The sequence below is a fragment of the Sphaerisporangium sp. B11E5 genome, assembly GCF_039871875.1.
GTDB lineage: Bacteria > Actinomycetota > Actinomycetes > Streptosporangiales > Streptosporangiaceae > Sphaerisporangium.
Window position 1 is genome coordinate 1 of the sequence record NZ_JBDPMD010000004.1, and the last position, 56,725, is coordinate 56,725.

The window sequence follows — 56,725 nt, forward strand, 5'->3', positions numbered from 1 at the left end:
AGGGGGAGGGGCCACTTGGGGGTGGTGGGCCACCGGTGGCGGTCCTCCGGCCGGGTGGGGCCGGCGTCGGCGGGGATGCCGTTGAGGACTCTCGCGCGCAGGGCCGAGGGTGGGGGGCGCCAGGGGAGGCGGGCCAGGGCGTCCTCGGGGCGGGCCAGGGTCAGGGCCTCGTAGACCTCGGCCACCGCGGGGGGGAGGCCGGGGGTCAGGCGGGCGGAGTTGACTGAGTGGGCCAGGGACTGGGTGAAGCGGGTGCGGGCGCTCAGGACCAGGGCTTCGGCGGTGTCGGCGGCCACGTCCAGGACCCAGGAGAGCTCGGCGGTGTCCAGGCCGCAGACCGTGGCGAGGAGCAGGACCTCGCGTTGGTGGGGGCGTAGTTCGCGGAGGACTCGTTCGATCGTCGCGGTCGGCGGGTCGGCCACGGGGTCGACCGAGGGGAAGGCGTAGGCGACGTCGCGGCGGTAGATCTCTCGGCGGGCCAGCGCGTAGAGCGCGGCGCGGGGGGGCTCGACGGCCGGCACGCGGGTGAAGACGGCCGCCACGGCGTTGGCGGCGGAGGCGGTGTCACCGAGCTGGTCGTGGCAGTACGCGAACAGCCCGGCGGCGTGACGGTCGTAGAGCTCGGCGACCACGGCGCCTCGGGGGCGCGGGTCGGTGAGCGGTGTGGTCACAGCCGGTTCCTCTTGGAATTCTGGTGCGGGGCCGAAGGTTGGGCGTGTGGAGGATGAGACGTGGGAGGTCCAATCATGCCAAGGCCCCGGCGCGGCCCGCACCAAACGATGCGAGTTTGATAAATATCGTGAAAGCCCAGGGAACCGATCAGCTGATATCGCAGTGAATTACCGACATGCACGTGTGACCAGGGATTTCCGGTGGATTGCCGGAGATCATCGTAGTCTGTGGCAGGGGACGGCCGTGTGGACCGCCGGTCCGCGCGTCACCTACGGTGGGGGCTGCCAAGCGGGTGGTAGCCGTGCAGCCGTGGGCGGCCGACTCGACGATTCCGGGCCAGCCGGTCCCGGCCGAGAAGCACGAGGTCGTGCGTGATCACATTTGAAGGCGTCACCAAGCGTTACGCGGACGGCACGGTGGCGGTCGACGACCTCAGCATCGAGGTGCCGACCGGCAGCATCACGGTGTTCGTCGGCCCGTCCGGCTGCGGCAAGACGACGTCGCTGCGAATGATCAACAGAATGATCGACCCCACCGACGGCCGCATTCTGCTCGACGATCAAGATATTCGGAAGATCGATCCCCCCACGCTGCGCCGCGGCATCGGATATGTCATCCAGCAGGCGGGCCTGTTCCCGCACCGCAGGATCGTGGACAACATCGCCACCGTCCCGTACCTGCTCGGCTGGGAGAAGAAGAAGGCACGCGGACGCGCCATGGAGCTGATGGAGCGGGTCGGTCTCGACCCCAAGCTGGCCTCCCGCTACCCCTTCCAGCTCTCCGGCGGCCAGCAGCAGCGTGTCGGCGTGGCCCGCGCGCTGGCGGCCGACCCGCCGGTGCTGCTGATGGACGAGCCGTTCAGCGCGGTGGACCCGGTGGTGCGCGCCAGCCTGCAGGAGGAGCTGCTGCGGCTCCAGGCCGAGCTGCACAAGACGATCGTCTTCGTCACCCACGACATCGACGAGGCCATCAAGCTCGGCGACACGGTGGCGGTGCTGCGCGTCGGCGGCAAGCTGGCGCAGTTCGCCGGTCCGGCGACGCTGCTCGCCGAGCCCGCCGACGGCTTCGTGGAGGGTTTCCTCGGCAAGGACCGCGGCATCCGGCGGTTGTCGTTCGTCCCGGCCGCCGATCTGGAGGTCCGCGAGGAGCTCGGGGTGCCCGGCTGGACGCTCGTCCTGGACGACGCCCGCCGCCCGCTCGGCTGGCGTGCCGAGGGGAACGGCGACGGCGAGCTCCACCCGTTCGGCGCCGTCGACCTCGGCAAGGACTCCCTCCGGGCCGCGCTCGACGCCGCGCTGCTCGCGCCGTCCGGCTGCGCCGTCGCGGTGGACGGCGACGGCGGTTTCGCGGGTGTCGTCACCCGTGAGGCGCTGGACCGGGCCCTGTCCCGGGCGTCGGGGGTGGGGGCCCGTGGGTGAGGAGCCGCTGGTCCGCTGGGACTGGATCGGCCGCAACTGGCCAGGCATCCAGGACCTGCTGGTGGACCATGTGATCATGGCGATCCTGCCGGTGGTGCTCGGCCTGCTCATCGCGCTGCCCCTCGGTCTCGCGGGCGCGCGGTGGCGGGTGCTGTACCAGCCGACGGTGAGCCTGATGAACGTCGTCTACTCACTGCCGTCCCTGGCGGTGTTCATCGTGCTGATCCCGATCACCGGCCTCGCCGAGCGCGCCACGGTGATCGTGCCGCTGACGTTCTACTCCCTCGCCGTGCTGATCCCCTCGGTGGTGGACGGCCTCGCCGCGGTGCCCGGCCACGTGCGCCAGTCGGCGGTGGCCATGGGCTTCGGCCCGACGCGGCGGCTGCTCCAGGTGGAGCTGCCCATCGCGGTCCCTGTGGTGCTCGCGGGCCTGCGGGTGGCCACGGTGTCCAGCATCAGCCTGGTGAGCGTGGGCGCGCTGATCGGCCGCGGCGGCCTCGGCTACCTGTTCATCGACGGCTGGCAGCGGCAGTTCCCCACCCCCATCGTCGTCGGCATCGTGCTGGTGGTCGTGCTCGCGGTGTTCGCCGACGGCCTGCTCGTGCTGGCCCAGCGGCTGCTCACGCCCTGGGCGAGGGCCAGGAGGACCACGTGAACTGGCTGCTGGACTTCTTCGGGAACCCGGCCAACTGGTCGGGTTCCGGCGGCATCCCGGTGCGGGTGCTCGAGCACATCCAGTTCTCCCTGGCCGCGCTGCTGCTGGCGGCGCTGATCGCGTTGCCGCTCGGCCTGCTGATCGGTCACACGCGGCGCGGCGCGCTGCTGGTCGTGGTCGCGGCCAACGCGGCGCGGGCGCTGCCCACTCTCGGCCTGGTGGTGCTGATCGTGCTGCTGGTGGGGGTCGGCACCACCTGGCCGGTGCTGATCCCGCTGGTGGCGCTCGCGGTGCCGCCGATCCTGGTGAACACCTACGAGGGTGTGCGCGGCGTGGACGAGGACCTGCGCGACGCGGCGTACGGCATGGGGTTGCGCGGCCGTCAGGTGCTGCTGCGCGCGCTGGTGCCGGTGGCGCTGCCGCTGATCCTGCTCGGGCTGCGCATCGCCGCGATCCAGGTGGTGGCGACGGCCACCGTGGCGGCGTACGTCGGCCTCGGCGGGCTCGGCCGTTTCATCATCGACGGGCTCGCGACCAAAGACTATCCGAGCACGATCGGGGGAGCGGTGCTCGTGGCCGTGCTGGCGCTCCTCGTGCAGGCCGGTTTCGCGCTGTTGCAGCGGGTGGCGGTCTCGCCGGGTGTGTCCCAGCGGGCCCGGACCCGTTAGTCTACAATACCCCCTGGTTTAGAAGGGAATATATTCATGAGACGAATCATAGGCACCGCGGTGGTCACCCTCGCCGCGGTGTTGACCCTGGGGGCGTGCGGCGGGGGCGGCGACCCGCTCACCGGCGCCAGCCCCGCCCCCGCCCCGAGCGGGCCGGCGTCGGGGTCGGCGGGCTCGGGCAAGGTGGTGATCGGCTCGGCCAACTTCCCGGAGAACGTCCTGCTCGGCTCGATCTACTCGCAGGCGCTCCAGGCCAAGGGCGTGCCGGTCGAGGAGAAGTTCAACATCGGCAGCCGTGAGGTCATCTTCGGCCAGATCGTGAGCGGCGCGCTGACCGTGCTCCCCGAGTACAACGGCGGCCTGCTCAGCTTCGTCGACCCCAACACCACCGCCTCCAGCACGGACGCGGTGAACGGGGAGCTGAAGACCAAGCTGCCCCCGGAGGTCGAGATCCTCGACTCCTCGCCGGCCGAGGACAAGGACTCCCTCACCGTCTCCAAGGCGACCGCGGACAAGCACAAGCTGACGACCATCGCGGACCTCGCCAAGGTGTCCAAGGACTTCGTCGTGGGCGGCCCGCCGGAGTTCAAGAAGCGCCGCGAGGCCCAGTTCCAGGAGGTCTACGGCCTGACGTTCAAGGAGTGGAAGCCGACCGGCGAGACCACCGCGGACGCCATCAAGAGCGACGCCATCCAGGCCGGCAACGTCTTCACCACCGACCCCAAGATCCTGATCAACGGCCTGGTGCCGCTGCAGGACCCGAAGAACGTGTTCAGCGCGCAGAACGTCACCCCGCTGGTCAACAAGGCCGCCGTGAACGACACCGTGCGCACCACGCTCAACGCCATCTCCGCCAAGCTGGACACCGCCGCCCTGACCGACATGATGAAGCGCGTCGCGGTCGACAAGGACGACCCGCCCGCCGTCGCGAAGGACTGGCTGACCAAGAACGGCCTGCTCTGACGCCTGATCCCCGGCTGAGGGCGCCCTCTCCCCGTACGGTGGAGGCGGGCGCCCTCGCGCGTCCCCTACCCCGAAGAGAGGCCATGAACGAGTTCACCGAGGCGATGCGGCAACTGGCGGCCGGGGTGGCCGTGGTGACCGTGCGGGAGGGCCGCGACGACATCGGCACCACCGTCACCACGTTCACGTCGTTGTCGATGGACCCGCCGATGGTGCTGCTGAGCCTGGACTCGGCGGGCTACCTGTGCGAGGTCATGCTGCGCCAGGACCAGTGGGCCGTGACCCTGCTGTCCGGCGGCCAGTCGGTGATCGCCAGCCGGTTCGCCACCCCCGGCCGCCCGAGCGCCCGCCTGCTGGTGGCGAGCGTCCCGCACCACCGCGGCGCCCGCACCGAGGCGATGATCATCGACGGCGGCGTGGCGGCACTCGAGGCCGAGACCTCCCGCGTCGTCCCCGGCGGCGACCACACCCTGTTCGTCGCCACCGTCCTCGGCGTCGACTACGTCGACCCGTCCCTGCCCCCGCTCGTCCGCCTGAGGGGACGCTACCGCGCGCTCGGCTGACCCCGGCCCAGGACCCCGGCCGCGCCCCCAGGACGCCGGCTGTCCCGAGAGGACGCCGGCCGCCCCTAGGACCCCGGCTGTTCCCCAGGGCCCTGGCCAACCCCGCCGAATCGGTGGATCTTTGAGAGGTTCCCATCCCGATCGGGCGGAGGGCCACATGGGCGACAGGGACGTGACCGTGCCGCGGGACCGGTGGGCCGTCGCGCGCACCGCGCTCAAGGAGACCGGCGACCGGTTCGCCGCGCTGGTGGCCGGCGCCCCCGACCCCGGCGCGATGGCGACGAAGGAGTGGACGGTCGCCGAGACCGCCGCGCACGTCGTGGTCATCTCGCGCATGTACACGTCGCTGGCCCGGGCGGACGGCACGCCGCTCCCCATCGACGGGCTGGGGCCCGCCGTCGCTCCGGTCACCATCGAGACCGTCGGCCTGTTCAACGACGTCTCGCTGGAGCGCTTCACCGAACGCGACCCGAAGGTGCTCGCCGCGCGGCTGCGCGACGACATCGCCGAGATCCTCCGGATCACCGCGGACGCCGACCCGGCCACCCCCGTGCCGTGGCTCGGCGGGTCGCTGGTGCCGATCGGCGGCCTGTTCGCCCACCTGGTGAACGAGATGCTCCTGCACGGCTGGGACATCGCCCCCGCCGCCGGCGTCCGCTGGGCGATCCCGCCCCGGCACGCCGCGTTGTTCTTCGACCTGTTCCTGCTCGGCATGCTCGCCAACGGCACCGGCGGCCTGCTGGAGCGCCCCGGCACGACCCCCTCGCCCCGGCGCATCACCGTACGGTTCCACTCCCGGTACACCACCCCCGCCCGCCTGGTGGCGCAGGCCGGCAAGGTGACCGCCGGGCCCCCGGGGCCCGGCACCGACGTCCACGTGGCCTTCGACCCCGCCGCGCTCAACCTGATGTTGTTCGGCCGCATCTCCCAGCCCCGCGCCGTGCTCACCGGCCGCCTGGCCGCGTGGGGCCGCCGCCCCTGGCTGCTGCCCGAGTTCCTGCGCACGGTCCGCGTGCCCACCATCCCGTACGCGCGGGGCTCGGCGGCTACTGATAGCCGGTGAACCACCCCGGCACGTCCAGGTGGAACAAGGTGGGCGGGGTGACCTGGCGCAGGTCGGACTCCAGGGCGCGCAGGCGGTCCTCGCCGAGGGTCTTGGCCCAGGAGGCGCGCAGGTCGTCGAAGATGCGGGCGGAGCGGGCGAGGCAGTCGACGCCGCGTTCGGTGAGGCGGACGGTCTTGCGGCGGGCGTCGTGGGGGTCGCTGCCGCGCTGGACGTAGCCGAGGCGTTCCAGGTTGTCCACGGTCTTGCCCGCGGCCTGCTTGGAGACGCCGAGGGTGCGGCCGAGGTCGGCGGCGGTGGTGCCGCGGATGCCGATGGCCTGCAGCACGAAGCCGTACATGGGGCGCATGTCGGGGTGCCCCTGCCGGGCCAGCTCGGCGTGCAGGTCGTCGATCAGCGTGCGGAAGCCGAGGAAGAGCCGGAGAGGCAGCTCGAAGCCGGGCGGGTCAGTTGACACTATGGACAACCTCGTTCACTATATAGACAATCACGTTGTCGATTATCGGAAGGAACTCCCATGCCTGTCATCCGTCGCGAGCAGTGCCGCACCACCGAGACGCCGAACGCCGTCATGACGACCTTCGCCTCGCCCGCCCAGGGCGGCACCGGGCTCGCGGTCTGGCGGGTGGACATGCCCGCCGGGCGGTCAGGACCGCCGCACGCCTTCGACACCGAGCAGGTGTGGACCGTGCTGGCGGGCGGCGCCACCGTCGAGCTGGACGGCGAGACGTCCGAGGTGGGGCCGGGCGACACCGTCGTCATGCCCGCCGGGTCCCCGCGCCGCGTGCACGGCGGCCCGGCCGGCCTGAGCGCCGTCGTCGCCGCCCCGGCCGGCGGACGCGCGTACGGCGTCACCGGCGACGTCGCCCCCGGCTGCGCCGTCCAGGACGGGGACAAGCTGATCCCCGCCTGGACGGTCTGACACGCCACCGGGCCCGCGCCCCGCCAGGGCCTGCGCATCGGCATCTCCGCGAGCCTCGAAGTGGCGGTGAGGTCAGCGGATGGTCCACCAGCCGGGCAGGACGAGCGGACCGTACATGGGCAGGCCCAGCTCGGCGGCCAGGCGGGTGAGCGGGCCCCAAGCCTCCAGGCGGACGCGGGCCATGGCGGCGGCCTTGTCCTCGCTGGAGTCCGGCGGGCGCAGGCGCTCCAGAGGGTGCATGCGGGGGTAGGTGCGCACGGGGGCGTCGGCGGGCAGGCCGGCCCTGCCGCGGGCGAGGCCGAGGGCGTCCTCCAGGCCGCCGAGCTCGTCCACGAGGCCCCGGCCGAACGCGTCCGCGCCGGTCCAGACCCGGCCGCGGGCCAGGTCGTGTGCGCGGTCGCGGTCGAGGTTCCTGCCCTGCGCCACCTTGCCCACGAAGTCGTCGTACACCCGGTCGAGCCAGGCGTTGATCCGGGCCCACTGCGGCTCGGAGAACGACCGGCTCGTGGAGTACATGCCGGAGTTGGCGCCGACGTCCACCGCCTCGGAGTTCACCCCGATGCGGTCGAGCAGCCTCTCCAGCGACGGCTTGCCGCCGAACACCCCGATGGAGCCGGTCAGCGTGCCGGGCTGGGCCACGATGACGTCCGCGCCCATGGAGACGAAGTAGCCGCCCGACGCGGCGAGGTCGCCCATCGAGACGATCACCGGCTTGCCCGCCTTGCGCGCCAGCAGCACCTCGCGCCAGATGGCGTCGGAGGCGACGTACGACCCGCCGGGGCTGTCCACCCGGAACACGATGGCCTTGACGTGCTCGTCGCGCCGGGCCGAGCGCAGCGCGGCGCAGATGGTGTCCGACCCCATGGCCCCGCCGCCGCCGAGAGGGCTGCGTCCGCTGCGGCCGAGGCGGATCATGCCGGTGCCGTGCACCAGCGCCACGACCTTCTCGCCGGGCTTCGGCAGCTTGGCGCCGATGCCCATCGGGCCCTTGGCGTACCGGCCGACGTACAGCAGCAGGTCGCCCTCGTCGCGGATCTCGTCGTACACCTCGTCGCGGTAGGCCAGCCGGTCGACCAGGCCCGCCTCGACGGCCTCGGTGCCGATGAACGGCCCCTGGTCGATCAGCTCGCGCACCCGCGCGGGTTCCAGGCGGCGCCCCTCGGCGACGCCGGCGACGATCTGCTCGATGACCGACTCGGCGATGCGGGCCGCGGACTCGCGGTGCGCCTCGGTCATGTGGTCCTGGGTGAACATGTTGGCGGCGGTCTTGTACTCGTGCCGCTGCCCGACCTGGTAGTCCACGCCGAGCTTGGTGAGCGCGTTCTTGACGAAACGCTGCTCCAGCGAGACGCCGGTCAGCCCGACGTCACCGGACGGCTGGAGGTAGATCTCGCCGAACGCGCTCGCCAGGTAGTACGGCACGGTGCCCTGGCCGAACTCGCCGAAGGTCTCGGCGAAGGCGACGGTGCGTTTGCCCGCCTCGCGCAGCGCGGTCACCGCGGACCGCAGCTCCTGCACCATGGCCAGGCCGATCGGCTGGCCGCCGATCTTCACGACCAGGCCCTTGACCCGGGGGTCGGTGCGGGCCCGCCTGAGCCCGGTGAGGATGTCGGCCAGGCGGGTCTTGCGCATGGACAGTAGCGCGCCGAGGGGATCGGCCGGCGGCCCTTCGATGAGGCCGTCGGTGAGATCGAGTTCGAGGACCAGGGGAGCGCTGCGCCGCTGCCGGAACCGGTCGACCGTGTCAGTGATCGCCTTTGTCGCGTCCATAGCGACACCCTAGGCGACGATCCGGGGGAACAGGCGCACGGCGGCGGCTCAGTTTGCGCGGTCTTCGTCCTGCTCAGCGGACTCGGCGTCCACAGCGTCCACGGCGTCCACGGTGTCGGCCACCGGCGCCGGGCGGCGCAGCCACAGCGCGCCGAGCGGCGGCACACGCAGGCTCGTGGAGTACGGCATGCCGTGCCACGGCTCGGCCACCGCCTCCACGCCGCCGAGGTTGCCGACCCCGCTGCCGTGGTACTCGTAGGCGTCGGTGTTGACCACTTCCTCCCAGCGCCCGCCGGCGGGCAGCCCGATGACGTACCCCTCGTGCGCCTGCCCGGAGAAGTTGGCGACGCAGGCCAGCATCGAGCCGTCCGACCCGTGGCGCACGAACGAGAAGACGTTGCCGGGGGCGTCGTCGGCGTCGATCCACTCGAAGCCCTTCGGCGTGTGGTCCTGCGAGTACAGCGCGGGCGTCGCGCCGTACACGTTGTTGAGGTCGCGCACCAGCCGCCGCACCCCCTGGTGGGGCTCGAAGTCCAGCATCCACCAGTCCAGCCCGCGCTCCTCGGACCATTCCAGGCCCTGGCCGAACTCCCCGCCCATGAACAGCAGTTTCTTGCCGGGGTGCGCCCACATGAACGCGAACAGCGTGCGAAGGTTGGCGAACCGCTGCCACTCGTCGCCCGGCATCTTGCCGAGCAGCGAGCCCTTGCCGTGCACCACCTCGTCGTGCGACAGGGGGAGCACGAAGTTCTCCGAGTAGGCGTACATCAGGGAGAACGTCATCTGGTGATGGTGGTACTGCCGGAACACCGGCTCGTGATGCAGGTACGCGAGCGTGTCGTGCATCCAGCCCATGTTCCACTTGAACCCGAACCCGAGGCCGCCGAGGTGCACCGGCCGGGACACCCCGGGCCACGCCGTGGACTCCTCCGCGATGGTGACGATGCCGGGCGCCTCGCGGTAGACGACCGAGTTCATCTCCTTGAGGAACTCCACAGCGTCGAGGTTCTCCCTGCCGCCGTAGACGTTGGGCGTCCACTCGCCCTCGCGGCGGGAGTAGTCCAGGTAGAGCATCGAGGCGACCGCGTCGACCCGCAGGCCGTCGATGTGGAACTCCTTGAGCCAGTACAGCGCGTTGGCGACCAGGAAGTTGCGCACCTCGCGGCGGCCGAAGTCGAAGATGTAGGTGCCCCACTCGGGGTGCTCGCCCCGCCGCGGGTCGGAGTGCTCGTACAGCGGGGTGCCGTCGAACCGCGCGAGGGCCCACTCGTCCCGGGGGAAGTGCGCGGGCACCCAGTCGAGCAGCACGCCTATGCCGGCCTGGTGCAGCCGGTCCACCAGGTGGCGGAACTCGTCGGGGGCGCCGAAGCGGGAGGTGGGGGCGTAGTAGGAGGTCACCTGGTAGCCCCAGGAGCCGCCGAACGGGTGCTCGGCCACCGGAAGCAGCTCCACGTGGGTGAAGCCCATCTCCTTGACGTACTCCACGAGCTGGTCGGCCAGCTCGCGGTAGGTCAGGCCGGGCCGCCACGAGCCGAGGTGCACCTCGTAGGCGCTCATCGGCTGCTCAAGGGTGTCGCGCTCGGCCCGCCGCCGCATCCACTCCTCGTCGTCCCAGGTGTGGTGCGAGACCTCCACCACCGACGCGGTCGCGGGCGGCCGCTCGGTGCGGCGGGCCATCGGGTCGGCCTTGGAGCGCCAGACCGAGTCGGCGCCGAGCACGGAGAACTTGTAGTGCTCGCCCGCCCCCACGCCGGGCACGAACAGCTCCCACACCCCGGAGCGGCCGAGGGAGCGCATCGGGTGGGCGGCGCCGTTCCAGTGGTTGAAGCCGCCCTCGACGCGCACGCCGCGGGCGTTCGGGGCCCAGACGGCGAACGCGGTGCCCTCCTCGTCGTCGTGCGTCATGACGCGGGCGCCGAGCACCTCCCAGAGGCGCTCGTGCCGTCCCTCACTGATCAGGTGGAGGTCGATCTCGCCGAGCGTCGGCCAGTGGCGGTAGGGGTCGCCGGTCTCGTAGGGCGGGTTGCCGGTGTAGGTCACGCGCAGGCGGTACGCCGGCACCTTGTCCACCCCGGGGAGGGTCACGGCGAACACGCCGTACGCCTCGTGGGTCATCTCGCGCACGGCGTCGTCCAGCACCAGTTCGACCTTCTCCGCGAGCGGTCTCAGCGCCCGCACGGTGAGGCCCTCGGGGGTGAGGTGCCCGCCCAGGATCGAGTGGGGATCGTGGTGGGCGCCGCCGGCCAGCCGGTTCAGGTCAAGGTCCGCAGTCATCGGATCGCTTTCGCTCCTCAGCACGGTCGTTCGGTTAGGTACCCCTGCCCCGGATCCGCGCGCTGACCCATCGCGGTGTCGCCGGTGCCCGGATGCTGAATTATCACCATTCCAGAACGCGGACGTTCTCGGTGGTGAGATCGACCACGACCCGCCCCACATCCAGCCACACGCCACCCGGGAACCGGATGAAGACCTGAAGGCAGCGATGCGTCTCGCACCCGTGCCGCCGGAAGATCAGCGTGTGCACCCGCAGCTCCCCGGGCGACCGCAGCCGCCGGCCCGCCGCCTTGGCGTACTCGCCGCGGATGGTCTCGCCGAGCACCGGGTGGGCGAGCAGCAGCTCGGTGGCGAACCGCTCCTCCCAGCGCGCCGGGGCCGGGCGGGGGTCCAGGGGACGGATGCGCGGCGGCGGCTGCACGGTCGCGATGGGCGGCCGCTCCTGACGCCGCGGCGGCTGGCGCTCCAGGGACAGGCCCACGGCGAGCCCCACCCCGAGCCCGACGGCGAGCGTGGCTCCGCCCGCCAGTGCCACAGTGAGCCGCCTCCGTGCCACCGACGCTCCACATCCTACGTACCGTCACACCGCTGTGACGGATCGTATCCGACGGGAGGCTTCGCATGGGGAACGGCGTGCGGTCAGGCACCGCGATCGGTGAACGCGGCGAGCGGGATCGGCAGCCACGTGGGCCGGTTGCGCGCCTCGTACACCACCTCGTACGCCGCCTTGCTGAGCTCCAGGGCCCGCAGCAGCACGGCGTCGCCGCCGCGGATGCCGCCGCCGCCCGCCGAGTAGCCCGCGAGGAACGCCGCCCGGTTGCGCTCGGCCCACTCGGCGGCCCGAGGCGCGAGCCGCTCCGGGGACGGATGGTCGAACAGCAGGTGGCGGGCCGCGTACTCGAACGAGCGCAGCATGCCGGCGACGTCACGCAGCGGGGAGTCCAGGGCGCGGCGCTCGGTGAGCGGCTGGCCGGGCTCGCCCTCGAAGTCCAGCACCACCCACTCGCTCGGGGTGCGCATCACCTGGCCGAGGTGGTAGTCGCCGTGCACCCGCTGCACCAGGATGGGGTGCCCGACGTCGGCCAGCCGGTCGAACGCCTCGTGCGCCTCGCGGGCGTGGACGGCGAGGTCGGGCACCTCGGCGATGGCGGCCTCCAGCCGCCGCCGGAAACCCTCGACCATGCGCTTGACCTCGGGGGCCTCGATGGCGCCGGTGGGGAACGCCGCCGCCATCTCCTTGTGCAGGTGGGCGGTGGCCACGCCGAGCCGGTGGGACTCGGCGGCGAAGTCGCCGCCCGCGTCGCCGGCGCCGGTGTCCGGCAGCGAGCCGTAAAGGTCGCGCACGCTGGTGAGCGCAAGGGCCCAGCCGTCGCAGGCGGTGGGCAGGAACTCCTGGGTGAACGCCAGGGTGGTGTTCTCGCCGTCCACCTCGGTCTCGATCCAGCCGTACGGCTTGGCGATGTGCGGGGAGCCGCGCCGGGCGAGGGCCGAGACGATCTCCAGTTCGGGGTTCACGCCGGGCACGAGCTTGCGGAACAGCTTGCAGATGTAGCGGTCGCCGTACACCAGGGAGGTGTTGGACTGCTCGGCCCCGAGCACCAGGCTGCGCAGGGAGGTGTCGATCTCCACGCCGGGCATGCGGCGGAACCGCAGCGGCCCGGTGTCGTGGTCCTCGGCGATGCCCGCGAGCAGCAGGCCGGTGACCTCGGCGTCGTGCACGGCGTCGTAGGCCATGCCGTCCTCGGTGGGGCCGATCGCCACGTGCCGCAGGCGCTGGGGGAGCTCGGGGCGGAGCCCGAGGAGCAACTGGTAACGATCGGTGTGAGAGTCCTGCCGTACCGTGATGATCAGATGGCGGACGGTCACGGGAAGCGTGCTGTCGGCGTCCGTGGTCCTGGAGGACCCCGCCACATCGCTGTGGCGGGATTCTGCAGGACCACGAAGGGGAAGCGGGGTGACGGCCTCGACGGCCAGGCCGGTGATCGCGCGGCCCTTGCCGGCGAACCACCGCTGACGGGTGATCCAGCCGGCAAGCAGCTCCTCGAAAGTATCTCTCACGTCTCCTCGGCTGCTGAGCTCGTGGGTGGAAGGGTGAACCAGTAGAACCCATGCCCAGGAAGCGTCAAAAGATACGGAAGTTCGCCGATCGGGGGAAAAGGCACGCCACCCGTGCACTCCACGGGCGTGACCCCTTCGAACCGCCGCAGATCCAGTTCCACCGGCTGGGGGAATCGGGACAGATTGTTGACGCACAGCACCCGGTCGTCGCCGAGCTCGCGGACGAACGCGAGGACGCTGGGGTTCGAGGAGTTCAGCTCGGTGAACTCGCCGAGCCCGAACACCGGGTGGCGCTTGCGAATCTCGATCATCTTGCGGGTGAAGTGGAGGATCGAGCCCTGGTTGCGCTGCTGCGCCTCGACGTTGAGCGCCTGGAAGCCGTAGATCGGGTCCATGATCGTCGGCAGGTACAGGCGGCCCGGGTCGCAGTCGGAGAACCCGGCGTTGCGGTCGGGCGTCCACTGCATGGGGGTGCGGACGCCGTCCCGGTCGCCGAGCCAGATGTTGTCGCCCATGCCGATCTCGTCGCCGTAGTACAGCACAGGGCTGCCGGGCAGGCTGAGCAGCAGGGCGGTGAACAGCTCGATCTGGTTGCGGTCGTTCTCCAGCAGCGGGGCGAGACGGCGCCGGATGCCGACGTTGGCCCGCATGCGCGGGTCCTTGGCGTACTCGGCGTACATGTAGTCGCGCTCTTCGTCGGTGACCATCTCAAGGGTCAGCTCGTCGTGGTTGCGCAGGAAGATGCCCCACTGGCAGTTCTCCGGGATCTTCGGCGTCTGGGCCATGATCTCGGAGATGGGGTAGCGGGTCTCCCGGCGCACCGCCATGAAGATGCGCGGCATGAGCGGGAAGTGGAAGGCCATGTGGCACTCGTCGCCGCCGGTCACCGGGTCGCCGAAGTACTCGACGACGTCGGCCGGCCACTGGTTGGCCTCGGCCAGCAGCACCCGGTCGGGGTAGAGGCGGTCGATCTCGCCGCGGACCCGCTTGAGGTAGGCGTGGGTCTGCGGGAGGTTCTCGCAGTTGGTGCCCTCCTGCTCGAACAGGTACGGCACCGCGTCCAGCCGGAAACCGTCGATGCCGAGGTCCAGCCAGAAGTTCAGGACCTCCAGCATGGCGTCCTGCACCTGGGGGTTCTCGTAGTTCAGGTCCGGCTGGTGGTGGAAGAAACGGTGCCAGTAGTACTGGCCGCGCACCGGGTCGTACGTCCAGTTGGAGGTCTCGGTGTCGATGAAGATGATGCGGGCGTCGCTGTACTTCTCGGCGTCGTCGCTCCAGACGTAGAAGTCACCGAACGGGCCGGTGGGGTCGTGCCTGGAAGCCTGGAACCACGGGTGCTGGTCGCTGGTGTGGTTCATGACCAGGTCGGCGATGACGCGCATGCCGCGGTTGTGGGCTTCGTCGACGAGCTTGATGAAGTCCCCCAGGTCCCCGAAATCCGGGAGGATCTTCATAAAGTCCGAAATATCGTACCCACCGTCTTTCAGGGGGCTTTCGTACAGGGGGAGAAGCCACAGGCAGTCGACCCCGAGCCACTGGAGATAATCCAGCTTGCTGATGAGGCCGCGGATGTCTCCCGTCCCGTCTCCGTTCGAATCCGCGAAGCCCCGGATGAGGACCTCGTAGAAGACGGCGCGCTTGTACCACCGAGGGTCGCGCGGCTTTTCGTGTGTGAAGGTGTTCGGGACGGGTTGAGGCGTCAAGCTCACCTGTGGGCTCCCCGCTGTGCATTATGCCCGCTCTGCCGAGGGGCCGGCCATGTGCCTATGACCGGCCCTGCGGTAGGGCGCGCAGTGTGAGGACGTGTGCTGGATTGATGTGGGGGTCGAGGCGTACGTAGTTGGCTTGGCGCCACTGGTACGTCTCGCCGGAGAGGTCGTCGTCCACCACGAACTCCGCGTCCCAGTCGAGACCGAGCGCGGGCATGTCGAGCGAGACCGTGGCCTCGTGCGTGTTGTGTGGATCGAGGTTCACGACGACCAGGACCACATCGCCTAGCCCGTTCCGTCGTGTGGACGGGTCGTAGGCGCCGGGCAGCCGCTTGGAGAAGCACAGCATGTCCGGGTGGTCGATGGTGTGGAACCGTAGATTACGCAGTTCCTGAACCGCAGGGTGTGCTCTTCTGAACAAATTGAGACGAGTGATGAAGGGTGCCAGGCTCCGCCCGTCCCGTTCGGCGGCCGCCCAGTCACGCGGCCGCAGCTCGAATTTCTCGCTGTGGAGATACTCTTCGCTGCCCGGACGCACCGGGACGTTCTCGCCGAGCTCGTAGCCCGAGTAGACGCCCCAGCTCGGGGAGGCGAGGGCGGCGATGACGGCCCGCACCTTGAATGCCGGAATACCGCCGGTTTGTAGGTATTCATGGAGGATGTCCGGAGTGTTGACGAAAAAGTTCGGGCGTAGGTAATGCGATGTCTCGTGGGAGAGCTCGCCCAGATACTGCTCCAGGTCGGCCCGGGAGTTCTTCCACGTGAAATAGGTGTACGACTGGTGGAACCCGATCTTGGCAAGGCCGCGCAGCATGGCCGGCCGGGTGAACGCCTCGGACAGGAAGATCACGTCGGGGTCCGTGGAGCTGACCTCGGCGAGCAGCCTCTCCCAGAAGCCCACCGGCTTCGTGTGCGGGTTGTCCACCCGGAAGACCCGCACGCCGTGCGCCATCCACTGCCGCACCACACGCAGGACCTCGGCGTAGATGCCCTCGGGATCCTTGTCGAAGTTCAGGGGGTAGATGTCCTGATATTTCTTCGGCGGGTTCTCAGCGTACGCGATGGTGCCGTCGGCCCGGACCGTGAACCACTCGGGATGTTCCTTGACCCACGGGTGGTCGGGGGAGCACTGCAGGGCCAGGTCGAGCGCCACCTCGAGCCCGAGCTCCCTGGCCCGCTTCACGAAGGCGTCGAAGTCCTCCATGGTGCCGAGATCGGGGTGGATCGCGTCGTGGCCGCCGTCCTCGGAGCCGATCGCCCAGGGGGAGCCCACGTCGTACGGCTCGGGGTGCAGGGTGTTGTTGCGGCCCTTGCGGAAGGTGTGGCCGATGGGGTGGACGGGCGGCAGGTAGACGATGTCGAAGCCCATGCCGGCCACGGCGGGCAGCCGCTCGGTGGCGCTCCTGAAGGTGCCCGACGTGGGCTCGCCCTCCTCGGGGATCACGGCGCCCTCGGAGCGGGGGAACAGCTCGTACCAGGAGCCGAACAGGGCGCGGCGGCGGTCCACCCGCACCCGCATGCGGGAGCTACGGGTCACGAGGTCGCGCAGCGGGTGCGCGGCCAGCGCGGCGGCCGTGGCGGGCAGCTCGGCGACGGCCAGGCGGGCCCGGGGGTCGTAGTCGTCGTCACGCAGCCGCTCGGCCACGGAAAGCAACGCGGCCCGGTGGACGCAGCCGTCGCACCCCTGGGTGCGCACCCCGCGGGCGGCGCGCTCGAACAGGCGCGCCCCCTCCTCGCACATCAGGTCGGTGTCGATGCCGCGCGGGATCTTGATCTCCGCGTCGTGCAGCCAGGTGGCGATCGGGTCGCCCCACGCCTCGACGCGGAAGCTCCAGTCGCCCTCGTCCGGCAGCGTGACCTCGACGGCCCAGCGGTCGGTGCCCGGCGCCCCCTCCCGCATGGGAAGCAGCGGCCCCTTGGCGCCCTGGGGATCGGTCAGCACCACCCCGGCCGCCACCGCGTCGTGCCCCTCCCGGAACACGGTCGCGCTTATCTCGAAGGTCTCCCCCGCCGCGGCCTTGGCCGGCCACTGGCCGCATTCGACGGCAGGGTGGATGTCCAGTATTGGGATTCGTCCGATCATCGCGTCTCAAGGTAGCGACGGCGCACCGGGCGCCGCCGGGAATTGTGAGGGCAGGAGTGATCTTTGGTGCACGTGCCGACCCGGCCCGAAAGTCCGCCGTACCGACGGGCATGATCGTATTCACCCGAAGGTAGGTTTACGCCAGCCTTCCGGTGACAAGAGTTCTCACCCGGGGGTGACGGCGCACGCCGGTGGGCGGCACGCGACGTCGTCCCTCCTGGTGAGAGAGACGATCGTGGGACTCTTACATTGTCGTGAGGTTCTTACATGGGACTGCCCCCATAGTCGCTCTTCATGCCTGTTCAAGGGAAGTTCGGGGGAGAGGGGAAGCTCTCATCCCCCAGAGTTGCCCTGTGAGCGCGAACGGTACATGATCAATTTGAATGGACTGTGGACTGTCGGCTTTAGTGTGGTCTGACGGGATTTAACCGGTGGTGAGAGCGAATCGCATGAGATCTGGCAAGGGCGCAAGGGTGTTTCGGTCGCGCGTCGTGGCGCTGAGTAACTAGGGTCTGGCCTCGTGAGAGCAATCCGCAGGTTCACCGTACGTACCGTCCTTCCCGCCGAGCTGGCCGCGCTGAGCGAGCTCGTGCACAATCTGCGCTGGTCATGGCACCCCGAGACCATGGACCTGTTCGCGGAGGTGGATCCCGGCACGTGGGAGCGGGTCGGTCATGATCCCGTAGCGCTGTTGGGCGCGGTCGAGGCCGACAGGCTCGCCGAGCTCGCGCGCGACCGCAGGTTCCTCCGCCGGCTGGCCGACGCCGCCGACGATCTGCGCGAGTACATGACCGCGCCCCGGTGGTACCAGACGCTCCCCGACGCGCCCGCCGCAATCGGGTACTTCTCCCCCGAGTACGGCATCGCCGCCGCACTGCCGCAGTACTCCGGAGGTCTCGGCATCCTCGCCGGCGACCACCTCAAGGCCGCCAGCGACCTCGGTGTGCCCATCCTCGGGGTGGGCCTCCTCTACCGGCACGGGTACTTCACCCAGTCGTTGTCCGGCGAAGGGTGGCAGCAGGAGCACTACCCGAGCCTCGACCCCGGGGGCCTGCCCCTCAGCCTGCTCAAGGAGCCGGACGGCGCCCCCGCCAGGGTCGCCATCCCGCTGCCCGGCGGGCGCACGCTGCACGCCCAGATCCTGGTCGCGCAGGTGGGCCGGGTCCCGCTGCTGCTGCTCGACTCCGACGTGGCCGAGAACGACGCCGCCGCCCGCGACGTCACCGACCGCCTGTACGGCGGCGGCACCGACCACCGCCTCATGCAGGAGCTGCTGCTCGGCATCGGCGGCGTGCGGGCGCTGCGCGCGTACTGCACGATCACCGGCCACCCCGAGCCCGAGGTCTTCCACACCAACGAGGGACACGCCGGGTTCCTCGGCCTGGAGCGCATCCGGGAGCTGACCGAGCACCGGCTGTCGTTCGACGAGGCACTGGAGGCCGTCCGCGCCGGCACGGTCTTCACCACCCACACGCCCGTCCCGGCGGGCATCGACCGGTTCCCCGCCGAGATGATCAGCCGCCAGTTCGGCGGCGACAACGCCTGGCCGACCGTCCCGGTGGAGCGCATCATCGCGCTCGGCGCCGAACCCGAGAACGGCGGCGACCCCGCGGTCTTCAACATGGCCGTCATGGGCATGCGGCTGGCCCAGCGGGTCAACGGCGTGTCCGAGCTGCACGGCGCGGTCAGCCGCCAGATGTTCCAGGGGCTGTGGCCCGGGTTCGACGTGGACGACGTGCCGATCGGGTCCATCACCAACGGCGTGCACGCACCCACGTGGGTGGCCCGCGAGGTCATGGAGCTGGCCGGCAAGGAGCTGCCGTCCCTGATCGAGAAGGCCCAGGGGTGGGAGGGCGTGCAGAAGCTCTCCGACGAGGACATCTGGGCCATCCGCGGCCGGCTGCGCCGCAACCTCGTCGAGGCCGCCCGCGCGCGGCTGCGCGAGTCGTGGCGGGCCCGCGGGGCGTCCACCGCCGAGCTCGGGTGGATCGACGAGGCGCTGGACCCCGAGGTGCTGACGTTCGGCTTCGCCCGCCGGGTGCCGTCGTACAAGCGGCTCACCCTCATGCTCAAGGACCCCGACCGGTTGCGGGCGCTGCTGCTCGACCCGGACAAGCCCGTGCAGATCGTGATCGCGGGCAAGGCGCACCCGGCCGACGAGGGCGGCAAGAAGCTCATCCAGCAGATCGTGCGGTTCGCCGACCACGAGGACGTGCGGCACCGCATCGTGTTCCTGCCCGACTATGACATGAACCTTGGGCAGCTCATGGTGCAGGGCTGCGACGTGTGGATGAACAACCCCTTGCGTCCCTTGGAGGCGTGCGGCACGTCCGGCATGAAGGCGGCGCTGAACGGCGGGCTCAACCTGTCGATCCGCGACGGCTGGTGGGACGAGTGGTACGACGGCAACAACGGCTGGGCCATCCCCACCGCCGACGGCGTCGAGGACCCCGACCGCCGTGACGACCTGGAGGCCGCCGCGTTGTACGACCTCATCGAACGCGAGGTCGCCGACCGTTTCTACGACCGCGTGGGCGACGCCCACCCCCGGCGCTGGCTCGACATGGTCAAGCACACCCTCAGCTCCCTCGGCCCGAAGGTCCTGGCGGGCCGCATGCTCCGCGACTACGTGGTGGACCTGTACACCCCCGCCGCGGGCTCCGCGCGCGAGCTCTCCAAGGCCGACCACACCCGCGCCAAGGAGTTCGCCGCCTGGAAACTCCGCGTGACCCGGGCCTGGCCCGGCGTCCGCGTGGAACACATCGAGGCGAGCGGCATAGGCGACACCCCCGAGCTGGGCGCCGCCATGGAGATCCGCGCCACCGTGGCGCTGGGCGAGCTCTCCCCCGACGACGTGGTCGTCCAGGCCGCCTACGGCAAGGTGGGCCCGCACGACGAACTCCTCCACCCCTCCTACACGACCCTCGTCCCCGACTCGGTGGGCGACGACGGCCGAGCCTCCTACACCGGCACCGTCCCCCTGGACCGCACCGGTGCCTTCGGCTACACCGTCCGAGCCGTCCCCCACCACCCACTGATGTCCAACCCCGCCGAATGCGGCCTGATAGCCCTCCCGGAAGAACCGGTGGGCATGACCAACGGCACCCTCCGCTGACCAACAGGAAGGTCCCCGGCCGAAGCCGGGGACCTTCCCCCCTACGGGAGGGTGCGGCTCAGTGGCAGCGCCAATCGAACCCGGGCGCGTGCCCTCCGTCGAAGAACTCCACGATGACTTCCTTGAACCCGTTCCCCCGCAATGATCCGCTCGGGTTGACATACACGGTGCCGGAGAGCTTGCCGCCTTCGATGCCCTCGACTGTGACGGACTCGTAGTAGCGTGCGATCTCGGCGTCGGGCAGCTTCGTGACGAGGGCCAGGTGGACCAGATAGTCACAGTGATTGCTGTTGGCTACCAGAAGACCCACCATGCTCGCCTCGGCGCGCAGATCATGCTTGGTCTCAGGCGGAAGTGAAAGCCTGCTCACCCGCTCCCGCAGCCCGGCCAGCCTCTCGTCGTTCCGCCGCTGGGGGACCTCGAACACCAGGCCGCAGGCGGCAACGGAGGCGAGGAGTCCCAGACACACGAAAAACGGCCATCTGCTTCGCTGTTTCGATAACACCTTCGGGGCCGCCTCGGCCGGCACCATGTCGTCCTCCAGAACTGCGGCCTGCAGGATTCCTGCGGCATGCGTGTCGGCCAGGACGCCTCAGGCCGATTCAGAGACGATGGTACGGCGGCCCCTGCGGAGTGTTACTGGCCTATGCGGCCGTCGATCCGTTCGCGCAGCAGGTCGACGTGGCCCATGTGGCGGCCGTACTCCCAGATCATTCCGACGAGTACCTCGCGCAGTGACATCGCGCCTCCGCCGCTGCCGTGCAGGTTCGCCGGATCGTCGGCGGTGATGTCGAGGGTCGGGGCCCGGGCCACGAACTCGTTGGAGAAGGCGACCTCTGTGCGCCATGCGGCCCAGGCTTCCGCCACCACCTCGGGGTCGGGGACGGCGCCGTCGAAGTCGCCGTCGCGGTCGGTGTCGGAGCAGTACAGGCGGGGGACGTCCTGGCCTGCCATCAGTACGCGGAAGGTCGCGCGTTCCACTTCGGCCAGGTGTCGTACCAGGCCGAGGAGGGACATGGTCGACGGCTCGACGGAGCGGCGGGCCATGGCCTGCGCGTCGAGGCCCGCGCACTTCATCTCCAGGGTGAGGCGTGCGGTGCGCAGGGCTTCGAGCAGCGTGGTGCGCTCGTCGCCCAAGGTGGGGCCGTGCTCACGTGGGTCGTCGTCGGACGGCTTGCCGTCCTCGGTGAACATGTCGGCACGTCGGGTCGTAGCCATGGGGGCCATCATCGGCGATGCGCGTGGCGGGCGACAACGGATTTACGGTGCGTCGGACGCCACGGCGCATGCTCCGGCGATGCCAGAGGCCACTCGTCCTGCCGGGGGGTCACCGTGCTCCGTCGAGCAGGCCCAGCACTTCCTGCTCGACGCGGTCCTTGGTGATGCCCAAGCCGCGGAGCACTTCCGCGGCGGGACCCTCGTCCAGGGTGATCACAGCCAGCAGCAGGTGCTCGGCGCCGATGTGCTTGTGGCCGAGCCTCAGTGCCTCACGGTGCGTCAACTCCAGTGCTTTCTTGCTCAGCGGAGTGAAGGGGATGGCCGCGGGCACCGTCTCGGCCTGGGGGCCGTAGTGGCCGGCGACGGCCTGGCGGACCGTTTCCGGGGTGACGCCGAGGGCGTGCACGGCCCGGGCCGCGGTGGTCTCCGGGTCCTCCAGCAGGGCGATCAGCAGGTGTTCGGGCGTGATGGTGTCGTGACCGGCCCTGCGGGCCTCCTCCTGGGCGTGCACCACGGCGGTGCGGGCCGCGGCGTCGTACAGCGCGAAGATCCGCAGGTCGTTCTCGGTGGCGCTCTGCGGCTCCTTGGGCACGAACCGCTTCTGGGCGGCCTGCCTGGTCACGCCCATGCTCTGGCCGATCTCGGTCCACGAGGCGCCCGAGTGCCGTGCCCGGTCCACGAAGTGGCCGATCAGATGGTCCGCGAGCTCTCCGAGGTGCTCGCCGAGGACGACGGCGTCGGAGAGCTGCCCCAGCGGGTCCCCGTCGGGGTGCCGGCTGGTGATCACGTTGATGAGGTCGTCGAGTCGGGGTGCTTCAGCCATGCGTCAACCCTAGGTTGACGCCGAATCGGTGTCAACCCTTGGTTGACAGTCGTTGATCACGCGTCGCACCGGCACTGGCCGCCGCACTCGTCGAGCCCATTGCCGGGGTTTCGGCTTTGCGGCGTGGTGACCGCTGTCATAGTTGGAATTCAAGAAACACCGCGGTGTGGTGTGACTTATGTAACCGGTGCGACGAATGCGCGTGAGGGGCATGAGTGAAGAGCCGGATATGGGCCTTCGGGGGAATGGCGGGAATTCGGAGCGCTGTTGCGCTCGTGTCGGGAGCGTAGCGGGCTCACCCTGCGTGACCTGGACAAAAGGATTAAGTGGCACTACTCGCTGATCGGCAAGTGGGGGCAGGGGAAGAACCGGCCGTCGGCTGAGGCGATTGTGGTCCTTGATGCCGAACTCTGCGCTGGGGAGAGCTTGTGGTGCGGGCTCTTCGTGCTGCTATGGCCGATACGCTCAGGCCCGGTAGTAATGGATAAGGGAGACGAAATGGAACGTCGCCAACTATTCCAGCTCGCGGCCGGCATCGGTGTGGGTGCCCTCGGGGCGGACGAACCCGTGCGCCGGCTGGTGCACATGGGATTGGGCCCGCACCCCCCGGGCGTATGGGATGTCGCATCTGCCGACCATCTGCATGCCAACCGGACGCGGCCCGCCGAGCAGGTGAGCAACGATCTGCTTGCCGACCTGCTGCGCCTGGAGCGGCAGGTCGCCACCACGCAGGGGGGCGATGCGATCGAGCTGCGCCGCCATGGGGCCGTGCTCAGACGACGACTCATTTGGTGAGTCGGCGGTAGCAGATAGGGGCTGCGGCGATGGCGACGAAAGAAGGTGCCGGAAGTCCCCGGCTTCTGGGAAAGCGGCGACCATCGCCTCGAAGTCACCCAGAGCCAGGTGCATGCGGCGGCCGGGAACGAGCGGAAAGTGATCGAGGCGGCGCGGCGCATCCTGAGCGGGGCCCGGCCCTCCGACGGGTACCAGATCCCCGTGTACGCCCACCCCGACCTCGCCCACTGCGCCGTGGTCAACGGCGGCATCGATGAAGGGGCCAGGCAGGCGGCGCAGGCACTCGACTCCTTGCCGGTGCCCTACCGCAACGCCATGGTGACCGCGAGAGCGAGACGTGTCCTGCGCGCCGTCCCGTGGAACGCCGAGAAGGCCGAGCGGTCACGGAGCTTCGCGGTCTGGTCCTCGCGAGCGGCCTCATGGCCTGAGCGGGCGGCTCGGCTCCGGCCGGAGATCCTCTCCATGTCTGTGCCCGATGTTCCCCCCGACGGCACGGGAGCGATGATGGGGCGATGGCGTTGATGACGGCGTTCACGGAGTTGTCCGGGGTGCGGCATCCCATCGCGCTCGCGCCGATGGGTGGGTCGGCCGGTGGGGCGCTGGCGGCGGCGGTGTCGCGGGGTGGCGGGCTCGGCATGGTGGGGGCCGGAGGCGGGGAGCGGGAGTGGCTGGAGCGTGAGCTGGCGATCGTCGCTTCGGAGGGCGGCCTGACGTGGGGGGTCGGCTTCCTGACGTGGGCGATCGAGGACGGTGCGGTCGAGCGGGCGCTGGAGTACGGGCCGTGGGGGGTCATGTTCTCGTTCGGCGACCCCGGCCCGTACGTGGGAGCCGTCCGTGCGGCGGGGGCGGTTCTGATCGTTCAGGTCACCGATCTGGAGGAGGCCAGGCGGGCGGTGGACCTCGGCGCGGATGTCGTCGTGGCGCAGGGCACCGAGGCCGGTGGGCACGGGGCCCGGCAGGGACGGTCCACGTTGCCGTTCGTGCCCGTCGTGGTGGATCTCGTGGCTCCGGTGCCGGTACTCGCGGCCGGGGGGATCGCCGACGGGCGGGGGGTGGCGGCGGCCCTGGCTCTCGGGGCCGCCGGGGCGCTGATCGGCACCCGCTTCCAGGCCACCGCCGAGGCTCTGGTCGATCCCGCGGTGGCCAAAGCGATCGTCGAAGGGCGAGGGGAGGACACCGAGCGCGGCCGTGTCCTGGACATCGCCCGCGGCTCACGGTGGCCGTCGAAGTACACCGCCCGCACCCTCGGCCACCCTTACCTCGACCGGTGGCGCGGGCGCGAGGCCGAACTCGCGGCCGACCCCGAGGCCCGGCAGGCCTACCAGGACGACGTGGCGCGTGGCGCCATACCGCCGCTGCCGGTCTGGGCCGGTGAGGCCGTCGACCTCATCACCGACCTGCCCTCCGCGGCCGGCCTGGTCGCCACCCTGGCCACTCAGGCCGAGGACGCCCTGGCCAGAGCCGGGAGGCGGAGGGACTGACGGCCCGGACCTCGTCACGCGACGACGAAGGTGCGGGGTGGTCACCGGCCGAGGATCGAGGCGATTCGCTGGACCACTTCGGCGTCGGTGAAGGCCGCGGTCGATTCGGTCACCCGTATCTCCACGACGGACTGGCCTTGCGCCGACGTCGGCCAGAAGTGGCTGAAGAGCCAGTCGCCGTGGGTGGCGGCGCACGTCAGGTGGCGTTCGCTCAGTACGTCGGGCGGGCCGGGGAGGTACAGATGGAAGGCGTTGACGTGCGGTGGCCGCGGGGTCACGTAGACGCCGTCGATCTCGCTCATCGCCGCCGCCAAGGTGATCGCTCGCTGGGTGAAGCCGGGCAGCTTGGGCAGCGTGGTGTCCAGGCCGGCCAGGGCGGCAAGGGCGTAAGGGTAGGAGTGGAACGGTTGCGCGCCGTGTCGTGACAACCAGGGGGCGCATTCGGAGAGGAACTCCGGGTCGCCGGTGAGTGCGGCGCCTCCGAGGCCGCCCAGGCTCTTGTAGAACGACACGTACACGGAGTCGGCGAGTGCGGCGATCTCCGTGAGTGGACGCCGGTAGTGCGGTGCCGACTCCCATAACCGGGCGCCGTCGAAATGCAGGGGGATCCGGCGCTCCCGGCACCATCGGGAGATCGCCACCAGGTCGTCCCAGGCGGGGAGCAGGAGTCCCGCGAAGCGGAGTGGCAGTTCCACCGTCACCACGCCGGGGGTCTCTGCGGCCCTTTCGAGATCTTCGACGGTGTACGGGGTGAGGTCGCCGACTCGCACGGGGCGCAGACCGTGGAGTCGTTCGTACGCCGAGCCCTCGTCGCGGTCGATGTGGCTCAGCGGATGCAGTGCCACCACCGGGCGACCGGTGCGGTCGGTCCAGGTACGCAGCGCGGCCTGCTGGGCGATCACTCCCGTGGAGACCCAGCGGGCGGCGGGTTTGCCGAGCAGTCCGGCGACCCGGCGCTCGACCTCGGCGACCGGGCCGCCCTGGCCGTAGACGTCGACGTCCGCACTGCCGGCCTCCGGGCGGGCCGCCAGGGCGAGCAGGCGCTCACGCATGTTGTGCCGGGGGGAATCGCTCAGGGAACGGCGGCAGGAGCGGCGTACTTCGGCGGGGTCCATGCCGCACAGCCTTCAGGAACGCTCGACGGTTGGCTACCCGATAAGCCGGCCGGCGGCCTGGCGGCCGGTTCGGCCACCATGGAGCCTGTTCCCGCGTCTTCCCCGCCGGGCGACGTCGCCGTCCCGTGTTACGTGACGCCCCTAGGCTGATCGCATGACCCGGCATTTCGAGGTTCATGTGACCGCGGGAACCCGTGAGGAAGCGGACGCGATCAGCACGGCCGTCGTGCGGCGGCGGGTGGCGGCCTGCGCGCAGATCGTCGGGCCGATCAGCTCGGTCTACTGGTGGGAGGGGGAGGTCCAGCGCGACGACGAGTACCTCATCCTCATGAAGACCGGTGCGGAACGGCTGGACGATCTCGTCGCCGCGGTGCGGGCCGTGCACTCCTACACGACTCCGGAGATCGTTGCCGTCCCGATCGAGGGCGGCCTGGCCGGCTATCTGGGCTGGGTCACGGCGGAGACGGCGCCACGGCCCGGGGACGGCTAGCCCGCGGGCCTGACGCGGTACGTCACGTGGGTGGCCTCCGGGGTGTCCACGGTGTCCAGGTGGTCCAGCTCGGGGCCGGGGCCGTCGAACAGGGCGGTGCCGGAGCCGAGCAGGAGCGGGGCGATGTGCAGGCGCAGGTGGTCGACCAGGCCGGTCCGCAGGGACTGCTGGACGATCGACGCGCCGCCCATCACGTGGACACGTCTCGTGCCTGCGGCGGCCTTGGCGGCCTCGATCGCGGCGGCGACGCCGCCGGTGACGAAGGTGAACGTGGTGTCGCCCTTGCGGACCTCCTCGTGGGGGCGGTGGGTCACGACGAAGACGGGCATGCGGTAGAAGCCGTCGTCGCCCCAGCCGCCGGTCGCCTCGTACACCGAGCGGCTGGTCACGACGGCGCCGGAGGTGGCGAACGTGGCCTGGCTCAGGCGGCGTCCCTCCTCGTGCTCCAGCCACGCGTGCAGGCGGCCGCCGCCCCTGCCGAGGCCGGGCCATTCGTCCAGGTCAGGGCCGGTGACGTAGCCGTCCACCGACATCGAGATGTCCACTTCGACTGTTGTCATGACCATGCAGACGCAGGCCGGGCGGAAAATCATCGATGAAGACGGCCGCTGTTCCCGTCGGTACCGGTATGAACGTTGTCGTGGACGCCACGGACTTCGCCGAGCTGACCCGGCGGCACCACAGGGAGCTCCAGGTGTACTGCTATCGGATGCTCGGCTCTTTCGAGGCGGCCGAGGACCATGTGCAGGAGGTGTTCCTGCGGGCGTGGCGGTCCCGGCACGCGTTCGAGGAGCGGGCCAGTGCCAGGACCTGGCTGTACCGCATCGCCACCAACGCCTGCCTGGACACCTTGCGGCGCACGTCGCCGCCGGCGCAGCCGTACCCGGACCATCTGCTCGACGAGAGCCCGGGGCCGGACGCGGTGGCGGTCGGCCGCGAGACGATGTCCCTGGCGTTCCTGGCCGCGATCAAGCTCCTGCCGGGACGTCAGCGGGCCGTGCTCATCCTGCGGGACGTGTTGTCCTGGCCGGCGAGCGAGGCGGCCGTCCTGCTCGGCACGAGCGTGGCCGCGGTCAACAGCGCCCTGCACAGGGCCCGGGGGACGTTGCGGGAACGGTGGCCGGGGGGCCGCATGGAGTGGGCGCCCGCCGGTGAACCCGACCCGGCGGAGCGTGAGCTGCTGGAGAGGTACGTCGCCGCGCACGAGAACGCCGATCCGCAGGCCCTGATCGACCTTCTCCGCGAGGACGTCCGGCTGACCATCGAGCCGGGCGTCGGCGAGTGGAACGGCAAGTCCGAGGTCGCCCAGGTGCTGCGTGAGGACATGAACACTCCCGGCCGGTGGCGCATGGTGCCGACGGCGGCGAACGGCCGGCCGGCGGTCGCCTCGTACGTCCAACGGGCCGGTGATCCCGTGTTCCGGCCCTTCGCGCTGATCGTGCTTGAGCCCGAAGCGGGTCTTCTCGCCGCGATCGACACGTTCGAGGCGCCCCGGCTGTTCCCCGCGTTCGGCCTTCCGGCGATCCTCGGGCCCTAGGGGCGTCGTGCCACCCAGAGGAACCTGGTGGCGTGGACGGTGAGGTCGTCGCGGTGGACGATCCCGGCGGGGGTGGTGTTGTCGAGGAGGGTGTCCAGGGTGGTCAGGTCCTCGGGGGACAGGTGGTCGGTGAGGCGGGCGCGCGTGCGGCGGAGGATGGTCTCGGCGTAGCGGCGGGCGGCGGCGGGGATCGGTGCGGGGATGTCGGCGGTGAGGTGCCGGCTGAGCTCGACGGTGAAGCCGGCCTGTCGCAGCAGAGGTGTCCAGTCGGCGCCGAACATGGGCATCGCGGCGGTGTTGGCGGCGGTGACGGCGGCCTGGCAGCGCTCTTCGAGGCCGGGGCGGCCGATGCCGAGGTCGTGGGGGAGGAAGCGGGGGAAGGAGTCCAGCTCCACGACCGCGAGCAGGCCGCCGGGGCGCAGCGCGGTGAACATCGCGGCCAGGACGCGGGCGGGGTCGGCCATGTGGTGGAGGGACGCCGAGGCCCAGGCCAGATCGACGGTGCCGACGGAGGGCCAGGTCGTGTCCAGGTCCGCCGCGACGGTGCGGACCCGGCCGGCCAGGCCGAGGTCGTGGGCCTTGGCCTCCAGGCGCCGCAGCATCTCGACCGAGCTGTCGAGGGCGATCGCTTCGGCGTCGGGGAAACGCTGGAGGAGGGCCAGGGTGCCGGTGCCCGTTCCGCTGCCGACATCGAGGACGCGGCGGATCGGCGTGCCGGCGGCGAGCGTGTGGACGTGGTCGATCATCTCGGTCTGGAGGGGACGCAGGACCTCGGCGTCGAGGTCCAGAATCTCGGCAAGCGCCTCGTCGGTGCCTGCGTCGGTGCCGTGCCCGTGTCCATGTCCGTGGTGGTGCCCTTGGTGGTCGTGCGTGTGCGTCATGCCTCAGACACTACGCACGGTTTGCTTGAGAGGCATACCATCTTGCGTATGAAGCAAGACGATGAGGTCGACGCACTGGTCCGCGGGCGCATCAGAGGGCTGCGCGCGGCGCTCGGCTGGTCGCTGGACGACCTCGCCGCCCGGTGCCACATGAGCCCGTCCACCCTGAGCCGCATCGAGACAGGGCACCGCCGCATCGGTCTCGACCAGCTCACCGCGATCACCCGGGCCCTCGGGGTCACGCTCGACCAGATGGTGGAGTCCACGGCCGACGAGGACGTGGTCATCAGGCCGCAGCACGACCCCGAACGCGGCCTGACCTCATGGATGCTCAGCCGCGAGGACGGGCCGCACGGCATGACGGTCGCCAGGATGCGTGTCACCAAGCCGCCGCCCCGCCGCGAGCCGGGTGTGCTGAAGGTCCACCCCGGCCACGACTGGTTCACCGTCCTGTCCGGGACCATCGTGCTCCTGCTGGGCGAACGCACCATCACGGTCGAGGCCGGCCAGGCGGCCGCCTTCTCGACCATGGTCCCCCACGCCTTCGGCGCCAAGGACGGCCCCGCGGAGATCCTGGCCATCCTCGACCACGACGGCCGCCGCATCCACCTGCTGAGCGAACGCCCCGGCCCTCGGCAGGCCGACGCGCCCCACGAGGAGGACCACTAGCGCGGTGACCGCGGAGGTGGCCCCGCTCCCGTCGGGAGCGGGGGTACTTCAGAGGCCGCGACCGGAATCGAACCGGCGTGCACCGCTTTGCAGGCGGTTCCCTCAGCCACTCGGGCACACGGCCAGGGTGCTCCGCTCAGGAATCAGAGCGGAACGGAAAGCATGAAACCCGTGCACGTCATAAAGCGTTTTCGGAAAATGCATTACGGCACGGGTGGCCCGCTTTTCTTCAAAAGCGGATCAGGGCACGGGACACGCCGCGTCACGCGGTCGGGCACCGGGAAACCGCCAGCGTGGCGGCACAGTACGGAAGGAGCGCGTCAGGCGCGACAACAGGACGGGGCGGCCGGATCGCAGGCGGGGCGGACCATCGTGGTCACTACCTTCCTGTCCATCACTCGGCTCCCGTGTTCCTCGTCCGCGGGCGCTCTGAATGCACCCGCGTTCAATTACGAATTCGACGATAGCAGCGGAAATCCGGAGGCGTCAATCGCCTTAAGGCGGGTGGAGCGCGTCAGGCCGGTTCGGGGGAATCTGTGGGACAGATCATGGATTCCGCTAAGGTGACCGGTCATGGCGCGGGTTGTGTGGCGGGTGCTGGTGCCTCGGCGGGTCTTGCGGGCCGCGCTGGCGCGGTTCGACGGGCGGTACGTGACGCGGGTGGAGCACCGGCAGGACGTCAGGGACGCGTTGTGGGAGGTCCAGGCGCTCAAGCGCGAGATCGCCGAGCTGCGGCGCGAGGTCGAGCATCTGCGGCGGCAGGCGAAGCCGCCCGCGGTCAACGGGGCGCTGACGGCCAAGGTCGAGGACGCGCACCGGCTGGCGACCGAGGCGGCGTCCGCGGTCGACCACCTGCTGCAGGCCGAGGTCCTGCTCTGGCAGGCCGTCGACGGCCTGCGGGAGGACGGCGAGGCGGGGCACGGTTCCCGGGCGACGTCGTCATGAACGCGGGGCGGACACGCGAAGGCGGCCTCCTCGCGAGCGGGCGGCGGTCATGAGGCTGGCGTGGGCCCGGGACGGCCGGGACTGGCGGTTGCGGTTGCGGCTGGACTCCGGTGAAGGGGTCGCGGGGGTCGTGACCGACGGGCAGGCCGTGGAGCTGGCGACGGACACCTGCCATGTGCGGCTGCCGGACGGCACGGGGCCCGGGGAGCCGCATCCCGATCTGCTGGCGCTGGCCGCGTGGACGGTCGCGGCGCCGTGGACACGGGGGCGGGTGCTCTTCGACCGGCCCGTATCGGACGCGCTGGCCGGGGCGCTGCACGACGGCTGGGGCGTCGACGCCGGGCCGGTGGGCGGTACGGCCCGCGCGCCGGGGGAGCGGCTGGCGATCTCGTACAGCGGCGGGGCGGACTCGGTGGCCGTGGCGGCGTTGCTGCCCGACGCGCCGCTCGTGCACTTCCAGCGGGTGCCGCACCCGCGCGTGCCCAACCGGTGGACGCACTACCGGTCCGACGTGCTGGCCAAGCTGGCCCGCGGGACCGGGCGGGACGTGACGGTCGTCCGGTCGGACCTGGAGTTCATGCTGCGCCTGCCCCGCCCCGGCTACCCCGAGCACCACGCCGTGCTGGCGGGCGCGCTGCTGACGGCCGGCGAGGCGGACCTCGGGGGCGTGGCACTCGGGTACGAGATCGGCTCGCGGTGGCTCGGCGGCGGCCGGTACGTGCACCGGTACACCCCGGACAACCCCATGTGGTCGGGCCACGGCAAATGGGGCCGGGCGTTCGCCGCCGTGGGGCTGCCGCTGGTGCTGCCGGTCGGCGGCATCAGCGAGGCGATGACCATGCGGATCGCGCTGGGGTCCGAGCTGCGTGACCAGGTACGCTGGTGCCTGCGCGGGGACGGCAGCGGCCCCTGTGGCCGTTGCGGCAAATGCCTGTACAAAGAGCTCATCCAGGCCGCCGTCGAGCGGCGCCCGCTGCGCACCGACATCACCGCCGACCGCCCGGTGGCGAAGAAGTGGCAGCAGCCCCCGCCGTACGGCGGCCAGGAGATGATCGAGTACGGTTGCGCCCACGTGCCGGGCATCGAGAAGACCCCCTTCGCCAGGGCCGCGGAGCATCTCAAGGCCACCGTCGAGTCCACCCGGTGGCTGGAGCGGTGTTACCCTCCGGCGGTCGAGGAGATCCCCGAGCCGTGGCGCAAGGGGATCGAGGCGATCATGGCGGACCGGTTCGGCTTCATGGACGCGGCCGACCGTCTCCGGGTGGAGAGCTGGGGCCTGCGGGGATGAGGGGTCGTCGATGAAGGTGTACGTGTCGGTGGACATGGAGGGCGTGACCGGCCTCACCGACCCCGAGGAGATGCACGCCGGCGGCCGCGGCTACGAGCGCGGCTGCGAGCTGATGACGGCCGACGCCAACGCGGTGATCGCGGGCGTGTACGAGGCCGGGGCGGTCGACGTGATCGTCAACGACGCGCACGGCTCCACCAAGAACCTCCGCATCGACCTGCTGGACCCCCGCGCGTCCCTCATCCGCGGCCCCGGCAAGCCGATGCGCATGGCCCAGGGCCTCACCGCCGGCTTCGACGCCGCCTGTTTCACCGGTTACCACGCCCGCGCCGGCACCCGGCACGGCGTGCTCAACCACACGTGGATGGGCAAGGAGATCCAGAACGTCTACCTCAACGGCGAGGTCTGCGGCGAGATCAGGCTGGTCGCCGGGTTCGCGGGCTTCCTCGGCGTGCCGGTGGCGCTGGTCACCGGGGACGACGCGGCGTGCGCGGAGGCCCGCGAGGTCCTCGGCGAGGTCGAGACCGTGCCGGTGAAGAAGGGCATCGACCGGTTCGCCGCCCACCTGCTGCCCCCGGCCGTCGCGCAGGCGCTCATCAGGGAGGCCGCGGGGCGTGCGCTGAACCGCCTGAGCGACTTCCGGCCGTACGTCGTGCCGCCGCCCTTCACGCTCGGGGTGGAGTGGAACTCGACGGCCATCGCGGCGGGCTGCTCCCTGATCCCCGGCACGCGCCTCGCCGGGCCCCGGCACATCGAGTTCACCACGGAGGACTTCCGGGACATCATGGCCCTGCTCGGGGTCTACGCGATGATCGCGGGCCGGGTGGCCTGCGACAGCGGCATCTACGGCTGACGCCGGTGCCGGACTCCGCGAAGAGGGCGGCCCTCACGCGCCGGTCGCTCCTTGTGGGCATCGGCGCGGCCGGCGGCGCGGGCGCCATGTACGCCGCGATGGGTGTGCTCGGGCTCGCGCCTTCCCCCGCGACCGACCCGGTGCCGCGCACCGGCGGCGCGCCGGGCCCCGCGCCGTACGTCCCGCCGGGCCGGTCGGACTTCACGCTGCGCGGCGGGCGCCCGGCCAAGGTGCTGGTGCTCGGCGCGGGGGTGGCGGGGCTGGCGTGCGCGTACGAGCTCGGCAAGGCGGGGTACGACTGCCTCGTCATCGAGGCCCGCGACCGTGTGGGCGGCCGCAGCCTCACGCTGCGCGGCGGCGACACGGTCACCGAGCTGTCCCCTGGGCAGGCAGGGACAGCGGACGGTGTGGCGGGCCGGACGGGCGCGTCACCAGGTGGGCCGGCCACGCCCTCGCCGGGACCGTCCACCGGGGAGCCGCGGCTCGTCCGCTTCGGCCCCGGCACCTACTTCAACGCCGGGCCCGCCCGCATCGCCCAGTGGATGGTCACCCTCGACTACTGCCGCGAGCTCGGCGTCCCGCTCGAGGTGTTCGTCAACAGCAACGCCAGCGCGTACGTCTTCACCTCCGGCATGACGGCCCCGGTCCGCATGCGCACCGCACGCGCGGACGCCTACGGGTACGTCTCCGAGCTGCTCGCCAAGGCCACCGACGCGGGAGCCCTGGACGCCCGGCTGACCCCGGCCGACCAGGAGCTCCTGCTGGACTTCTTATCCGACTTCGGGGAGATCGGCCCCGCCCTCACCTACACCGGCGGCGACCGCCGCGGCTACCGCGTGGACCCCGGCCTCAAGGCCGGGACCGAGCTCGGCCGCCCGCCGGAGCTGGCCGAGGTCCTGAGCCGGGGCCTCGGCCGCATGCTGACCATGGACGCGGGCTACGAGCAGGCCATGCCGATGTTCCAGCCCGTGGGCGGCATGGACGCCATCGTGCGCGCCCTGGCGGACCGGGTGGGGGCGGCCCGCATCCGCACCGGCACCCGGGTCACCCGGATCACCGACCGTGCGGGCGGCGTGGAGGTCGAGATCGACGGCGGCGCCCCCCTCACCGCCGACTACTGCGTGGCCGCGCTGCCCCCGCACGTGATGGCCCGCGTGCCCGCGAACCTCGGCGCGGACGTGCGGTCCGCCCTCGCCACCCCGATCCCCATGGCGGCGGGCAAGCTCGGACTGGAGTACGGCCGCCGCTGGTGGGAGCTGGAGGACCGCGTGTATGGCGGCGCCACCGAGACCGACCTGGACATCGGCCACATCTGGTACCCCTCGCACGACTACCACACCGAGCGCGGCCTGATCGTGGGCTACTACAACACCGGCCCGCACGCGGAGGCGTACGACGCGATGCCGCACCGCGAGCGGGTGCGCCGTGCCCTCACGCACGGTGCGCGCGTGCACGGCGCCCGCTACCGCAAGGACCTGCTGGGCGCCGTGTCGATCGCCTGGCGCAGGCAGCCGCACATCGAGGGCGCGTGGGTGCGGTGGCCGTCCACGAGCGGCCAGTCCCTGCTCCAGCGCCCGGCCGGGCGGGTGTACTTCGCGGGCGACTGGCTGACGCATCTCATCGCCTGGCAGGCCGGCGCGCTGGAGTCGGCCCGTAAGGTGGTGACCGATCTGCACCACCGTGTACTGAAGGAGGGATGACCCATGGGCCTCGGCACGCTCGACTGGGTTCCCGCCCTGGACCGTCGCGACCTGCTCGCCGATCCGGTGGCCCGGGCGGTGGAAGGCGTGGCGGACGCGGTCGCGGTGGCCCCCATCGACCCGGCGCTGGCCGACACGGCGGCGTTCTGCGAGCGGTACGGCGTGGCGCTCGACGAGTCCGCCAACTGCGTGATCGTCACGGCCAAGCGGGGCGGCGAGACGCGGTACGCCGCCGTCATGGTGCTCGCCACGATGCGCGCCGACGTCAACGGCGTTATCCGCCGCCACCTGGACGCCAGGAAGACCTCGTTCGCCGCGCAGGAGGACGCGGTGGCGCGGTCCGGCATGGAGTACGGCGGCATCACCCCGCTCGGCCTGCCCGACGACTGGCCGGTGCTGGTGGACACGGAGGTGGCCCGGCGTCCCGAGGTGGTCATCGGCAGCGGTGTCAGGGGCTCCAAGCTCGCCCTGGCCGGGGACGTCCTGGCCCGGCTGAAGACGGCCGAGGTGTTGTCGCTGGCGCGGTGACCGGCGAGGTGATGATGTTCACGACGCCCCGTGGGCCTCGTGAACCTCACCAAGAAGAAAATCTTGGGCCGCTTGGGAAACCGCTGGGGCCGGTTCGTCCGTTGTACAACCGGGAATGTGACCACTTGGTTCATCTCATGGGCGGGGTTTAAGCCGGTATGGTGCTACGTGCCGTCAAGGACTGTGGGCGTGAGCCCGCTGGGCGCTCTCTCGGCCGCGCCGGGCCGATGGGGGAGACCGGTGGCCGGTGGGCGGCCGGCCGTCGGACGGAGGGCGACGGGGGGCGCCTGGTTCGAGGGCACAAGGTGACGGGTCCCGTCACCCGGCGGGACGGGAATTCCCGGACGGCCATTGCGCACAGTAAGCCGAATGTCACAATTGGAGCAAGGCGCTTCCTTCCGGATACCGGTTCCGGGGCACCGCCGGAGATCAGATGAATCAGGACGACCGTTTGGGCCCCTACCGGCTGCTCCGGCGGCTCGGTGCGGGCGGCATGGGCGTGGTGCACCTCGCCCTGGACTCCCACGGCAGGCAGGTCGCGGTCAAGGTGCTGCGCGCCGAGGTCGCGGGGGACGACGTCGCGCGCAGAAGGCTCGCCCGTGAGGTCGAGACGATGCGGCGGGTGCGCAACAAGTACATCGCCGAGGTTCTGGACGCCGACGTCACCGGCAGCCGCCCCTACATCGTCACCCGGTACGTCCCCGGCATGCCGCTGGACGAGGCGGTCAAGCAGGAGGGGCCGCTGGACGTCGCGGCGCTGCTGCGGGTGGCGCACGGCGTCGCGGACGCGCTGGCGTCGGTGCACGCGGCCGGGGTGATCCACCGTGACCTCAAGCCGGGCAACGTCCTGCTGCTGGACGGCGACCCCGTGCTGATCGACTTCGGCATCGCCCAGGCGGTGGACGCCACGCGGCTCACCCAGACCGGCATGTTCATCGGCACGCCCGGCTACCTCGCCCCCGAGATCATCGAGGGCCACGAGGCGGGGCCCGAGGTGGACGTGCACGCCTGGGCCGGCACCATGCTGTTCGCCGCGACCGGCCTGCCGCCGTTCGGCAAGGGCACGCTGGAGATGGTGTTCTACAACATCACCGCGGGCAAGGCGAACATCGACGCCGCCCCGGCGATCCTCCAGCCGCTGCTGCGCGGCGCCTTCCAGCGTGACCCCGCCAAGCGTCCCAGCGCGGCGGAGCTGGCGGCGCAGCTCTCCCGGCTCGCGCCTCCCACGGGGACGGGCCGCTCGCGTACTCCCGACGAGATACGCACCATGCCGGATATGTCGGGCCTGGTGCCCGAGTCCACCAACCCGGCCCGCCAGCCTCCGCCCACCGGCCCGTCCCGCGGCCCCCAGCAGGGGCCGGCGGGCCCCGCCGCGGGGGCCGACGAGTACGTGTCGCTGCTCAGTGAGGCGCCGCAGGCTCCAGGGGACCCGTGGCCCACCGTCCGGGTGACCGGCGAGGAGTTGCGCCAGGCGGGACTGCCCACGCCGGAGGCGCCCGCGGCGTACCCCGGGCAGGAGGGGCGCACGCCGGAGGGCGACGTGCCCACCCGGTTCGCGCCGCCCGTCACCGGGTCGTACTGGCAGGCCGCCCAGCAGCCCCCGGCACCCGACCAGGGCGAGGTGCCGACCCGGCGGGTGCGGCCCGAGGAGCTCGGCACACTCGACCGGGACGCCCAGCGCGCGGGTCAGCAGGGGCAGCCGGGCCTGGCCGGGCCGCCCGGCCAGAACCCCCACTCCGGTCACAACGTGCACCCCGGCCAGTACGGCCGTCCCGGGCAGCCGGGGCAGCCGGGGCAGCCGGGGCAGCCGGGGCAGAACGCGCATCCCCTGCCGCAGCAGCACGGCGGGCTGAGCCGGCACGGGCAGCCGGCGCAGCAGGGACACGCGCAGCAGGGACCGCACGGGCAGCACGGCCAGGGCGCCGCGCCGTACGTCCCGGGCGGCCCGGCGCAGGCGCACCCGGGCTCCTACCACCAGGCGCTGTTCGAGCAGCCGTCCGAGGTCTACGAGCGCACCCCGCACGTACGCCAGCCCACCGGCCCGTCCCCCCAGAACCAGGGCTACGTGCCCACCGTCCACCTGCCGCCGGAGCAGACCCCCGGCTTCGCCGGCCGGGAGCAGGCCCGCGCCGGCCTGCCCGAGACCTCGGCCCTGTACGGCGTGGCGTCCATCCTGGCGCTGGTCGTCGTGGTCGGCGCGGCGGTCGTGGTGCCGGTGCTGGCCGCGCTGGTGGTCCTGCCCGCCGCCGTGCTGCTGCGCGGCGCGGACATCGCCCACCAGTCCGACGGGCGTTCCGGCCTGCTGCGCGGCTTCGCCCCGGTCCCGCTGGTCAAGTCGATCGGCGTCACGATCGCGCTGGTGCCGTACGCCCTCATCCTCGGCGTGCCCGTCACGCTGGTGCTGGCCTTCCTGGTGCGCCACGTGCCGGTGGGCACCTGCCTGAGCTGGGGCGTCGCCGTCTCGTTGTGGATCGTCTGCGCGGGACCCGGCGTCGAGGGCCCGGGCCGCCAGATGCGCAGGTCCCTGGCCGCGGCGTTCCCCGAGAAGGGCGCCGCCATCGGGCTAGTCTCGATCACCGGGTTGCTCGCCGCCGCCGTCGCCGCGTACGCGGTGATCACCCTGGTCTCACCGGCGGGCGACGCGATCTGGACCCCGGTGGACATCGACCACTGGCTGCAAGAGCTGCAGAGCCTTCGGAGGAAGGCCGGATGACGGGGGAACGCGTGCCGGACACGATGGAACGACTCGGCCCCTATCGCCTGCTTCGCCGCCTCGGCGAGGGAGGCATGGGCGTGGTCCACCTGGGGCTCGACGAGGAGGGCAGGCAGGTCGCCGTCAAGGTCCTCCATCCGCACGTGGCCGCCGACCTCAAGGCGCGCGACCGGCTGACCCGCGAGGTCGAGACCATGCGCAGGGTGCGCAGCCCCCGGGTCGCCGAGGTGCTTGACGCCCGCCTCACCGGTCGCCAGCCGTACATCGTGACGCGCTTCGCCCCGGGCCGCACGCTGGAGGAGATCGTCCTGACGGACGGCCCGCTCGGGCCGCACGAGGTCGTCCGGCTGGCCCGCGGGTTGTCGGAGGCGCTGATCGCCATCCACAACGCCGACGTCATCCACCGCGACCTCAAGCCGGCCAACGTCATGGTGGTCAACGGCGATCCGCTGGTCATCGACTTCGGCATCGCGCACCTGGTCAACGCGACCCGGCTCACCCAGACCGGCATGTTCGTCGGCACCCCCGGCTACCTCGCGCCCGAGATCATCAGGGACGAGGAGATCACCCAGGCGGCGGACGTGCACGCGCTGGCCGCCACGGTGTTCTTCGGCGCGACCGGCCGCCCGCCGTTCGGCACCGGGTCGTTCGAGTCGGTCTGCTACAACATCATGGAGGGCCGGGCCGACATCGACCGGGCGCCCGCCTGGCTGCGCCAGTGGCTGCGCTCCGCCCTCGCGGTGAACGCCTCCGCGCGCCCGGACGCGCACGGGTTGCTGGCCCGCTCGCGGGCGCTGGACCCGAGCGTCACGGCCTTCCAGGAGTCCCCGCCCCGCACCGACCACCCGGGCCACACCCGCAGGCTCGACCCCGGTGCACCACCGGACGGCACCCGCAGGCTGGACCCCGCCCCGGACGCCCCACGCGGGCGCGGCACCCCGCCGGACGGCACCCGTGTGCTGGACGGCGCGGCGTCCCCCGACGGCGCCGGCGACGACCCGCCGCCCACCAAGCGCACCCGGCCGGTGTACGAGGACAGCTACTCCGACCTGCTGCCCCCCGTGCAGTACGCCGAGCCCGAGCGGCCCCGGCGTCCCCGCCCCGAGGGCAAGCCCGCCGCGGGGCGCATCCCGGACGCTCCACCGCCCGCCCCTGCCTACCCCCCGGCGCCCTACGGCCCGCCTCCCGGGTACGGCGCGCCCGCGCCGTACCCGGACCAGAGGGTGGCCGGGTACCCGCCGCCCCCGCCGTCCGGCCGGCCCGCGGCGGTCGCGCCGCCGAACCAGCCGCGTCCGCACGTGCCGCCGCAACCGGAGCCACGCGAGCAGCGGCCGCCGTACCGCACCGGGCACCCGCTGCTCGCCGCGCTGCTGCTCGTCATCGCGGTCGCCGGGGCGCGCATGCTGCCCGTGCTGGTCGCCAGCCTGATGGTGGTCGTGGCGATGTGCCTGCGGGTCGGCGAGTACCTGTGGGCGGACCTCGCGCAGCGGCGCTCGATCAGGGGCAGCAGCCCGAGCGACCCCCTGCTCGCCGTGCTCGGCACTCCCTGGGCGCTGGTCAAGTCGGTGTTCGCCACACTGTTCGCGACACTGGTGGCCCTGATGTTCGGGGTGCTCGTCTGGGGCGCGCTGTACTACCTGGCGGGTTTCCGTGGGACGGCGTCCGGTGGGGACTCCGCCGCCGCGTGGGCCGCCGCGGCGTTCGTCGCGGGCCTGTTCCTGCTGCCCGGTGGCGGCAAGCCGCGCAACGCGGTGGCGCGCACCCTCACCGCGGTGATCCGCAGCCCGGGGGCGGGCATGATCGTGACGATCGTCGTGGGCACGGTGGCGTTCCTCGCGGTGGCGACCGCCCTGAACACCATCCCGTCGTGGGTGCCGTGGCGCCCGCCGTCGGACGCCATCACCGCGCTCGGGCAGTCGGCCAGGGAAAGCGCCATGGGAGTGATCGGCGGCCTGCTCCAGGATCTGCTCGGCCGCAACGGTTTCGGGTTCTTCCCCTTCGGGAGGTAAAGGCGCGCGTGGCCGCCGGTTTCCCCGCACGTGACCGTGGAAAGGTGAGGGGACGGAAGGAGTCGCATGGGCGTGCCTACGGCGGACCGTCTCGGGCCCTACCGGCTGCTCTCCCGGCTCGGGGCGGGCGGCTTCGGCGAGGTGCACCTCGCGCTGGACCCCGAGGGCCACACCGTCGCGGTCAAGGTGCTGCATCCGCACGTCGCGGCGGACCAGACGGCGCTGGCGCGGCTGGCCCGTGAGGTCGAGACCATGCGGCGGGTGCGCGGGCCGCACATCGCCGAGGTCCTGGACGCCTCGCTGGAGGGCACCCGGCCGTACATCGTGACCCGGTACGTCCAGGGGCGTTCGCTGGCGGCGCTGCTCGCGGGCGGTGAGCCGCTGCGGGGGGACGATCTCGTGCGGCTGGCCCGGGGGCTGGCCGAGGCGCTGGCGGCGATCCACGGCGCGGGGGTGGTGCACCGCGACCTCAAGCCCGCGAACGTCATCATGGCGGACGGCGAGCCGCACGTCATCGACTTCGGCATCGCGTACGCCCTGGACTCGGCGTCGGTGACCGCGTCGGGGGCGGTGCTCGGCACGCCTGGGTACCTGGCGCCCGAGGTGCTGGAGGGCGGGACGGTCGGGCCGGAGGCCGATGTGTTCTCCTTCGGCGCCACCCTCGCGTACGCGGCCTCGGGACGGCAGCCGTACGGCACCGGCCCGGCGTCCGCGGTGGCCTACCGCGTGGTGCACCACCCGCCGGACCTGGACGAGGTGCCCGCCTGGCTGGCGCCGCTGCTGCGGGAGTGTTTGCAGCACTCCCCGGCGGCCCGGCCGGCGGCGCCGGTGCTCTGTGAGCGGCTCGGGGCGGTCACGCCGCCGCCGCAGCCGCCGGTGGCGCGGCGGCGCCTCGCGGGCGGGGACGAGCCGCCGACCATGGAGTGGCGGCCGGACCGGCCGAAGGACGAACGTGCCGCGCTCGATGAGGCGCGGGCCCGGCACCGCGAGAAGATACGCCGGCGCTGGGTGGTGTCCACCGGCGTGGTGACGGGGCTCGCGGCGGCCGCGGCCGAGGGGTACGTGCCGGAGTTGTCGCTGCTGCTGCTGGCGGCCTACGGCGTCGGGGTGCTGACCGACGCGGGGTTCGGCCTGGCGGCCCGGGCGCGGGCACGGATCGTGTTCGACCTGGTCAGCGGGGCGGGTACCGTCGGTCTGTACGCCCTTTTGACCGCGCTGTTCAGCCCGTTCACATTGGTGCTGGCGCTGGGGACGGTGCTGGTCGTGCTGGTGATGGTCGCGTTCGCGGGGTGAGGCGCGGCGGTCTGGAATAATGTTCGGTAGGGTGGGGGTGGCGGCCCCGATCGCCCGGCGGGCCCGCCGGATCCGTAAGCTACCGTCGAGTAACATATGGCAGGACGCGCGCGTACCCCACGCGCGTGTGCGACGAAGCGGCGCCCCGGCGCCTGGGACACAGGAGGTCGGCCACCGGCCATGAACATCGTCGTCTGCGTGAAGCAGGTCCCCGACACGGCGACCGAGCGCAAGCTGAGGTCCGATGACAACACGCTCGACCGTGACGCCGCGGACGGCGTCATCAACGAATTGTGCGAATACGCCGTGGAGGAAGCCCTCAAGGTCAAGGAGGCCCACGGCGGCGAGGTGACCGTGCTCACCATGGGCCCGGCCAAGGCCACCGACACGATCCGCAAGGCCCTCGCCATGGGCGCGGACAAGGCCGTCCACCTGGTGGACGACGCGCTGCACGGCTCCGACGCCCTGTCCACGTCCTACGCGATCGCCGAGACGCTGAAGCGCATCGGCTTCGACCTGGTCATCCTCGGCTCCGAGTCCACCGACGCGCGCATGGGCGTTCTCGCGGCCATGCTCGCGGAGCGGCTCGGCGTGGCGCAGCTCACCTTCGCCTCCAAGGTGGAGATCGACGGTTCGTCCGTCACGGTCCACCGGGTCACCGACTACGGCTACGACCGGGTCGAGGGCACGCTGCCCGCCGTCGTGTCCGTGGTGGAGAAGATCAACGAGCCGCGTTACCCGTCGTTCAAGGGCATCATGGCCGCCAAGAAGAAGCCGGTCGAGACCGTCGGCGCCGACGGCCTGGACGCCGGCCGGCTCGGCCTGGCCGGTGCCGCCAGCGAGGTCGCCGAGTTCGCCGTGGCGCCGCCGCGGGCCGCGGGCACGATCGTCAAGGACGAGGGCGACGGCGGGGCCAAGACCGCCGACTTCCTCGCGTCGAAGAAGTTCATCTGAGGAGTTGACCTGTGGCTGAGATTCTGGTTCTCGTCGAGCACGTCGACGGCGCGGTCAAGAAGGTCACCCTTGAACTGCTGACACTGGCCCGCACCCTCGGCACCCCGTCCGCGGTCTGGGCGGGCCCCGGGTACTCCCCGGACGCCCAGGCCAAGCTGGCCGAGTACGGCGCCGACAAGATCTACGTCGCGGACGCCGCCGACCTGGCCGACCACGTCGTCGCCCCGAAGGCCGAACTGCTGGCCCAGCTCGTGTCCACCGCGTCCCCCTCCGGCGTCCTGGTCGCCGCCACCGCCGAGGGCAAAGAGGTCGCCGGCCGCCTGGCGATCAAGACGGACTCCGGCGTCATCACCGACGCCGTGGGCCTCGGGGAGGGCTTCGTCGCCGAGCAGTCCATCTTCGGCGGCGGCGTCAACGTCAGGTCCCGCGTACGCAGGGGCACCCCCATCGTCGCCGTACGCCCCAACGCCACCACCCCCGAGCCGTCCACAGGCGCCGGCACGGAGGAGCGGGTCGAGGTCGCCCTGTCCGACACCGCCCGCGCCGCCCGCGTGGTGGAGCGCGTCAAGCAGGAGAAGGGCGCCCGCCCCGAACTCGCCGAAGCCGCCATCGTGGTCTCCGGCGGCCGAGGCGTAGGCTCCGCGGAGAACTTCGCCGTCATCGAAAACCTGGCCGACTCCCTGGGCGCCGCCGTAGGCGCCTCCCGAGCCGCGACCGACGCCGGCTGGTACCCCCACCAGTTCCAGGTGGGCCAGACCGGCAAGACGGTGTCGCCCCAGCTCTACATCGCGGCCGGCATCTCCGGCGCCATCCAGCACCGCGCCGGCATGCAAACCGCCAAAACCATCATCGCCATCAACAAGGACCCCGAGGCCCCCATCTTCGAACTGGCCGACTTCGGCGTCGTGGGCGACCTCCACCAGGTAGTCCCCCAACTCACCGAAGAGATCCAGAAGCGCCACTGACCCGGCCGCGCCGCGCCCGTCTCGGGCGCGGCGCCGCCGCTTCCTCCCGCCCCACCGCTCTGCGTTTTCGAACGGCGCCGCGACCGCGGGACATCGTACGGCGAATCCGGCGCCGCCGTACGGGGAGGTAGGTGGAGAACCGGCCCGCGCACCTTCCCCGTGCTGCCTCGTCTCGCCGACCTGGACCGGCGCCGCGACGGCGGGACGTCGTACGGCGAATCCGGCGCCGCCGTACGGGGAGGTAGGTGGGAGGGGCGCGCCGTCGTCACGGTCCTTGCGAGAGGGCGCTACGCGCCGGAGCCGCAAGGGCTGTCCTCAACGGGGGACACCCCCACACCCCCGGGCCTGCCGGGTTCATCCCTCTCCGGCCGTTCCACCTCAGCCAGAGCGTGCCGTTCCTCAAGACAGCACCGCGCACCCGTGTCCATACTCCCGCATGCACGCTTCCCGCTCGCGCGGTTCCGCTGTCGCCACCGCACCGACCCCGTACAGGGGCCGCTGCGGTGGAACGTGGTACGGCGGTTCACCGGGTGGGCTCGGCCTGCTAGGCGACGAGACGGAGCGGCTCCACCGCGATGTCCTCCGTCTCGTGCGGAGCCTCGCTCTTCTCATCGGCGGGGGCGGACGCCCGGGGAAGGAGCAGGGCGGTCAGGGCCATGACCAGGCCGAGGGCGATGGTCAGGGTCAGGGCGATTCGCAGGGACGTGGTGTGGGTGAGGGCGCCGATGACCACGGGGCCGAGGAGCAGGCCGGCGTAGCCCATGGCGCCGGTCTGGGCGATGGCCGGGCCGGGGGTGCGGGTCGCGGCGCCTGCCAGGGACAGGGCCATGGGGGAGACCGTGGCCACCGAGAGGCCGATCAAGACCATGCCTGCCACGGCCACGACGGCCGAGGAGGTGCTCAGCACCAGCGCGAACGCCGCCGCCGTGCCGAGGCCGGAGGCTGCGATGAGAGCGCGTGCGCCGAAGCGGGAGCGCAGGCGGTCGCCGGTCAGACGGGAGACCAGCATGCCGGCCTCGAAGATCGGGTAGCCGATCGCGGCGACGGCCTCGGGGGCGCCGACGGTGTCGCGGAGGAACAGGCCGTTCCAGTCGGCCACCGCGCCCTCCACCATGAACGCGGCGAACGCGATCACGCCGAGCAGGTAGACGACCGGCGGCATGCGGCGGCGCGCCCCGCCGACCGCGGCCGGCCCGGCGGTCAGGTCCGGCAGGTACGTGCGGCTGAGCAGGAACGACGCGGGGACGGCCGCCATCGTGACCAGCACCAGGTTCGCGGTGAACGACATGCCGGACGCGATCGCCGCCGTGCCGAGCAGCCCGGCGGACATGGCGCCGACGCACCACCCGGCGTGCATGCCGTTCATCAGCGGGCGGCCGTACGCCCGCTCGACCGTCGCGCCCTGGGCGTTCATCGCCACGTCCACCGTGCCGAAGAACATGCCGAACACCGCGGCCGCCGCCACCACCAGCGCGTACGACGGCGCGACCGCCACCGCGAGCAGCGACACCGCACACGACGGCGCCGCGATCCGCAGCACGGGCCCGCTGCCCACCCGGGCCATCACACCGCGCATGGACTGCATCGCCACCAGCGCGCCGAGACCCCAGGCGAGCAGCACCACCCCCATCGCCGCCTCGGAGATGCCGAGTTTGTCGGTGAGAGCGGGGATGCGCACGGTGAACGTGCCACACACCAGTCCGGCCAGAACGAAGGTGAGGATCACGCCGTAGCGGGCGGTCCTCAGGGCGCGGCTCATCGAGCGGCTCCTTTCAGAATGTTTCAGGGCATGCGTCACGTGCTCGCGGTGACGCCGGGTGTGGGCGCGCGGGGAGGGGGGAGGGCGATGGGCGCGCCGAAGGGACGGACGAGGGGGATTTAAGGGGATTTTTGGGGATGCGGCGGAGCTTCGGCGGCCGGAAGGAGACGCGTGCGGGCCCGTCAGCCGGGCAGCAGGGCGCAGAGGCGGCGGTACAGCTCCTCGTACTGGCCCTCGTCGTAGAAGCCGGGGTCGTGTGTCGCCACATCCCACAGCCCCTCACAGGCCAGCCGGACGATGCGGGCCGCCATCGGGTCCGGCTCGTCGGCCAGACCCTCCCGATGCCAGCGCGCCATGGCCTCGCGTAACGGGGCCAGCAGCTCGGGGTCGCCCGCGGCGCCGGTCGCCACGGCCCAGCGGCGCAACCGGCCGCTGCGTACGGCGTGGAATGTCGCCGCGAGGTAAGCCCGCGTGTAGGACGGCTCGTCCTGCGTGGCCACCAACTCGTCGAAGTCGTGGACGAGTCGCTCGATCAAGCCTCTGATCAGCGCTTCCTTGGTGCTGAAGTGATAGAGAAGCCCGCCTTTGCTCACGCCGGCGCGCTCGGCCACGGCCGACAGCGTGAGGCACGGGGCCCCCTGCTCGGCCAGGAGCGCCTCCGCGGCGTTCAAAAGCTCATCTCTTCTCACACCCGTTACTATACCGTCCGGACGGTATAGCGAGCAAAGTGGGTACTCTTAGGTACGCCATGGCTTATCTCGACCACGCGGCGACCACGCCGATGCTCCCCGAAGCGATCGAGGCGATGACCGCGCAACTCGTGCGCGTCGGCAACGCCTCATCCCTCCATTCCGCCGGCCGCCGCACCCGCAGGGTCGTCGAGGAGTCACGTGAGACCATCGCCGGAGCCCTGGGTGCCCGTCCGAGCGAAGTGGTCTTCACCGCCGGCGGCACCGAAGCCGACAACCTCGCCATCAAGGGCCTCTACTGGTCCCGGCACGCCGCCACCGGTGCCGACCGCGTCCTCATCAGCGCCGTGGAACACCACGCCGCCCTCGACCCCGCCTTCTGGCTCGCCGAGCGCCAGGGCGCCACGGTCGAGTCCCTCCCGGTCGACGAACACGGCCGCGTCCACCCCGAGACGCTCCGCGAGGCCATCGACCGCGACCCCGCCCGGGTGGCCCTGATCAGCGTCATGTGGGCCAACAACGAGGTCGGCACCATCCAGCCGGTCAAGGAACTGGCCACCGTGGCCGCCGGACACGGCATTCCCTTCCACACCGACGCCGTCCAAGCGGTAGGCCAGCTCGACGTCTCCTTCGCCGCCTCCGGCGCCGCCGCCCTCACCGTCTCCGCCCACAAACTGGGCGGCCCCATGGGCGTAGGCGCGCTGCTCCTGGCCCGGGGCGTGGACCCCGTCCCGGTACTCCACGGCGGCGGCCAGGAACGTGAAGTCCGCTCCGGCACCCTGGACACTCCCGCCATCGCCGGCTTCGCCGCCGCGGTCCGCACCGCCGTGTCCCGCCGCGAGGAGAACACCGCGCGCCTCCGCGCCCTCCGCGACACCTTGATCGCCGGCGTCCGCGAAGCCGTCCCCGACGTCATCCTCAACGGCCACCCCGACGACCGCCTCCCAGGAAACGCCCACTTCAGCTTCCCGGGCTGCGAAGGCGACGCGTTGCTGATGCTCCTGGACGCCAAGGGCATCGAATGCTCCACAGGCTCCGCCTGCTCCGCCGGCGTGGCCCAACCGTCCCACGTCCTGCTGGCCATGGGCTCCGACGCCACCAGCGCCCGAGGCTCCCTGCGCTTCTCTCTCGGTCACACCTCCACCGAGGCGGACGTGGACCGCCTCCTGGAGGTCCTCGGGCCCGTGGTGGAGCGCGCCCGCCGCGCCGGCGTCGGCTGACCGTCAGCCGGAAACCGGCCGGCCTGGGGCCGGCCGGCCGGTTCTGGGCTGTGTCGTCTAGAAGATGGTGTCGAACGCGGACCAGTTGTTGCTGATGTTCTCCCCGGTGCCGCTGGCGAAGCCGCCGGAGCCGTTGCCGCGGTAGAGGTGCAGGTCCTTTGTCGTGGCGTTCCGGGCCAGGACGTCGGTGTCGCCGTCGCCGTTGAAGTCGCCGGGGGAGAAGATGGTGTCGAACGCGGACCAGTTGTTGCTGATGTTCTCCCCCGTGCCGCTGGCGAAGCCGCCGGAGCCGTTGCCCCGGTAGAGGTGCAGGTCCTTGGTGGTGGCGTTCCGCGCGAGCACGTCGGCTTTCCCGTCGCCGTTGAAGTCGCCGGAGGAGAAGATGGTGTCGAACCCGCTCCAGTTGTTGCTGATGTTCTCGCCCGTGCCGCTCTGGAAGCCACCGGAGCCGTTGCCCCGGTAGAGGTGCAGGTCCTTGGTGGTGGCGTTCCGCGCGAGGATGTCGGTGTTGCCGTCGCCGTTGAAGTCGCCGGGGGAGAAGATGGTGTCGAACGCGGACCAGTTGTTGCTGATGTTTTCGCCGGTGCCGCTGGCGAAGCCGCCGGAGCCGTTGCCGCGGTAGAGGTGCAGGTCCTTGGTGGTGGCGTTGCGGGCGAGGATGTCGGTGTTGCCGTCGCCGTTGAAGTCGCCGGGGGAGAAGATGGTGTCGAACGCGGACCAGTTGTTGCTGATGTTCTCGCCGGTGCCGCTGGCGAAGCCGCCGGAGCCGTTGCCGCGGTAGAGGTGCAGGTCCTTGGTGGTGGCGTTCCGCGCTAACACGTCGGCGTTCCCGTCGCCGCTGAAGTCACGGTCGGCACCGCCGTCCTCGATGATGTTGTTGTAGCGGATCGGGCGGTAGTTCTGCATGCTCGACCAGGACTCGCTGCCGACCTGGCCGTGCGAGTTCGCGCTCGGGCCCTTGGCCCAGTCGTTCTCCCAGCCGTCGCCGTCCGGGTCGGAGCCGCCGTTGAGGGAGTACGTCCACGCGCCCTGGCTGTGGTCGGAGGAGTTCTTCCACCGGGCGAACAGCTCCATGTGCCCGTCCTTGAGGATGGCGTCCCCCGGCCGGAGGTCGTGCAGGCTCGACAGGTAGTGCTTGCCGGACCAGCCCGCGAAATCGGAGGTGCTGTTTCCTCCCTTGCCGGAGTTCGCCGTGATGTGCCACGCCATGGACACCAGCCCGGAACAGTCGGGCCCGTACTTGTGCGACCCGTCCACATCGGTGACAAGTGTGTTGGACCGGCGCGTCAGGTTGTACTGGACATTGCGGTTCACCCAGTTCTGCGCCCGGGAAAGCACCTCAGAACGCGTGATGGGCCCGCCGGCGGTGCTCGCCGCACCCGCGTGGTTCCTCTTGGTGCCCTCGTCAAGGACGGCAAGGGCGAACATGGCGGTGACGAGCGCCGCGAATATGGCGACGGCGCGGGACAAGGAGAGGCGGACGGCTGATTGGTTCATGGCTTCTTCCTCGAGATCCAATGCTTATGGGGAAAGCCTGATGCGTGGCGCTGTAAATCCTCTGGAAGCGTGCGACAGAGCGGCCGGGGCGCCGGACCGGCGCCCGCTGTGCGGCTTCGCCGGTCAGAAGATGACGTCGAACGCGGACCAGTTGTTGCTGATGTTCTCGCCGGTGCCGCTGGCGAAGCCGCCGGAGCCGTTGCCGCGGTAGAGGTGCAGGTCCTTGGTGGTGGCGTTGCGGGCGAGGATGTCGGCTTTCCCGTCGCCGTTGAAGTCGCCGGGGGAGAAGATGGTGTCGAACCCGCTCCAGTTGTTGCTGATGTTCTCCCCGGTGCCGCTGGCGAAGCCGCCGGAGCCGTTGCCGCGGTAGAGGTGCAGGTCCTTGGTGGTGGCGTTGCGGGCGAGGACGTCGGCTTTCCCGTCGCCGTTGAAGTCGCCGGGGGAGAAGATGGTGTCGAACCCGCTCCAGTTGTTGCTGATGTTCTCCCCGGTGCCGCCGGCGAAGCCGCCGGAGCCGTTGCCGCGGTAGAGGTGCAGGTCCTTGGTGGTGGCGTTGCGGGCGAGGACGTCGGCTTTCCCGTCGCCGTTGAAGTCGCCGGGGGAGAAGATGGTGTCGAACCCGCTCCAGTTGTTGCTGATGTTTTCCCCGGTGCCGCCGGCGAAGCCGCCGGAGCCGTTGCCGCGGTAGAGGTGCAGGTCCTTGGTGGTGGCGTTGCGGGCGAGGATGTCGGCTTTCCCGTCGCCGTTGAAGTCGCCGGGGGAGAAGATGGTGTCGAACCCGCTCCAGTTGTTGCTGATGTTCTCGCCCGTGCCGCTCTGGAAGCCGCCGGAGCCGTTGCCCCGGTAGAGGTGCAGGTCCTTGGTGGTGGCGTTCCGTGCGAGCACGTCGGGGTGGCCGTCACCGCTGAAATCGGCGCGTGACAGCCCGGCCGAGATGGTGTCCACGATGATCTGCGCGTCGCCGGCCTGCGGCTGGTACCGGTCCGGGTAGGCGGAGACCTGGACCGCCTGGCACACCTCGCCGATGGGGGCGGTCCGCCAGGAACCGTTCGGGTACTTCGACTGCATCTTGTTCAGGAACGCGTTCGTCGCCCATGTCGGGTTGAGACGCTGCTCCCTGGTGCCCCAGGACGCCCGCTGCTGGAACAAGCCCAGGCTGTCGTGGTCGAGTTCCACGCTGATGTTGTCGATGCTGCTCTCCACGATCGTCGTGGTGATCGCGATCACCGCGGCTCTCGGATGCAGGCCCCTGTCCCTGACCGCCTTGATCACCATCCGGGCGCACGAGACCCGGTACGCCGACATGTAACCGCGCATCTTCGCCCCGAGCTTGCCGTTCAGCTCCGTGGCGAGTGCGGCGTCGGTGCCGGTGGGGCCGGCGGGGTCACACGGCGCGACGGCCCGCGCCGCGTTGACGTCACTGGCTTTCGGCACGGGCGTGGGATCGGCCGCCGCCGCAGTGGGGAGGGCTAACGCCAGCCCGGCCGAGACCGCCGCGACCAGTCCGGCGGGGCCCCAGCTTCTCCGTCGGGCCGGGCTGCCCCCTGCGAAAGGAAAGTTCATCGAAGTCCTCGTCTCCTCGGTGTCGGGTCGAGGTATACGAGACTCCGTCGTGCTCCAAATTCGCTTCAAGACCGCTGGAAGACACACAAGAGGTGGCAAATCCGCCGGTCACGTCCTCGCGGGACGCCAAGACTTCTCTCGTCAGGTGCTTCGAGACGGTAAAGTGTCCAGTCGATGGAGACTTGACACGATTCCTTGGGAGCCGGAGCCATGGCGTCACCGCGGGACGGCTACACGATCGGGCAGCTTTCCCGGATGTCCGGGCTGCCGGTGAAGACGATCCGGTTCTACTCGGACGCCGGGGTGCTGCCTGAGCGCGACCGCACCCCGGCCGGGTACCGGATGTACGGCGAGGACGATCTCGCGCGCCTGGAACTGGTGCGGGCGTTGCGGGAGATGGGAGTCGACCTCGCGACGATCCGGTCGCTGGGGGAGCGGGACCTGAAGCAAGTGCTCGCGTTGCATCTGCGCACCGTGGAGACGCAGCTCAAGAACCTTCAGCGCACCCGGGCGGTACTGCGGGCCACCCTCGACAAGGGAGATCCGTCCGAGGCCGATCTCCGCAGGCTCAACACTCTCGGAAGGCTCGGCGCGGCCGAACGGGCGGCGTTGCTGGACTCGTTCGTGGCCGAGGTGGGCGGCGGGAACGAGGCGCGGGAGCGGTGGCTCACCGGCCTGCGGGAGGCGATGGTGCCCGACCTGCCCGCCGAGCCCACCCCGCAGCAGCTGGACGCGTGGCTGGAGCTGGTGGAACTGGTGGCCGACGAGGACTACCGGGCCAGCCTGCGGCGGCAGAGCGACGAGTTCTGGGAGCGGCAACAGCGGCAAGGGACCGCCGACCTGGAGAAGTGGCGGCACAGCAACGACGCCGTCGCGGACACCGTGCTGGCCGCGATCGAGGACGGCGTGGACCCCACCTCCCCCGAGGCCGTCCCAGTGCTGGACAAGACCATCGCACTGCTCACCGGCATGCACGGCACCGAAGACAGCCCCGAGTTCCGCCGGACACTGGCCCAGGCCTACCAGGAACACGACCCCCGCGCCGCCCGCCAATGGCAACTCGCCGCCATCATCACCGGCGCCCCATGGCCACACCCCCAGACGGTCGCCCACGAGTGGATCGGCAGAGCTCTCCACGCCCACACCTGAGCCGCGACGCCACACCGGACGGCACTATCGCCGCTTTGCCATACACGAACAGTATTCATGAGATAACTTAGCGTCATGTCCGCTGCTCCCCACGAGGCATTGCACAGGATCTTCCAGCGAGACACCGAGCTGCTCCCTCGCGTCCTCCGGAACGAACTGGCCATGCCCCTGCCCGACCCGGTCAAGGTAGAGATCATGAACGTCGACCTCACCGACCTGGCCCCCGTCCCCCGATGGGTCGACACCCTGCTCAAGCTCCACTTCCCCGACCGTCAGGTGATCGCCGCCATCGAAGCCCAGACCGACAGATCAGAGGAGAAACGCCGCCGCTGGGCACGCTACCTCGCCCACCTGCACGACACCCACGAATGCGACGTGCTGCTGATCGTCACCTGCCCCACCGCCGCGACCGCCCGCTGGGCTCGTCAGCCCTACGTGATCGGCATGCCCCAGTGGCACACCATGACAGTCCACCCCCTGGTGCTCGGCCCCGACAACATTCCTCCCATCACCGACCAGACCCAAGCCGCCCAGGACGTCCACTTCGCCATCCTGTCTGCAGTCGTACACGCGAAGTCACCGTCCGTGGATGCGATACTTGACGTACTGTCCGACGCACTCCGCCACATCGACCAGAAACAAGCCGCCGACCTGGCCGAATTCACCGAATCCGGCTTGGGGGAAGGCCCCGCACGCAACATCTGGAGGACGCTCATGGCAGCCAAGACCCACACCTACATCTCCGAACTCCGCGCCAAAGGCCGCGAGGAAGGCCGCGAAGAGGGCCGCGAGGAGGGCCGCGAGGAGGGCCGTAAGGAAGGTGAGGCGAAGGGTGAGGCGAAGTCCATCCTGCTGGTGCTGGAGGGGCGCGGCCTCGTGGTCAGCGACGATCAGCGCCGGCGCATCACCTCCTGTGCGGACACCGATCAGCTCGAGCGGTGGCTTCGTCGTGCGGGCACTGCGACGAGTGCCGACGAACTGCTCGCCTGACTGTGGCGCTCTGCCTGTCGCGGGTCGGTGAGGCGGGGCGTCGGAGGTCTGGGGAAGGTAGTCTCGAAGGGTTATGAGTCTTCGTGTGCTGGCCGCCATGTCCGGCGGTGTCGACTCCGCGGTGGCGGCGGCTCGGGCGGCTGAGGCCGGGTACGACGTCACCGGGGTTCACCTTGCGTTGTCGTCGAATCCGCAGTCGTACCGGACCGGGGCGCGGGGGTGTTGCACGCTGGAGGATTCCCGGGACGCGCGGCGGGCGGCCGACGTCATCGGGATTCCCTTCTATGTGTGGGACATGGCGGAGCGGTTCCATCGGGACGTGGTCGAGGACTTCGTCAGCGAATACGCGGCGGGGCGCACGCCCAATCCTTGTCTCCGGTGCAACGAGAAGATCAAGTTCGCGGCGGTGCTGGACCGGGCGGTGGCGCTCGGGTTCGATGCCGTGGTGACGGGGCATCACGCGCGGCTGGACGACGGGGTGCTGCGGCGCAGTGTGGACGCCGGGAAGGACCAGTCGTACGTGCTCGGGGTGCTGACACGGGAGCAACTCGCTCGGGCCGTCTTTCCGTTGGGGCACTCCACCAAGGCCCAGGTGCGGGCCGAGGCCGCTGATCGCGGGCTCACTGTGGCCGACAAGCCGGACAGTCACGACATCTGTTTCATCGCGGACGGGGACACCCGGGGGTTCCTCGCTGAGCGGCTCGGGTCGGAGCCGGGGCCGATCGTGGACGAGTCCGGCGAGGTCGTCGGCGGGCACTCGGGGGCGTACGGGTTCACGATCGGGCAGCGCAAGGGGCTGCGGATCGACAGGCCCACGCCGGACGGGCGGCCCCGGTATGTGCTGTCCATCGAGCCGGTATCCAACACGGTGACGGTGGGGCCGCGTTCGTCGCTGGCGGTGAGCTCGATCGTGGGCGCCCGGCCGATCTGGAACGGGCCGGTCGCCGAGCCGCACGAGCCGCTGGCCTGCATGGTGCAGCTTCGCGCGCACGGCGAGGTGTACGGCTGCCGGGTGCAACTCTCCGGCGGCGAGCTCCACATCCAGCTCGACACCCCGGCGACGGGCGTGGCGGCGGGCCAGGCGGCCGTCCTCTACGACGGGGACACCGTGCTCGGCTCCGCCACCATCACGTCCTCGTCCTGAGGGACACCGTCTCCGGGTCCGCAGCGCCCGCGTGCTCAGGGCAGGGTGACGCTCTCGCCGGGCTTGAGGCGGCGGAAGTCGGCGTTCTGGTCCTTGCCGCGTCGTTCCAGGAGGCCGTCCACCAGGGACAGGCCGATGTCGTTGTACAGGCCGTCGTGGATCGAGTACGCCCTCTGGGGGGCGACCTCGCGCAGGTAGTCGACGAAGTCGCTCGCTTTGAGCCACGGGCCGGTGGTGGGTGTGAGCAGGGTGCCCACCGGGACGCCGGGGACGGTGAACGCGTCGCCGGGGTGGAACAGTTCGCCGTCGACCAGGAAACCGATGTTCGGCACCACCGGCATGTCGAACGCGATCCGGGCGTGCTGCTGCCCGGCCACGCCGACCTCGAAGCCGGCCGTGGTGAACGCGTCGCCCTCACCTACGACGTTGACCGTGGCACCGATGCCGTCGAGTTGCCCGGCCACGGCTTCGCACGTCCATATCTGCACGTGGGAGCCGAGGGCGGCCAGGCGCTTGACCTCCAGGTGATCGAAGTGCTCGTGGGTGATGAGTACGGCGTCGGCGCCGGCGAGCGCCGATTCCTCGGTCAGCCCTCCGGGGTCGATGACCAGGGTGGCCCCGTCCTTCTCCAGCCGCACGCACGCGTGCCCGTGTTTGGTGAGCTTCATACGTCCCATCATGGCCCTCCCCGCCCCGCCGTCCCCTGCGCCCTCCCGGGCCGTAGCACACGCCACCGACATCCCGCGGGTCGTCCACAGGCCTCGCCCGAGCTGCTTGCGCCGGTTCTAAGCTTCGGGCGTGAACGAATTTCCCTGGAATCCCGCGGCTGCGACAGGAGTCGGTTCCCATCCCGGTACCGATCATGTCGAAACGCTGCGCGCGGTCTTCGGCGAGCTGCCGGACCTGCCGTACCTCCCGGAGCTGCCGGAGCGCGGCGTGGGGGCCGACATGATCGGCCGCACCGCGTCCCTGCTGGTCGAGCTGCCCGTGGAGGTGCAACCGTCCGGCTGGCGCATGGCCGACCACCCTGGGCGGGACGCCCGCCGGGCCCGGGAGCACCTGGCCCGTGACCTGGACGGGCTGGAGGAGATCGCCCAGGGGTACGAGGGGCCGCTGAAGATCCAGATCTGCGGGCCGTGGACGCTGGCGGGCGCCATCGAGTTGCGGTACGGCGACAAGGTGCTCGCCGACCCCGGCGCGGTGCGCGACCTGTCCGACTCGCTTGCCGAGGGCCTGGCCGCGCACATCGCGGGGGTGCGCTCCCGGGTGCCGGGCGCGCGGGTCGTGCTCCAGATCGACGAGCCGGGCCTGCCGGGTGTGCTGGCCGGCACCGTGCCCACCGCCTCGGGCTTCGGGCGCCTCGCCGCGGTGGAGCCACCGGTGGTGTCAGAACGGCTGAGCGCCGTGCTGCCCGCCGATGCCTTCGCCGTGGTGCACTGCTGCGCGCCCGCCGTCCCGTTCGACGTGCTCCGCTCGGCCGGCGTCCACGGCCTCTCGCTGGACCTCTCCCTGTTGCGCCGCCGTGACGACGACCACATCGGCGAGGCCGTCGAGGCCGGCACCGCCCTGTTCCTCGGCGTCGTCCCCGGCAGGGGCACCCGCCTCCCCGACAAGGGTGTCGTCGCCAAGCCCGTCATCGAGTTGTGGCGCCGCCTCGGCTTCCCGCCGGAGACTCTGGCTGCGCAGGTCGTGCTCACCCCGTCCTGTGGCCTGGCCGGCGCCTCGCCGATGTACGCCCGCGCCGCGCTGGCCCGCTGCCGCGAGGCCGCCCGCGTCCTGCGTGACGACCCTGAGGATCATGAGAGTTGACGCCTGGTAGGGGTTGGATTGGTGGGTGTTGTGGGGTGATGGTGGTTATGGCGAGGTTCGTGGAGAAATGTCGGTGGGGAATGGCATGGTGGTAGTAACGATTCCCCAGGTAGAGCGGCTAAGCGGGGGTGCGGGAGCATGTCGGCGGCCGTAGCGTTTCTGCGGGGGGCGAGCGATGAGGGGAGACGGCATGGCTGATGAGGTGGAGCGCGGTTCGGTGGAGGCACCGGAGCGTCACGCCGAGCTGGCCGGACCGGCTGAGGCGGCGGAGGACGTGCCGGCGGAGGCGGCGGAGAGCGTTCCGGCCGAGGCGGAAGGCGTGCCTGTGGAGGCGGGAGGCGTGTCCGTGAATGTGGTGGACGGCGTTCCGGCCGAGGGGGTGAATGGCATTCCGGTGGAGGCACTTGAGCGTCATGCCGAGCTGGCCGAGCTGGCCGACGACGCCAACTGGCGGTACTACGTGCTCGACGCGCCCACCGTCAGCGACGGGGAGTACGACGCGTGGATGCGGGAGTTGCGCGAGCTGGAGGAGGCACATCCCAGCCTGGCGACGCCGGATTCGCCCACGCAGAAGGTCGGCGCGCCCATCTCCACCGAGTTCGCGCCGGTCAACCACCTCAGGCGCCTGGAGAGTCTGGACAACGCCTTCAACGACGCCGACCTCGCCGGCTGGCTGGCGAGGGCCGAGCGGCTGCTGGAGACCGACCCGGCGCCGTACCTGTGTGAGCTGAAGATCGACGGGCTGGCCATCGCCCTGGTGTACGAGAAGGGCCGCCTGGTGCGCGGCGCCACCCGCGGTGACGGGCGGGTCGGCGACGACGTCACGCCCAACGTCCGCACCGTCGCGAACATCCCGCACCGGCTCACCGGGGACGTGCCCGATGTGCTGGAGGTCCGCGGCGAGGTCTACCTCACGGTCGAGGGCTTCGAGAAGCTCAACGAGCAACTGGTCGCGTCCGGCAAGCCGCCCTTCGCCAACCCTCGCAACTCGGCGGCGGGCTCGCTGCGCCAGAAGGACCCGCGCATCACCGCCCAGCGGGCGCTGCGCATGATCGTGCACGGTGTCGGCGTGTGGGAGGGGGGCCCGGCGTTCCCGCCCACCCAGTCCGGTGTGTACGAGAAGCTGCGCGACTTCGGGCTGCCGGTCAGTGAGCTGTACAAGGTCGTGCCGGGGCTCACCGAGATCACCGAGTTCGTCGAGAACTACCGGCAGCACCGCCACGACACCGAGTACGAGATCGACGGCGTGGTGGTCAAGATCGACCGCATCGAGCTGCAGCGGCAGCTCGGCTCCACCTCGCGGGCGCCCCGGTGGGCGATCGCCTTCAAGTACCCGCCGGAGGAGGTCAACACCAAGCTCCTCGACATCCAGGTCGGCGTCGGCCGCACCGGGCGGGTCACCCCGTACGGCGTGATGAAGCCGGTGATCGTCGCCCAGTCCACCGTGGAGCGGGCCACGCTGCACAACGCTTCCGAGGTGGCGCGCAAGGGGGTGCTGATCGGCGACACCGTGGTGCTGCGCAAGGCCGGCGACGTGATCCCCGAGATCGTCGGCCCGGTGGTCCCGCTGCGCGACGGCACCGAGCGCGAGTTCGTCATGCCCACCCACTGCCCCGAGTGCGGCACCGAGCTGCGGCACATGAAGGAGGCGGACGTCGACATCCGGTGCCCCAACGCCCGCTCGTGCCCCGCGCAGCTCCGTGAGCGCATCTTCTTCGCGGCGGGCCGGGGCGCGTTCGACATCGAGGGCCTCGGCTACGTCGCCGCCACCGCGCTGACCGCCCCCGAGCCCCCGGAGGAGCCCCCGGTGCGCACGGAGGCCGACCTGTTCGACCTCACCATGGACCGCCTGCTGCCGATCCGCTCGGTGGTCCGCGACCAGGACACCGGCCTGCCCAAGACCGACCCGGAGACCGGCGAGCGCAAGATCGTCACCTTCTTCGCCAACATGAACGGCGAGCCCAGCAAGAACGCCCAGCACATGCTCGCCCAGTTGGACAAGGCCAAGCAGCAACCTCTGTGGCGCGTCCTCGTGGCCCTGTCCATCCGCCACGTGGGCCCGACGGCCGCCCAGGCCCTGGCCACGGCGTTCCTCTCCCTGGACCGCATCTTCGGCGCGTCCGAGGAGGAACTCGCCGCCGTGGAGGGCGTAGGCCCCACCATCGCCGCGAGCATCCGCGAGTGGTACGCCGAGGACTGGCACCGCGAAATCGTCGAACGCTGGCGCCTGGCCGGCGTCCGCATGGCCGACGACCCTCCCAAAGCCCAGGGCCCCCAGTTCCTCGCCGGCCTCACCTTCGTCGTCACCGGCACGCTGTCCGCCTTCACCCGCGACGAAGCGGGCGAAGCCATCGCCGCCCGCGGCGGCAAGGTCACCAGCTCCGTCTCAAAGAAAACCAGCTTCCTGGTAGCAGGCGAAAACGCTGGCTCCAAGTACGACAAAGCCGAAAAACTCGGCGTCCCCATCCTCGACGAGGCCTCCTTCCAAACCCTCCTCCGAGACGGCCCCGACGCCGTGACCCCCGCCCCCGAAACCACAAACCCTCCCGCCGAGGAGACAGAGGCGAAAACCCCCGACCAGGAGCCAAAGGCAGAACAGGAGACCGCCATCGAGCCCGCGTAGCCACCCGGGGGCTCCCGCCATGCGCCCCCACTGATCCCGTCCAACGGTCCCCCCGCTGGTCCTGTCCGCTGGTTCTCGGGGACACCGCGCCC

The 56,725-nt window shown here is 71.2% G+C and carries 49 protein-coding genes and 1 tRNA gene; 30 read left to right on the plus strand and 20 right to left on the minus strand.

Annotated elements, in window-relative coordinates; genetic code table 11:
• A partial coding sequence (locus ABGB17_RS05580) for a hypothetical protein (protein ID WP_347626703.1) occupies nucleotides 1-671 on the minus strand: 671 nt, incomplete at its 3' end.
• A 372-nt stretch (nucleotides 672-1,043) separates the two neighbouring features.
• Between ABGB17_RS05580 and ABGB17_RS05585 the strand changes: the two genes are divergently transcribed.
• From ABGB17_RS05585 to ABGB17_RS05610, 6 genes are all read left to right on the plus strand, one after another.
• Nucleotides 1,044-2,090 carry an ABC transporter ATP-binding protein gene (locus ABGB17_RS05585; protein WP_347626704.1) on the plus strand — a complete coding sequence of 349 codons (1,047 nt, stop codon included), beginning with the start codon at nucleotides 1,044-1,046 and terminating at the stop codon, nucleotides 2,088-2,090.
• Nucleotides 2,083-2,745, plus strand: coding sequence for an ABC transporter permease (locus ABGB17_RS05590; RefSeq protein ID WP_347626705.1), 663 nt, complete (start codon nucleotides 2,083-2,085; stop codon nucleotides 2,743-2,745). Before ABGB17_RS05585 ends, ABGB17_RS05590 begins: the two co-directional genes overlap by 8 nt.
• On the plus strand, nucleotides 2,742-3,413 hold the full coding sequence (locus ABGB17_RS05595) for an ABC transporter permease subunit (RefSeq protein WP_347626706.1): 672 nt from the start codon (nucleotides 2,742-2,744) through the stop codon (nucleotides 3,411-3,413). Before ABGB17_RS05590 ends, ABGB17_RS05595 begins: the two co-directional genes overlap by 4 nt.
• A gap of 36 nt (nucleotides 3,414-3,449) precedes the next feature.
• Nucleotides 3,450-4,376 carry an ABC transporter substrate-binding protein gene (locus ABGB17_RS05600; protein ID WP_347626707.1) on the plus strand — a complete coding sequence of 309 codons (927 nt, stop codon included), beginning with the start codon at nucleotides 3,450-3,452 and terminating at the stop codon, nucleotides 4,374-4,376.
• Nucleotides 4,377-4,459: 83 nt separating this feature from the next.
• A complete protein-coding gene (locus tag ABGB17_RS05605) occupies nucleotides 4,460-4,939 on the plus strand; it encodes a flavin reductase family protein (RefSeq protein WP_347626708.1) in 480 nt (159 codons plus the stop codon).
• 157 nt (nucleotides 4,940-5,096) lie between these two features.
• A complete protein-coding gene (locus tag ABGB17_RS05610; RefSeq protein WP_347626709.1) occupies nucleotides 5,097-6,002 on the plus strand; it encodes a maleylpyruvate isomerase family mycothiol-dependent enzyme in 906 nt (301 codons plus the stop codon).
• On the opposite strand, the gene ABGB17_RS05615 is transcribed toward ABGB17_RS05610, so the two are convergent.
• Nucleotides 5,986-6,459: a MarR family winged helix-turn-helix transcriptional regulator gene (locus tag ABGB17_RS05615; protein ID WP_347626710.1), complete on the minus strand. Its 474-nt coding sequence runs from the start codon at nucleotides 6,457-6,459 to the stop codon at nucleotides 5,986-5,988. The genes ABGB17_RS05610 and ABGB17_RS05615 overlap by 17 nt on opposite strands.
• Before the next feature lie 60 nt (nucleotides 6,460-6,519).
• On the opposite strand from ABGB17_RS05615, the gene ABGB17_RS05620 reads away from it, so the two are divergent.
• Nucleotides 6,520-6,924 carry a cupin domain-containing protein gene (locus ABGB17_RS05620; RefSeq protein ID WP_347626711.1) on the plus strand — a complete coding sequence of 135 codons (405 nt, stop codon included), beginning with the start codon at nucleotides 6,520-6,522 and terminating at the stop codon, nucleotides 6,922-6,924.
• Nucleotides 6,925-6,996: 72 nt separating this feature from the next.
• On the opposite strand, the gene sppA is transcribed toward ABGB17_RS05620, so the two are convergent.
• The 6 genes from sppA to ABGB17_RS05650 form a co-directional block, all read right to left on the minus strand.
• On the minus strand, nucleotides 6,997-8,694 hold the full coding sequence (sppA, locus tag ABGB17_RS05625; RefSeq protein WP_347626712.1) for a signal peptide peptidase SppA: 1,698 nt from the start codon (nucleotides 8,692-8,694) through the stop codon (nucleotides 6,997-6,999).
• 48 nt (nucleotides 8,695-8,742) lie between these two features.
• Nucleotides 8,743-10,968, minus strand: a complete 2,226-nt coding sequence (glgB, locus tag ABGB17_RS05630; RefSeq protein WP_347626713.1) for a 1,4-alpha-glucan branching protein GlgB — start codon at nucleotides 10,966-10,968, stop codon at nucleotides 8,743-8,745.
• Between the two features lie 103 nt (nucleotides 10,969-11,071).
• The gene (locus ABGB17_RS05635) at nucleotides 11,072-11,524 is read right to left on the minus strand and encodes a hypothetical protein (RefSeq protein WP_347626714.1); all 453 of its coding nucleotides are present in this window, start codon (nucleotides 11,522-11,524) and stop codon (nucleotides 11,072-11,074) included.
• 83 nt (nucleotides 11,525-11,607) lie between these two features.
• Nucleotides 11,608-13,026 carry an aminoglycoside phosphotransferase gene (locus ABGB17_RS05640; protein WP_347626715.1) on the minus strand — a complete coding sequence of 473 codons (1,419 nt, stop codon included), beginning with the start codon at nucleotides 13,024-13,026 and terminating at the stop codon, nucleotides 11,608-11,610.
• Nucleotides 13,023-14,735: a maltose alpha-D-glucosyltransferase gene (gene treS / locus ABGB17_RS05645; protein WP_347626716.1), complete on the minus strand. Its 1,713-nt coding sequence runs from the start codon at nucleotides 14,733-14,735 to the stop codon at nucleotides 13,023-13,025. Before treS ends, ABGB17_RS05640 begins: the two co-directional genes overlap by 4 nt.
• 55 nt (nucleotides 14,736-14,790) lie before the next feature.
• Nucleotides 14,791-16,818, minus strand: coding sequence for an alpha-1,4-glucan--maltose-1-phosphate maltosyltransferase (locus tag ABGB17_RS05650; RefSeq protein ID WP_347626717.1), 2,028 nt, complete (start codon nucleotides 16,816-16,818; stop codon nucleotides 14,791-14,793).
• Between the two features lie 520 nt (nucleotides 16,819-17,338).
• Here ABGB17_RS05650 and glgP point away from each other — a divergent pair.
• Nucleotides 17,339-19,933: an alpha-glucan family phosphorylase gene (glgP, locus tag ABGB17_RS05655; protein WP_347626718.1), complete on the plus strand. Its 2,595-nt coding sequence runs from the start codon at nucleotides 17,339-17,341 to the stop codon at nucleotides 19,931-19,933.
• Nucleotides 19,934-19,991: 58 nt separating this feature from the next.
• Here the strand turns inward: glgP and ABGB17_RS05660 are convergent, their stop codons facing one another.
• The 3 genes from ABGB17_RS05660 to ABGB17_RS05670 all read right to left on the minus strand — a co-directional run bounded on the left by ABGB17_RS05660 (nucleotide 19,992) and on the right by ABGB17_RS05670 (nucleotide 21,974).
• Nucleotides 19,992-20,465, minus strand: coding sequence for a hypothetical protein (locus ABGB17_RS05660; protein ID WP_347626719.1), 474 nt, complete (start codon nucleotides 20,463-20,465; stop codon nucleotides 19,992-19,994).
• Between the two features lie 104 nt (nucleotides 20,466-20,569).
• A complete protein-coding gene (locus ABGB17_RS05665) occupies nucleotides 20,570-21,151 on the minus strand; it encodes a DinB family protein (protein WP_347626720.1) in 582 nt (193 codons plus the stop codon).
• 109 nt (nucleotides 21,152-21,260) lie between these two features.
• A complete protein-coding gene (locus ABGB17_RS05670; RefSeq protein ID WP_347626721.1) occupies nucleotides 21,261-21,974 on the minus strand; it encodes a Clp protease N-terminal domain-containing protein in 714 nt (237 codons plus the stop codon).
• 498 nt (nucleotides 21,975-22,472) lie between these two features.
• On the opposite strand from ABGB17_RS05670, the gene ABGB17_RS05675 reads away from it, so the two are divergent.
• Genes ABGB17_RS05675 through ABGB17_RS05685 form a run of 3 tightly spaced genes read left to right on the plus strand, consistent with a single transcriptional unit; the run spans nucleotide 22,473 to nucleotide 24,250 of the window.
• The gene (locus tag ABGB17_RS05675; RefSeq protein WP_347626722.1) at nucleotides 22,473-22,769 is read left to right on the plus strand and encodes a hypothetical protein; all 297 of its coding nucleotides are present in this window, start codon (nucleotides 22,473-22,475) and stop codon (nucleotides 22,767-22,769) included.
• A gap of 45 nt (nucleotides 22,770-22,814) precedes the next feature.
• Complete coding sequence (locus tag ABGB17_RS05680) at nucleotides 22,815-23,291, plus strand: hypothetical protein (RefSeq protein ID WP_347626723.1); 477 nt, start codon at nucleotides 22,815-22,817, stop codon at nucleotides 23,289-23,291.
• Nucleotides 23,282-24,250: a nitronate monooxygenase gene (locus tag ABGB17_RS05685; RefSeq protein WP_347626724.1), complete on the plus strand. Its 969-nt coding sequence runs from the start codon at nucleotides 23,282-23,284 to the stop codon at nucleotides 24,248-24,250. Before ABGB17_RS05680 ends, ABGB17_RS05685 begins: the two co-directional genes overlap by 10 nt.
• Before the next feature lie 41 nt (nucleotides 24,251-24,291).
• Here ABGB17_RS05685 and ABGB17_RS05690 read toward each other — a convergent pair whose 3' ends face one another.
• Nucleotides 24,292-25,365, minus strand: a complete 1,074-nt coding sequence (locus ABGB17_RS05690; RefSeq protein ID WP_347626725.1) for a beta-eliminating lyase-related protein — start codon at nucleotides 25,363-25,365, stop codon at nucleotides 24,292-24,294.
• 154 nt (nucleotides 25,366-25,519) lie between these two features.
• On the opposite strand from ABGB17_RS05690, the gene cutA reads away from it, so the two are divergent.
• Entirely contained in the window at nucleotides 25,520-25,855 is a 336-nt protein-coding gene (gene cutA / locus ABGB17_RS05695; RefSeq protein ID WP_347626726.1) for a divalent-cation tolerance protein CutA, read from the plus strand.
• Here cutA and ABGB17_RS05700 read toward each other — a convergent pair.
• Entirely contained in the window at nucleotides 25,852-26,415 is a 564-nt protein-coding gene (locus ABGB17_RS05700) for a dihydrofolate reductase family protein (RefSeq protein WP_347626727.1), read from the minus strand. The two genes, cutA and ABGB17_RS05700, sit on opposite strands and share 4 nt — an antisense overlap.
• Nucleotides 26,416-26,495: 80 nt before the next feature.
• On the opposite strand from ABGB17_RS05700, the gene ABGB17_RS05705 reads away from it, so the two are divergent.
• The gene (locus ABGB17_RS05705; RefSeq protein ID WP_347626728.1) at nucleotides 26,496-27,392 is read left to right on the plus strand and encodes a sigma-70 family RNA polymerase sigma factor; all 897 of its coding nucleotides are present in this window, start codon (nucleotides 26,496-26,498) and stop codon (nucleotides 27,390-27,392) included.
• Here ABGB17_RS05705 and ABGB17_RS05710 read toward each other — a convergent pair.
• Nucleotides 27,389-28,273 (minus strand): class I SAM-dependent methyltransferase, encoded by an 885-nt coding sequence (locus ABGB17_RS05710; protein WP_347626729.1) that lies wholly within the window; start codon nucleotides 28,271-28,273, stop codon nucleotides 27,389-27,391. The two genes, ABGB17_RS05705 and ABGB17_RS05710, sit on opposite strands and share 4 nt — an antisense overlap.
• Before the next feature lie 48 nt (nucleotides 28,274-28,321).
• Between ABGB17_RS05710 and ABGB17_RS05715 the strand changes: the two genes are divergently transcribed.
• Nucleotides 28,322-28,942 carry an XRE family transcriptional regulator gene (locus ABGB17_RS05715; RefSeq protein ID WP_347626730.1) on the plus strand — a complete coding sequence of 207 codons (621 nt, stop codon included), beginning with the start codon at nucleotides 28,322-28,324 and terminating at the stop codon, nucleotides 28,940-28,942.
• 52 nt (nucleotides 28,943-28,994) lie between these two features.
• Here the strand turns inward: ABGB17_RS05715 and ABGB17_RS05720 are convergent.
• Nucleotides 28,995-29,066: transfer RNA gene (locus ABGB17_RS05720), tRNA-Cys, on the minus strand.
• 449 nt (nucleotides 29,067-29,515) lie between these two features.
• On the opposite strand from ABGB17_RS05720, the gene ABGB17_RS05725 reads away from it, so the two are divergent.
• The 10 genes from ABGB17_RS05725 (at nucleotide 29,516) to ABGB17_RS05770 (ending at nucleotide 42,190) form a co-directional block, all read left to right on the plus strand.
• Nucleotides 29,516-29,887 carry a hypothetical protein gene (locus ABGB17_RS05725; RefSeq protein ID WP_347626731.1) on the plus strand — a complete coding sequence of 124 codons (372 nt, stop codon included), beginning with the start codon at nucleotides 29,516-29,518 and terminating at the stop codon, nucleotides 29,885-29,887.
• Between the two features lie 49 nt (nucleotides 29,888-29,936).
• Entirely contained in the window at nucleotides 29,937-31,175 is a 1,239-nt protein-coding gene (locus ABGB17_RS05730; RefSeq protein WP_347626732.1) for a DUF6395 domain-containing protein, read from the plus strand.
• Between the two features lie 10 nt (nucleotides 31,176-31,185).
• Nucleotides 31,186-32,028 (plus strand): M55 family metallopeptidase, encoded by an 843-nt coding sequence (locus ABGB17_RS05735; RefSeq protein ID WP_347626733.1) that lies wholly within the window; start codon nucleotides 31,186-31,188, stop codon nucleotides 32,026-32,028.
• 5 nt (nucleotides 32,029-32,033) lie between these two features.
• Nucleotides 32,034-33,728, plus strand: a complete 1,695-nt coding sequence (locus ABGB17_RS05740; RefSeq protein ID WP_347626734.1) for an FAD-dependent oxidoreductase — start codon at nucleotides 32,034-32,036, stop codon at nucleotides 33,726-33,728.
• Between the two features lie 3 nt (nucleotides 33,729-33,731).
• Nucleotides 33,732-34,256: a YbaK/EbsC family protein gene (locus ABGB17_RS05745; RefSeq protein WP_347626735.1), complete on the plus strand. Its 525-nt coding sequence runs from the start codon at nucleotides 33,732-33,734 to the stop codon at nucleotides 34,254-34,256.
• A gap of 433 nt (nucleotides 34,257-34,689) precedes the next feature.
• A complete protein-coding gene (locus tag ABGB17_RS05750; protein WP_347626736.1) occupies nucleotides 34,690-36,969 on the plus strand; it encodes a protein kinase in 2,280 nt (759 codons plus the stop codon).
• Nucleotides 36,966-38,978, plus strand: a complete 2,013-nt coding sequence (locus ABGB17_RS05755) for a protein kinase (RefSeq protein WP_347626737.1) — start codon at nucleotides 36,966-36,968, stop codon at nucleotides 38,976-38,978. Before ABGB17_RS05750 ends, ABGB17_RS05755 begins: the two co-directional genes overlap by 4 nt.
• 66 nt (nucleotides 38,979-39,044) lie before the next feature.
• Nucleotides 39,045-40,271, plus strand: coding sequence for a protein kinase (locus ABGB17_RS05760; RefSeq protein ID WP_347626738.1), 1,227 nt, complete (start codon nucleotides 39,045-39,047; stop codon nucleotides 40,269-40,271).
• 180 nt (nucleotides 40,272-40,451) lie between these two features.
• Nucleotides 40,452-41,225 (plus strand): electron transfer flavoprotein subunit beta/FixA family protein, encoded by a 774-nt coding sequence (locus tag ABGB17_RS05765; protein WP_347626739.1) that lies wholly within the window; start codon nucleotides 40,452-40,454, stop codon nucleotides 41,223-41,225.
• 11 nt (nucleotides 41,226-41,236) lie between these two features.
• Nucleotides 41,237-42,190: an electron transfer flavoprotein subunit alpha/FixB family protein gene (locus ABGB17_RS05770; protein WP_347626740.1), complete on the plus strand. Its 954-nt coding sequence runs from the start codon at nucleotides 41,237-41,239 to the stop codon at nucleotides 42,188-42,190.
• Nucleotides 42,191-42,734: 544 nt separating this feature from the next.
• Here the strand turns inward: ABGB17_RS05770 and ABGB17_RS05775 are convergent.
• Nucleotides 42,735-43,949: an MFS transporter gene (locus ABGB17_RS05775; RefSeq protein ID WP_347626741.1), complete on the minus strand. Its 1,215-nt coding sequence runs from the start codon at nucleotides 43,947-43,949 to the stop codon at nucleotides 42,735-42,737.
• Between the two features lie 182 nt (nucleotides 43,950-44,131).
• Nucleotides 44,132-44,638 carry a TetR/AcrR family transcriptional regulator gene (locus tag ABGB17_RS05780; protein ID WP_347626742.1) on the minus strand — a complete coding sequence of 169 codons (507 nt, stop codon included), beginning with the start codon at nucleotides 44,636-44,638 and terminating at the stop codon, nucleotides 44,132-44,134.
• A 59-nt stretch (nucleotides 44,639-44,697) separates the two neighbouring features.
• Between ABGB17_RS05780 and ABGB17_RS05785 the strand changes: the two genes are divergently transcribed.
• Nucleotides 44,698-45,858, plus strand: coding sequence for a cysteine desulfurase family protein (locus tag ABGB17_RS05785; RefSeq protein WP_347626905.1), 1,161 nt, complete (start codon nucleotides 44,698-44,700; stop codon nucleotides 45,856-45,858).
• 57 nt (nucleotides 45,859-45,915) lie between these two features.
• Here ABGB17_RS05785 and ABGB17_RS05790 read toward each other — a convergent pair whose 3' ends face one another.
• Nucleotides 45,916-47,355, minus strand: coding sequence for a VCBS repeat-containing protein (locus ABGB17_RS05790; protein ID WP_347626743.1), 1,440 nt, complete (start codon nucleotides 47,353-47,355; stop codon nucleotides 45,916-45,918).
• Between the two features lie 123 nt (nucleotides 47,356-47,478).
• Entirely contained in the window at nucleotides 47,479-48,789 is a 1,311-nt protein-coding gene (locus ABGB17_RS05795; protein WP_347626744.1) for a VCBS repeat-containing protein, read from the minus strand.
• A gap of 339 nt (nucleotides 48,790-49,128) precedes the next feature.
• On the opposite strand from ABGB17_RS05795, the gene ABGB17_RS05800 reads away from it, so the two are divergent.
• The 3 genes from ABGB17_RS05800 to mnmA all read left to right on the plus strand — a co-directional run bounded on the left by ABGB17_RS05800 (nucleotide 49,129) and on the right by mnmA (nucleotide 52,201).
• The gene (locus tag ABGB17_RS05800; RefSeq protein WP_347626745.1) at nucleotides 49,129-50,067 is read left to right on the plus strand and encodes a MerR family transcriptional regulator; all 939 of its coding nucleotides are present in this window, start codon (nucleotides 49,129-49,131) and stop codon (nucleotides 50,065-50,067) included.
• 195 nt (nucleotides 50,068-50,262) lie between these two features.
• Nucleotides 50,263-51,057: a hypothetical protein gene (locus tag ABGB17_RS05805; protein WP_347626746.1), complete on the plus strand. Its 795-nt coding sequence runs from the start codon at nucleotides 50,263-50,265 to the stop codon at nucleotides 51,055-51,057.
• Nucleotides 51,058-51,130: 73 nt separating this feature from the next.
• Nucleotides 51,131-52,201 carry a tRNA 2-thiouridine(34) synthase MnmA gene (gene mnmA / locus ABGB17_RS05810; RefSeq protein WP_347626747.1) on the plus strand — a complete coding sequence of 357 codons (1,071 nt, stop codon included), beginning with the start codon at nucleotides 51,131-51,133 and terminating at the stop codon, nucleotides 52,199-52,201.
• Between the two features lie 35 nt (nucleotides 52,202-52,236).
• On the opposite strand, the gene ABGB17_RS05815 is transcribed toward mnmA, so the two are convergent.
• Nucleotides 52,237-52,869: an MBL fold metallo-hydrolase gene (locus tag ABGB17_RS05815; RefSeq protein ID WP_347626748.1), complete on the minus strand. Its 633-nt coding sequence runs from the start codon at nucleotides 52,867-52,869 to the stop codon at nucleotides 52,237-52,239.
• A 130-nt stretch (nucleotides 52,870-52,999) separates the two neighbouring features.
• On the opposite strand from ABGB17_RS05815, the gene ABGB17_RS05820 reads away from it, so the two are divergent.
• Complete coding sequence (locus ABGB17_RS05820) at nucleotides 53,000-54,010, plus strand: methionine synthase (RefSeq protein ID WP_347626749.1); 1,011 nt, start codon at nucleotides 53,000-53,002, stop codon at nucleotides 54,008-54,010.
• A gap of 190 nt (nucleotides 54,011-54,200) precedes the next feature.
• Complete coding sequence (ligA, locus tag ABGB17_RS05825; RefSeq protein ID WP_347626750.1) at nucleotides 54,201-56,633, plus strand: NAD-dependent DNA ligase LigA; 2,433 nt, start codon at nucleotides 54,201-54,203, stop codon at nucleotides 56,631-56,633.
• Nucleotides 56,634-56,725 lie beyond the last annotated feature (92 nt).

Excerpts from the sequence above, each read along its gene's own strand:
- ABGB17_RS05600 (WP_347626707.1), top strand. The coding sequence starts at position 3,450 with ATGAGACGAATCATAGGCACCGCGGTGGTCACCCTCGCCGCGGTGTTG.
- ABGB17_RS05605 (WP_347626708.1), top strand. The coding sequence starts at position 4,460 with ATGAACGAGTTCACCGAGGCGATGCGGCAACTGGCGGCCGGGGTGGCC.
- ABGB17_RS05610 (WP_347626709.1), top strand. The coding sequence starts at position 5,097 with ATGGGCGACAGGGACGTGACCGTGCCGCGGGACCGGTGGGCCGTCGCG.
- ABGB17_RS05620 (WP_347626711.1), top strand. The coding sequence starts at position 6,520 with ATGCCTGTCATCCGTCGCGAGCAGTGCCGCACCACCGAGACGCCGAAC.
- sppA (WP_347626712.1), bottom strand. The coding sequence starts at position 8,694 with ATGGACGCGACAAAGGCGATCACTGACACGGTCGACCGGTTCCGGCAG.
- glgB (WP_347626713.1), bottom strand. The coding sequence starts at position 10,968 with ATGACTGCGGACCTTGACCTGAACCGGCTGGCCGGCGGCGCCCACCAC.
- ABGB17_RS05650 (WP_347626717.1), bottom strand. The coding sequence starts at position 16,818 with ATGATCGGACGAATCCCAATACTGGACATCCACCCTGCCGTCGAATGC.
- ABGB17_RS05660 (WP_347626719.1), bottom strand. The coding sequence starts at position 20,465 with ATGGTGCCGGCCGAGGCGGCCCCGAAGGTGTTATCGAAACAGCGAAGC.
- ABGB17_RS05665 (WP_347626720.1), bottom strand. The coding sequence starts at position 21,151 with ATGGCTACGACCCGACGTGCCGACATGTTCACCGAGGACGGCAAGCCG.
- ABGB17_RS05670 (WP_347626721.1), bottom strand. The coding sequence starts at position 21,974 with ATGGCTGAAGCACCCCGACTCGACGACCTCATCAACGTGATCACCAGC.
- ABGB17_RS05675 (WP_347626722.1), top strand. The coding sequence starts at position 22,473 with ATGGAACGTCGCCAACTATTCCAGCTCGCGGCCGGCATCGGTGTGGGT.
- ABGB17_RS05685 (WP_347626724.1), top strand. The coding sequence starts at position 23,282 with ATGGCGTTGATGACGGCGTTCACGGAGTTGTCCGGGGTGCGGCATCCC.
- ABGB17_RS05690 (WP_347626725.1), bottom strand. The coding sequence starts at position 25,365 with ATGGACCCCGCCGAAGTACGCCGCTCCTGCCGCCGTTCCCTGAGCGAT.
- cutA (WP_347626726.1), top strand. The coding sequence starts at position 25,520 with ATGACCCGGCATTTCGAGGTTCATGTGACCGCGGGAACCCGTGAGGAA.
- ABGB17_RS05700 (WP_347626727.1), bottom strand. The coding sequence starts at position 26,415 with ATGACAACAGTCGAAGTGGACATCTCGATGTCGGTGGACGGCTACGTC.
- ABGB17_RS05710 (WP_347626729.1), bottom strand. The coding sequence starts at position 28,273 with ATGACGCACACGCACGACCACCAAGGGCACCACCACGGACATGGACAC.
- ABGB17_RS05715 (WP_347626730.1), top strand. The coding sequence starts at position 28,322 with ATGAAGCAAGACGATGAGGTCGACGCACTGGTCCGCGGGCGCATCAGA.
- ABGB17_RS05725 (WP_347626731.1), top strand. The coding sequence starts at position 29,516 with ATGGCGCGGGTTGTGTGGCGGGTGCTGGTGCCTCGGCGGGTCTTGCGG.
- ABGB17_RS05730 (WP_347626732.1), top strand. The coding sequence starts at position 29,937 with ATGAGGCTGGCGTGGGCCCGGGACGGCCGGGACTGGCGGTTGCGGTTG.
- ABGB17_RS05735 (WP_347626733.1), top strand. The coding sequence starts at position 31,186 with ATGAAGGTGTACGTGTCGGTGGACATGGAGGGCGTGACCGGCCTCACC.
- ABGB17_RS05745 (WP_347626735.1), top strand. The coding sequence starts at position 33,732 with ATGGGCCTCGGCACGCTCGACTGGGTTCCCGCCCTGGACCGTCGCGAC.
- ABGB17_RS05750 (WP_347626736.1), top strand. The coding sequence starts at position 34,690 with ATGAATCAGGACGACCGTTTGGGCCCCTACCGGCTGCTCCGGCGGCTC.
- ABGB17_RS05755 (WP_347626737.1), top strand. The coding sequence starts at position 36,966 with ATGACGGGGGAACGCGTGCCGGACACGATGGAACGACTCGGCCCCTAT.
- ABGB17_RS05760 (WP_347626738.1), top strand. The coding sequence starts at position 39,045 with ATGGGCGTGCCTACGGCGGACCGTCTCGGGCCCTACCGGCTGCTCTCC.
- ABGB17_RS05765 (WP_347626739.1), top strand. The coding sequence starts at position 40,452 with ATGAACATCGTCGTCTGCGTGAAGCAGGTCCCCGACACGGCGACCGAG.
- ABGB17_RS05775 (WP_347626741.1), bottom strand. The coding sequence starts at position 43,949 with ATGAGCCGCGCCCTGAGGACCGCCCGCTACGGCGTGATCCTCACCTTC.
- ABGB17_RS05785 (WP_347626905.1), top strand. The coding sequence starts at position 44,698 with ATGGCTTATCTCGACCACGCGGCGACCACGCCGATGCTCCCCGAAGCG.
- ABGB17_RS05790 (WP_347626743.1), bottom strand. The coding sequence starts at position 47,355 with ATGAACCAATCAGCCGTCCGCCTCTCCTTGTCCCGCGCCGTCGCCATA.
- ABGB17_RS05800 (WP_347626745.1), top strand. The coding sequence starts at position 49,129 with ATGGCGTCACCGCGGGACGGCTACACGATCGGGCAGCTTTCCCGGATG.
- ABGB17_RS05805 (WP_347626746.1), top strand. The coding sequence starts at position 50,263 with ATGAACGTCGACCTCACCGACCTGGCCCCCGTCCCCCGATGGGTCGAC.
- mnmA (WP_347626747.1), top strand. The coding sequence starts at position 51,131 with ATGAGTCTTCGTGTGCTGGCCGCCATGTCCGGCGGTGTCGACTCCGCG.
- ABGB17_RS05815 (WP_347626748.1), bottom strand. The coding sequence starts at position 52,869 with ATGAAGCTCACCAAACACGGGCACGCGTGCGTGCGGCTGGAGAAGGAC.
- ligA (WP_347626750.1), top strand. The coding sequence starts at position 54,201 with ATGGCTGATGAGGTGGAGCGCGGTTCGGTGGAGGCACCGGAGCGTCAC.